The organism is Amycolatopsis sp. NPDC051903 (genome assembly GCF_044452505.1).
Taxonomy (GTDB): domain Bacteria; phylum Actinomycetota; class Actinomycetes; order Mycobacteriales; family Pseudonocardiaceae; genus Amycolatopsis.
The window spans coordinates 326,821-382,045 of record NZ_JBITBT010000006.1; the positions used below are offsets into that span (position 1 = coordinate 326,821).

The window sequence follows — 55,225 nt, forward strand, 5'->3', positions numbered from 1 at the left end:
ATCACGTCGACTTCGGGTTCGCCGGCGGTCATGCCGAGAGCTCCTCGAGGATCTTGGCGGTGCTCGCGACGTCGGCGTACTTCTGCGCCATGTCGAACAAATTGGCCTGGTGCACGGTCGGTGTGCGGTCGTACACGGCGTCGTGCGGCACGGCGACGCGGAAGTTGTACGCGAACGCGTCGACCACGCTGGAGCGCACGCACCCACTGGTGGTGCAGCCGGTCACGACGAGCGTGTCCACCGCCCGGTCGATCAGGTAACTCACCAGCGGTGTGCCGAAGAACGCGCTCGGGTGGCGTTTCGGCAGCAGCACGTCACCTTCGACGGGCGCGACCTCGGCCACGAAGTCGTACCCCCGCTCCGGAACGTCCATGATGGACGGAACCTTCGCGCCGAGTCGCCCGGTGTCGTAGGCCGCTTTCGGGGCCACGTAAGGGTAGAGCACGGGCCGGCCCGCTTCGCGGAACGCGGTCAGCAGCCGGCTGATGTTGGCCACCGCGTCCCAGCCGGCCTGGCCGCAGCTCGTGCGGTAGTCCTGCGCCACCGATTCGAAGAACGGCTTGGGCGTGTTGCCGACGGTGCGGTACTGCACGTCGATGATCAGCAGCGCCGGCCGTTCGCCCAGCCCGGACGGGCGGCCGAACCCTGCCGCCTCGTAGCGGGCTTCGTCGTCGGCGGTGATCACGTCGGACCACGGGCGGTCGCTCATGCCGGCGCCCCCTTCTCGGTGTCGAGGGCGGCCAGCGCCGCGCGGCCGCTGCGGGGCCGGAACAGGTACTGCCCGCGCGGAGCCTGCACTTCGCCGTCGCGCACGGAGAAAACGCCGCCCAGCACCGTGTGCTGCACGCTCACCTTCGACTCCCAGCCCTCCCACACCGAATAGCCGGCGCCGGAGTGCTGGGTCTCGGCCGCGACCGTGGCCGGCTTGGCCGGGTCGATCACGACGAGGTCGGCGTCGGCGCCGATCGCGATGGCGCCCTTGCGCGGCCACAGGCCGAACAGCTGAGCCGGGCGCGTCGCGGTGAGGTCCACGAGCCGCTCCACCGGGATCCCGCGGGTGAAGTGGCCTTCACTGAGCAGCAGCGGCAGCAGCGTGCCCGTGCCGGGGAAACCGGCCGAGGCGCTCCACAGGTCCTTGTCCTTCGCGCTGAAGTGGCGGGGAACGTGGTCGGAGCCGATCACGTCGACGCGGCCGTCGGCCACGGCCTCCCACAGCGCCTCGCGGTCGTCCCGCGTGCGCAGCGGCGGGTTCACCTTGCCGCGGGAACCGAGGCCGGAGTCGATGCCGAGCGTGAGGTAGTGCGGGCACGTCTCCACGAACACGTCCGGGTACTCAGCGCGCTGGCGCTCGAGCGCCGCGAGCGCTTCCCGGCTGGTCACGTGCACGGCGTAGCTGGAGGCGCCGACGACGCTCGCGAGGTAGGCGACGCGGCCCTCGGCCTCGGCCTCCACGTACGGCGGGCGCACGGCGTGCCAGGCGTCGAGGCCGGCGTCGGGGTCCTTGCTCAGCCGTTCGCGCAACCGCCAGACGAGCTCGATGTTCTCCGCGTGCTGGGCGATCATCGCGCCCGCGTCGGCGGCGGCCTGCAGCGCGTCGAAGAGGAACGAGTCGTCGTTGCCCGGCAGGTTGAGGTAGGCACCCTCGTTGCCGCGGAAGTTGGTGAAGACCTTGTAGCTCGACACGCCCAGATCACGCGCGTAGTGGCCGATCGAGTCGACGTGTTCCGGGGTCACCACGCAGAAGTGGAACCCGAAGTCGGTGTGGGCGTGTTCGGCCATCAGGTCGCGCGCCGTGGGGAAGAGCTCGTCGTAGGGCTGCGGGCTCATCAGGTACGCCAGCATCGTGGTCACGCCGCCCGCGGCGGCCGAGGCGGTTTCCGCGGCCGCGTCCTCGACGGTCTTCGGCACGGACAGGTCCTGCCCGAGGTGGACGTGGGCGTCGATGGCGCCGGGCAGCACCCAGCGGCCGGTCACGTCGACGGTCTCGGCGGCCGGGAGTTCGTCGTCCGGCGCGCAGAGCGCGGCGATCTTCCCGTCGCGGACGCAGACGTCCACCGGGCTCAGTCCCGTGCCGGGCAGGACGACTTCGCCGCCGTGCAGTCGCAGGTCGTACGGTTTCATTCGGTGGTCCTTCCCGCGTACTTCTCGTCGAGAGCGTCGAACAGCGGCTTGCGCACCAGGTTCTGCCGGTCGGCCCAGCTGATGATCGCGTCGCCGATTTCGGTGGTGTCGCCGTGGTCCTTCAAGTGGCGCAAGGCGATCCGCATGCCGGCCACGGCGCCGCGCATCGCCGTGTTGGCGTAGAGCGCGATCGCGAAACCGAGCTCCCGCAACCGTTCGAGCGGCAGGATCGGGGTCAGCCCGCCCTCGACCATGTTGGCGACGTGCGGGCCGGGCACCCGTCGCGTGATCTCGGCCAGCTCCTCGGGCGAACCGGGCGCCTCGACGAAGATGATGTCGGCGCCCGCTTCGAGGTAGGCGGCGGCGCGGTCGCAGGCCGCGCTGAGGCCGTGGACGGCGCGGGCGTCGGTGCGCGCCACGATGAGGAGGTCGTCGCTCGCGCGGGCGTCGACGGCGGCGTGGATCTTGCCGATCATCTCGTCGGCCTCGATCACGTCCTTGCCGGCGAAGTGGCCGCAGCGCTTGGGGGAGACCTGGTCTTCGAGCTGGATCGCGTTCGCGCCGGCGCGCTCCAGGGTGCGCACGGTCCGCTGCACGCCCAGCGCGTTGCCGAACCCGGTGTCCGCGTCGACCACCAGCGGCAGGCCGACCGCGTCGCGGGTCGCTTCGACGTGCCCGGCCAGCTCGGGCAGCGACAGCAGGCCCACGTCGGGTGCACCGAGGTAGGTGTTGGTGATGCCGGCTCCGGAGAGGTACACGGCCTCGAAGCCGGCCTCCTCCACGACCCGGGCGGTGAGCGCGTTGGGGGCGCCGGCCAGCAGCAGCGGCTGCCGTCCGGGGGCGGTCACCCGCTCCCGGAGCCGGGCGCCCAGAGAACTCGTCACGGGGTACTACTCCTTGTCTTCGTCGAGCCCGCCGGGGCTGTCGGGCACGGTGGTGTCGAACAGCGAGAGCGCGTTGTCGAGCGAGTGCTGCAGGTGCTCGCCGAGCAGGCGCGCGGCCAGCTCGGCGTCACCCGCGGCCATCGCGCGCAGCACTTCGCGGTGTTCCTGGTACGCGTCGCGCGCCCGCCGGGGCTGGCGGCCCGAGCGGGAACGGGCGAGCTGGATCTGGTTGTTCGCGTCGCCGAAGGCGCGCAGCATCGACTGGTTGCCGGACAGGGCGACCACGCGGTGGTGGAAGTCGAGCTCACCGGGATAAGCGGTGTCCACATCGGACTCGAGGACCTCTTCCGTGGCGCCCAGCAGGTCGTCGAGGTCCTGCAGGTCCTCGGTGTCGGCCCGGCGCACCGCCAGCCGCACGGCGTGCGTCTCCAGCGCGGTGCGCAGCTCGTACAGGTCGCGCAGCTCGGCCGCGTCGAAGGTGCGGACGTAGGACCCGCGGTGCGGGACGACGGCCAGCAGTCCTTCGCTGGCCAGCCGCTGGATCGCCTCGCGCAGCGGTCCCCGGCTGATGCCCAGCGCGCGGGCGAGCTCGACCTCGTTCAGCCGCTGCCCGGGCTGGAGCTGGCCGTCGAGGACCATGCCGCGCAGCACGTCGAGGCTTCGCCCGGCGTAGGTGTCGGTCCGTCGTTCCAAGGGGGGCGGTGTCGCCATGTCCTGCCTTCTCCGGTCGGGTTCAGTGGGCGCGCAGCACGGTCGCGCGGGTTTCCTTCAGCCGCACTGCCGCGGCGAGTGTGATCAAGGCTGTCACCACGAGGAAACCGGCCGGCGCGAGGCTGCTTCCCGTGCGCTGGACGAGCCAGGTGCAGATGTAGGGGGCGGTGCCGCCGACCGCGGTGCTCGCGAGGTTGAAGCCCAGCGCGATCCCGCTGTAGCGCACGCGAGTGGTGAACAGTTCGGCGAACGTGGAGAACGCCACGGCCATCAGCGCCGATTCGGGCAGCCCGAGCACGACCTGGGCGAGCAGCGCGGGCACGTAGTGGCCCGAGTTCATCACCATGAAGACCGGGAAGGTGAGGACGAGCGTGGCGATCGTGGCGCCGAGGAACACCGGTCGTCGGCCGATGCGGTCCGACAGCGCGCCGAACGCCGGCATCGCCGCGCACGAGACGATCAGCGTGACGGTCGTCGACCAGAACGCCTCCCGTGAGCTGAACCCGCCGACGCGCTGCAGGTGGATCGACGCGTACACGTAGGCGACGTAGTAGAGGGCGAACAGCAGGATCGAAAGGCCAAGCGTGCGGACCAGCGGGCCGCGGTGGTCGGTGAACAGCTCGCGCACCGGCGCCTTGGCCACTTCGCCGCGGGCCGCGAGGTCGTGGAACTGCCGGGAGTCTTCGAGCTTGAGCCGGATCCAGATGCCGACGGCGCCGAGCGGCAGGCTGAGCAGGAACGGCAGCCGCCAGCCCCACGCCGCCATCTGCTGGGTGGTGAGCACGCTCGTGAGCGTCGTGACCACGGCGGACGCGAGCAGCGCACCGCCGAGCGCGCCGAACTGGACGGTGGAGCAGAGGAAACCGCGGCGCGCGGGCGGCGCGTACTCGGCCACGTACGACGCGGCTCCGCCGACTTCACCGCCGGCCGCGACGCCCTGCACGCACCGGGCCGCCACCAGCAGGAACGCCGCCGCGCTGCCGATCGCCGCGTAGGTGGGCAGGACGCCGACCAGGAAGGTCGCCGCGCACATCGCGAGGACGGTCGTGGCCAGCATGCGCTTGCGGCCGAGGCGGTCGCCGAGGTGGCCGAAGACCAGCCCGCCGAGCGGCCTGAGCGCGAACGCGGCGGCGAACGTCGCCAGGGTGGCGAGCAGGGCCGCCGTCGGGTCCGAGCCGGACGCGAAGAAGACCACCGCGAGCACCGTCGCGAGGTAGCCGTAGATGCCGAAGTCGAAGTACTCGACGATCGACCCGACGAGGCCCGCGGCGACGACCCTGCGGTCGACGTTCGCCGGTACGGCCGTGACGGGTTCTGCGGTGGGCTGCACCGCTGCGCTGGGATTTTCCATGGCTTCCAGCCTTCGGTTTCGACCAGGGGGACTTGGGTTGGGGAGAACCATAAGAAGCGCAGTGTCTGCTGTCAACAGTTTGCAGCCGACAGGATGGGCTGCTGGAATGACGCGTGGATGAGCCGCGTCGGCGACGCTCGGTTGGTGAGGTCTTGACGGCCTGGCGCGATCGCTCGAGCGCGTCGCGGCCGGTCCGGCCGGTTGCGCTCGGCTCTACTGTGGACGGATCACGCGCGCGAGGCGCGCCACTGCTCGACGGTTTCGTCGACGTCGAGGGGCCAGGCGCGCAGCGGCGGGCCTTCCTGAGGGCGGCGGTGGGCTTCGCGGATGCGGGCGTTGAGGTCCTCGACGATCTCGCGCACCCGCTGCTCACTGCGCACGGCGGCGAGTTTCTTCGGCAGGTCCTGGATCTCGCGGGGCAGCGCGAGCGAAGGGGGCAGGAAGGAGCTCACTTCGACGTCGCCGTCCCTGGCGCGCCGCAGGGCCCAGTCCGTGGCGGCGTCGCGCCCGGTCGGCGGCGGGAGGGGTTTGCCGGCCCCCGGCAGGTCCTCGAAGTCGCCCCGCGCCTCGGCGGCCGCGATCTGCCGGTCGACCCACGACCCGAACGACATCCCGTGCGGCTTGCGCTCGGCCACCTCGATCACCTCCGATCCCCGCCCAGGTTAGCCGCGCGGTCGCGTCCGCGGACGGGTCGAAGGTCCCGACCCACCCGGTACGATCCCCGACGACCGATCGGCGCCGGAGCGGGGAGTGGCTGCGACGATGACCGTTGACGACGAAGCCGGCGCTGGTCAGGGCCCCTCCGAAGCCGAACTGCGCCGCCGGGGCGTGTGCACCGAAGCCGAGCGCATCGACCGCACGCTCGCGCTGCTCTGGCGAGACCGCGACACGACCCCGCCCGAACCCACCCGTGGCCGGCGCCCCACGCTGACCATCGGGCAGATCATCCGCGCGGCCATCGGGGTCGCCGACGCGGACGGGCTCACGGCGACGTCGATGCACCGCGTCGCCAAGGAGCTCGGCGCCGGCACGATGACCCTGTACACCTACGTGCCCGGCAAAACCGAGCTCGTGGACCTGATGGTCGACGACGTCCTCGTCGAACGCGGGCTGCCCGGCCCGGGCGAACCGCGCTCCGGCGACTGGCGCGCGCAGGTCGAGCTGTACTCCGACCGCACGCGGGAAGCACACCGCCGCCACCCGTGGCTGCGCGAGATGTCGCGCGTGCGCCCGGCGCTCGGGCCGGGCCAGCTCGCGGGCCAGGAGTACGTGTTGTCCACTGTGGACGGTCTCGGCCTGTCCCCGCGCGAAACGGTCGCCGCCGCCAACAGCATCACCAGCTACGTCGACGCCAACGCCACGCTCGAAGCCGAGAGCATCCACCTGGAACGCAGCACCGGCCAATCGACCGACGCGTGGTGGAACCAGCGCTCCGCCTTCTGGACCAAGTACTTCGACATCACCGCGCACCCGGCCATGAACGCCACCTGGCTCGCCGGCGGCTTCGCCACCACCGCCGGCGAACAAGCGGCCGCCGCCTACGAATTCGGCCTCGCCCGCCTCCTCGACGGCATCGCCCACCAGGCGGCTCGCGCCACCGGGTGAACGGCCCCTTGTTCGATCGCGCGCGTTCGCGCGGTGGGCATCCGCCGCACGTTCTTCCGCGCGGCTGACCGCGAAGTGTACTCGCGTCGGACTCCCGCCTTCGATGCATCGCATCGGCAGGCGGCGGCCGATGCGATGCATCGAGCACGTGTGCCGCGCTCGATCGCGCGCGGTCACTCGCTGGACGAGTGCGCGCGGCTCGCTCGCGCATCGCTGATCACCGCACGGTCTGCCGCCGGTTGCCGCGCGGGTTTCGGCGAGCGTGCGCGGCCGAATTCCCGGTCGTGGCGGCCAGTTCGGTGCGTCGAGGACGCCGATCGGACTGACCGCCCTGCCGGAACAGTCGCGTGCTGCCGCGGGCAGATCGGTGTGTCGGCCCAACGGCCGAAGCGGGACCCCGTGCGTCGAGAACGTCCGGACGGGCCACGGCGCGACGGCTCAGCGGGCGCCGCGGGCGAGGGCGCGGGCGATGACGTTGCGTTGGACCTCGCTGGTGCCCTCGCCGATCTCCAGGATTTTCGCGTCGGCGTAGAAGCGGGAGATGGTGGACTCGCGGATGAAGCCGTAGCCGCCGTGGATCTGGACGCTTTCGCTGGCCGCGCGGTTGGCGACTTCCGACGCGTAGAGCTTCGCCATGGCGGCCGCGGTGCTGAACGGGCGGCCCTGGTCGCCGAGCCAGGCGGCGTGGTAGACGAGCCAGCGCGCGGCCGCGATCTCCGTCGCCATGTCCGCGAGTTTGTGGCCGACGGCCTGGAAGCGGTGGAGCCGCTGGCCGAACTGCTCGCGTTCGCCGGCGTGGCGGACGGCGAGGTCCAGGGCCTTCTGGGCCAGGGACAACGACAGCGCGGCGACGCTGATCCGCCCGCCGTCGAGGACCTCGAGGAACTGCCGCAAGCCGGCGCCCTCGTCGCCGATGAGGTGGTCGTCGGGCAGCCAGCAGTTCGCGAACACGAGTTCGCGGGTGTCGAGGGCGTGCCAGCCGAGCTTCTTCAGCGGCTGTCCCTTCGTGTACCCCGCAGTGCCGTCGGGGACGAAGAAAGTGCCGTACCGCTTGCCGCCGTCCTCGTCGGAGCCCGTGAGCGCCAGGACGGTGACGCCGAGGCTCATCTCGGTGCCCGCGTTGCTGATGAACATCTTCGTGCCGTCCAGCAGCCAGCCCCCGTCGGCCCGGCGGGCGCGGGTGCGGATGCCGGCGGCGTCGGAGCCCGCCGTGGGTTCGGTGAGGCCGAACGCGCCGATCGCTTCGCCCGACGCGAGCGGGCGCAGCCAGCGCTCCTTCTGCTCGTGCGTGCCGAACGTCGCCAGCGGCAGCGACGCGATGGTCGAATGCGCGTTCCACGCCGAGGCGATCGACTGGTCGGCCGCGCCGAGTTCTTCCATGGCAGCCACATAGGACACGAACCCGGCGTCGGCGCCGCCGTACTTCTCGTCGACCAGCATGCCCATCAGGCCGAGCCGGCCGAGGTCGTGGAACACCTCGACGGGGAAGTGGGAGCGCTCCGACCAGTCGGCGGCGTGCGGCGCGATCTCCTTGGCGGCGAAGTCCCGGCAGAGCTGCTTCAGCGCGACGGTTTCCTCGGGCAGGTCGAAGTCCATCAGTGCTCCTCGGGCTTCAGCAGGATCTTGAGGTGGCTGCCGCGGTCGGCTTCGAGTTCGGCGAACGCGTCGAGCCCGGCCGAGAGCGGCCGCACGCCGGTGAGCATCGGCGTGGCGTCGAGGCGGCCCGTCGCGATGAGGTCGAGCACCCGCGGGATGTCGAAGTTGTAGCCCAGCGAACCCAGCACCGTGCGCTCGAACGGCACGATTTGCGTGATCGGCAGCGACGCGGCAGCACCGCTGATCCCGCACAGCACCGCGCGCCCGCCGCGGCGCACGGTGTTCACCGCCAGCTCCACCAGCTCGGGGTGGCCCGTCGCCTCCACCACCACGTCGGGCCCGACGCGGCCGGTGCGCAGGAACACCTCGCGGCGGACGTCGGCCTGGGCCGGGTCGAACACCTCGGTCGCGCCGATCTCGGCCGCCTTGCGCGCGCGATCGGGCACGGGCTCGCTCACGTAGAGGCCTGCCGCCCCCGCGAGCTTCGCCGCCAGCAGCGCCGCGATCCCGATCGGGCCGGCGCCCAGCACCAGCACGTGATCACCCGGCTGGACGCCGGCGCGCCGGATCGCGTGCAGGCCGACGGCGAGCGGTTCGGCCAGTGCCGCCAGCTCGTCGGACACGCCGTCGGGGATCGGCACGAGCCCTTCGACGGGCACGGTCACCTTCGACGCGAACCCGCCGTCGGCCGCGAGGCCGATCGAGCCGCCCTTCGCGCAGATGTGGTACTCGCCGTGGGTGCACCAGCGGCACACCCCGCAACGCAGGCACGGGTCCACCGCCACGCGCGTGCCGACTTCGACGCCGGGCACCGGCGAACCGAGCGCCACGACCGTGCCGCTCATCTCGTGCCCGAGGGTGAACGGTGGTTCGAGACCGGTGAGCGGGTGCGGTCCGGTGCGGATGAGGTTGGGGCCGTGCGCGTACTCGTGCAGGTCGGTGCCGCAGATCCCGCAGCAGGACACGGCGAGCACCGCCTGGCCCGGTCCCGGCGCCGCCGGTTCCGGCACGTCGTCCAGGCGCAGCTCGCCCTTGGCGTGCCAGCGCAGCGCGTGCACGCGACCACCTCCGAACTGGAGTTGTTTTTTCGAACAGTCGGTACAAGAATCGTGGTTCCCGGCGTGATGTCAAGGGGCCGGGCGAAAACCACTGAACGGCAAGGGCAGGAGCGTGATGACTTCCACCCGGGTGAGCGACCTCGCCACGGCATTCGACGGCGACCCGAACGCATTGGCCGAGATGTACCGGCGCATGCGGCTGATCCGGCAGTTCGAGGACCGGGCGGCTCGGCTGTACCGCAACAACGAGATCCCCGGCTTCCTGCACCTGTCCATCGGCCAGGAGGCGTGCGCGGTCGGCGCGTGTCAGGCGCTCGACGATCGCGACGTCGTCACGTCCACGCACCGCGGCCACGGCCACTGCATCGCGAAAGGACTCGACGTCGAGGGCATGTTCGCCGAGCTCATGGGCAAGGAGACCGGCACGTGCCGCGGCCGCGGCGGGTCGATGCACATCGCCGACCCGCGCAAGGGGATCTTCGGGGCGAACGGGATCGTCGCGGCCGGCCTGCCCATTGCGGTCGGCGCGGGCACCGCCGCGCAGCTGCGCGCGGAAGGTGGCGTGGTATTGGCGTTCTTCGGCGACGGCGCGGTCGCGCAGGGCATGTTCCACGAAGCGGCGAACCTCGCTTCGGTGTGGCAGCTTCCGGTGATCTTCTTCTGCGAGAACAACAAGTACGCCGAGTTCTCGCCGATCGCCACGCAGACGCGCGCGTCGCTGGCCGACCGGGCGCCCGGGTACGCGCTTGCCTACCACCACGTGGACGGCAACGACGTCGCCGCCGTCGCGTCGCTGGTCGACGGCCTCGTGCGGGACCTGCGCGCGGGCGGCGGTCCCGTGCTGGTCGAGGCCGACACCTACCGCTGGCACGGCCACTACGAAGGCGACCCCGAGAAGTACCGGGAACCCGAAGAACTCGCGGAGTGGAAGGAACGCGACCCGCTCGTGCGCGCGGCCGCCCGGCTGCGGGAGCTGGGCACGGACGTCGCCCCGCTCGACGCGGAGGTCGACAGGGAGATCGAAGCGGCCGTCGACGCCGCGCGCGCCGCGGCCGAGCCGTCGCCCGACACGTTGCACCACTTCGTGGGGGTGCCCCGCGAACCCGTGCCGGAACCACCCGAGGCGACGGGCGAGATCTTCCGGACGATGGACGCGATCCGGGGTGCGCTGGACCACGAGCTGGCCGCCGACGACGCCGTGTTCCTGGCCGGCATCGACGTCGGCGCCGGCGGCAACGTCTTCGGCCTGACCCGGGGACTCGCGGAGAAGTATCCCGGCCGCGTGCGGGACACGCCCATCTCGGAGAGCGCGATCATCGGCGCCGGCGTGGGCGCGGCGATGGCCGGGCTGCGGCCGGTCGTGGAGCTGATGTACTTCGACTTCGTCGGCGTGTGCCTCGACCAGTTGATGAACCAGGCCGCCAAGCTGCGGTTCATGACCGGCGGCGCGGTGAGCCTGCCGATGGTCGTGCGCACGCAGTTCGGGGCGGGGAAGTCGTCGGGCAGCCAGCATTCGCAGAGCCTCGAAGCGCTGCTCGCGCACATCCCGGGCCTCACCGTGGTGATGCCGTCGACGCCGGCGGACACCTACGGCCTGCTGCGCGCCGCGATCCGCGACCCCAATCCCGTGGTGTTCGTGGAGAACCGCCTGATGTACGGGCGCAAGGGACCGCAGCCGCCGCCCTCGCACCTGGTGCCGCTGGGCCGGGCGGCGGTGCGCCGGTCCGGGACGGACGTCACGCTCGTGTCGTACTCGAAGCTGGTGCACGACTGCGTCGACGTCGCGGAAGAGCTGGCGGGCGAGGGCATCAGCGTCGAGGTGATCGACCTGCGCACGATCGCGCCGCTGGACACCGCGACAGTCCTGCAGTCCCTGGCGAAAACCGGCCGGCTGGTGGTGGCGCACCAGGCCGTGGGCGACTTCGGCGTGGGCGCGGAACTGGCCGCGGTGGCCGCTCGCGAGGGCTTCTGGACGCTCGACGCCCCCGTGCTGCGCGTCGGCGCCGAGCGGACGCCCGCGCCGTACGCGCCGTCGCTGGAACGGGTGTGGTTGCCGTCCAAGGAAAGGATCGCGTCGGCGGTACGGGAGTCGGCCCGCGCGTGACTACGCTGCCCGCATGGATTCCGGCCAGGTCTCGGTGTGGGTGCCGATCGTCGTCGCGGTGCTGGGCATCCTGGGGGTGGTGAGCGGCCAGCTGATCAACGTCTGGCGCGAAGACCGCCGCTTTGCCCGCGAAGCCGAACGCGACGACCGGCGCTGGGCTCGCGAACGCCAGCGCGACATCGACGCCCATTGGCGGGAGAAGCGTTTCGACGTGCACGTCTCCGTCCTCGCCGCCTTCCGCGACTGGGACCGCGCCCTGGCGAAACCCGTCGCCGCGCGCGAGGCCGGGCACGAGCCGGACGGCCCGACCGCCGACGAGCTGGTCGCACTCGAGGACCAGGCGCAGCAGGTGCTGTCCGGCCTGATGGTCTTCGGCCCCGCGGCCCTCGCCACCGCCGCGGACAACGTCTACGTCGACTTCCGCCGGTGCCACGACTACGCGCTGGGCCGCCGGGAGCTAAACGCGCCGGTGAAAGAGCAGCGTTACCTCGTGATCCTGCTGGACGGGCTTCGCCGGCAGGTCCGCGAGGCCCTCCAGATCACGGGGGAATCCGACGCCGAACCGGAGCCCACCATGGCCGGCCGCGGCCGGGACGCGCGGCCGCGCGCCGTCGACGGGGCGAAACCGGCTCGCGGCTAAGCCGGCACCCGGGCCCGGAACTCGGCCACCCGTTCCTCCAGGTTCGCCACGTCGTAGCCCGGGCTGCAGAAGCCCGAGATCAGCGTCGCGCAGTACTCGCGGGAGAGGAACGCCGCGTCCCAGGGGCCGTCGGGGCGGGCCCACTGGTAGGTGTGGTTGTGGAGGTTCAGGAACTGCAGCATCGCGAGCCGCGGGTCGACGCGGCGGAAGGCGCCGGTGTCCATGGCCGCGGTGAGGAGGTCCAGGACGATGCGCTCGAACTCGCGGCGCTGGCGCAGCAGGCGGGCGCGGTTGGCGCCGCGCAGGTGGCGGTAGTCGTGCTCGTACACCCAGATGTGGTCGAGCCGTTCGAGGATGATGTCGAGCAGGGTCTCCGACAGCAGACGCAGTCGTAGGACCGGGTCCTCGTCGAGGGCGGCGATGCGGCGCGCCGCGGTGAGCAGGGGCCGCAGGACGCGGTCCTGGATCTCGACGAGGAGGTTCTCCTTCGAGCCGATGTAGTAGTAGAGCGCGCCCTTCGCGAGCCCCGCGACCTGGCCGATCTCCGCGATCCCCGTGGCGGCGTAGCCCTGCTTGGCGAACAGCGCCGCCGCCTGGTCGATGATCTCCTGGCGCTTGACCTCGTAGCCGGGTCCGTGTCCCGGTGGTCTCGGCATGGTTCCCCTCCGCGGCTCATTCGAACGTCCACTCTAGGCTTCGTCGCCGAAGCTGGCCTTGCCCGGTCCGTCGCGCAGGAACGACGCCATGCCCGTGTCGCGGTCGGCCGTCGCGAACAGGCCCGCGATCAGTGACCGCTCCAGTGCGAGGCCGGCGGCGATCGGTGAGTCCAGCCCGTGGTCCACGGCCTCCTTCACGGCCTGGATCGCGAAGCGCGGCCCGGCCGCGAGCTCCTGCGCGTACTCGAGCGCGGCCGCGAGAGGATCCGCCGCGACCCGGTCGACGAGGCCCAGCGAGAGCGCTTCTCCAGCGCGCACCCGCCGCCCGGTCATCAACAGCTCCTTCGCGCGCGACGGGCCGATCAGCCGCGCGAGCCGTTGCGTGCCGCCGGAGCCGGGGATGATGCCGAGCAGCACCTCCGGCTGGCCGAGCACCGCGGATTCCGCTGCGACGCGGTAGTCGGCGGTGAGCGCGAGTTCCAGTCCGCCGCCGAGCGCGTAACCGTTGATCGCCGCGACGACGGGCATCGGCAGTTCGGCGAACCGCGTGAACGCCTTCTGCAGCGCGCGGTTCCAGCCGAGCACCTCCTCGAACGAGAACCCCGCCAGCTGCTTGATGTCCGCGCCCGCGGCGAACACCTCCTCCCCGCCGTAGAGCACCACGGCGTGGACATCGGAAGCGTCGGCCAGCGAAGCCGCCGCGTCCTCCAGCGCGCGCCGCATCTCCGTGTCGAACGCGTTGAGGGGCGGGTGGTCCAGGCGGACCGTCGCGACCCGGCCGGTGGTTTCGACGTGTAGCCGTTCCGTCATCACTGAAGCTCCTCACCTCACCCGGTCCGGGCTTGTCAGGCCGCGATCAGGGTCCTACAGTGCTTCCCATCACGGTTTCTTAGACCGATTGGTACACGAAACTCGGCAGCGGCACAACACACCGGAGTGATGGCCCATGGACGCAGTCGAATCATCCGTCCCCGAAGGACTTTCGGTAGCCCGGGAAGCGGTCACCGACGAGGACCTCAAGGCACTCGGCGTGAACCTCGAACGGGATTTCCCCGGTTCCACCGCAGCGGACTTCCGCCGCTACCCGGTGCTCTCGGAAGGCGGCTGGTTCACCGTCGTCAAGCACCAGAAAACGCTCGAATCGGTGAGCCGTGAAACGGGCCCGTTGCTCGGTCCGATCGTCCTCACCTCCGACGGCCTCGACGTTTACTGACCACGAATCACCGAAAGGCGGGTAGTTCCATGATCGGAGTAGACGTCGGCGGCACGTTCACGGACGTGGTGGCGATCGCCGATGGCGAGATCAAGACCGTCAAGGTCGCCACGGACGTGCGCACCACCGAACGCGGTGTGCTGCGCGGTGCCGAAGAGGTCGGCGTGGCCGACTCCGCGGTGTTCAACCACGCGAGCACCCACGGTCTCAACGCGATCATCACGCGCCGGCTGCCGAAGATCGCGTTCCTGACCACGCTGGGACACCGGGACATCCTCGACATCGGCCGCACCTGGCGCCCGGTCGAAGGCCTGACGAACCCGGCGTGGCGCCGTTCCTACGGCGACGCGAACCGCCCGCTCGTGCCGCGGTACCTCCGGCGCGGCATCCGCGAGCGGCTGACCGCCGACGGCGGCATCCTGATCCAGCTCGACGAGGACCACGCGCGCGAAGAGCTCGCGGTGCTGCGCAAGTGCGGCGTCGAGGGCGTCGCCATCTGCCTCATCAACGCGTACGTGAACAACCACCACGAAGAGCGCCTGCGCCAGCTCGTGCACGAAGAGCTCGGCGACGTCCCGGTGTCGATCTCGAGCGAAGTCTCCCCGCTGGCCAAGGAGTTCGCGCGCGCGTCCACCACGGTCATCGACGTCTTCATGCGCCTGACCTACGACGCCTACACCCGGCGCCTCGACACCGGCCTGCGCGAGCTCGGCTTCGAAGGCGACCTCAACTTCGCCGACTGCGCCGCGCAGCTCGTGCGCTCCGACGTCGCCATGGAACACCCGTTCCGCATCGTCTTCGCCGGCCCCGCCGCGGGCACCGTGTCCAGCGCGCACTTCGGCGGCCTGATCGGCGCCGGCAACCTGCTGTGCGCCGACGTCGGCGGCACCTCGTGCGACATCAGCATGGTCACCGACGGCAAGCCGTTCGTGAACACCACGTTCGAGCTCGAACACGACCTGATCGTGAACGCGCTGTCCAACGAGGTTTCCAGCATCGGCGCCGGCGGCGGCAGCCTCGTGACGATCAACGCGGCGGGTGAGCTCAAGGTCGGCCCGGGCAGCGCGGGCGCCGACCCCGGCCCGGCCTGCTACGGGCTCGGCGGTACGCAGCCGACGACCACCGACACGTGCCTGCTGATGGGCGTCATCGACCCCGACGGGTTCGCCGGCGGCCGCATGAAGCTCAACCCGGACCTCTCCCGGCAGGCCTTCGAGGCGCTCGATTCGAAGCTGTCGTTCGAGCAGCGCGTGAGCTACGCCTTCAACATCGGTGTCAACAACATCGCCGAAGGCGTCGTGAACATCGCCATCCAGCACGGTGTCGATCCGCGCGACTACAGCCTCGTCGCCTACGGCGCGGCCGGCCCGATGCTGCTGCCCGCGGTGCTGGATCTCGTGCACGCGGCCGAGGTCATCGTGCCGCCGCACCCGGGCCTGTTCTCCGCGCTGGGGCTCGTGAGCTCCGACCTGGTCTACGCCGACAGCCGCAGCGCCTACACGCTGCTCACCGCCGAGGCGGCCGAGCAGGTCGACAAGGTGTACCACTCCATGGAGGAGCGGCTGCGCGAACGGCTGCAGGAGAAGGACCGCGACGGCATCGAGTTCGTCCGCAGCTTCGACGGCCGCCTCGCCGGCCAGACGTGGGAAACGCCGTTCATCGGCGTGCCCGCGGGCACGATCGACGCCGAAGCGGTGGCCACGATGGTCGCGAACTTCCACGAGGCCTACGCCGAGCGCTCCGGCAACAAGTTCGAGGCGCTGCCCGTGCAGGGCGTCACCTACCGCGTCCAGGCCGTCGCGAAGGCCGACAAGGTCGAGTACCCGAAGGTGCCCGAGCGCGCCGCGGGCGAGACCTTGCAGCCCACGCGCACGCTGCAGATCCGGTACCTCACCGAAGACGTGCTCCAGGCCGGCGAGTACCAGCGCGCCGACCTGCGCGTCGGCGACCAGGTGCCCGGACCCGCGGTCATCCGCGAACCGCTGTCCACCACGTTCCTCGTCCCGGGTCAGGTCGCGACCGTCGGGACCTACGGCGAGCTGCGCATCCGGAAGGCGTGAACCATGACCTCTCTGAAGGACCTCGACGACGCCCAGTTCGCCGAACTGTACGGCGCCGACCGCTTCACCGCGTCGGTGCTGTCGAGCCGCATGCGCTACATCGTGCAGCACATGTGCACGGGGCTGCTGAACAACGCGTTCTCGCTCATCCTCCGCGACTGGTACGACTTCGCCGCGACGATCTCCGGTCCGCCGGAGCAGAACTACCCGATGTCGTCGGTGAGCAACAGCCTCGCGATGTTCCTCGGCACGATGTCGGAAGCCGTGCGCAACACGATCGAGGAGTACGGCCCGGAGAACCTCGAGCCGGGTGACGTGGTGATCTGCAACGACCCGTACCGCGCGGGCAACCACGTGAACGACATCTGCTTCATCCGCCCGGTGTTCCACGAGGGCAAGCTGGTCTCGCTCGTCACGCTGCGCGCGCACCAGCTCGACATGGGCGGCGTGATCCCGGCGGGCTTCTCCGGCACCAAGCGCAACGTGTACGAAAACGGTCTCGTGATCGCGCCGATGCTGTTGTACCGCAACAACAAGCCGGTCAAGTCGGCGTTCAACCTGATCTTCGACAACGCGCGCTTCTGCGCGCTGCTGCTGCCGGACATCAAGACGATCTACCAGAACCTGCTGCTGGGCGAGAAGCTGATCCTGGAGAGCGTGCAGCGCTACGGGGTCGAGGCCTACCTCGGTGCGATCCGCTACTCCACGGACGTTTCGGCCGAATCCATGCGCAGCGCGCTGGCCGAGCTGCCCGACGGCGTGTACGAAGCCGAAGAGGGCATCGACTGCGACGGCGTCGACGACACCGTCGAGTACAAGATCCGGCTGAAGATCACCAAAGCCGCCGACCGGATGGAACTCGATTTCTCGGGCACGTCACCGCAGGCGCGCACGAGCATCAACGCCGGCATCCTCGACACGAAGACGGCCGTCGGTGTCGCGCTGAAGTTCCTCATCGACCCGGCGACGCCGTTCACCTCCGGCGCGTACCGGCCGATCGACATCGTGCTGCCGGCCGGCACGTTCATCAGCGCGACGCCACCGGACGGCGCGGTGTTCCTCTACTGGGAAAGCACCGGGCCCGTGCTGCTCGCGGTGTTCCGGGCGCTGGAGAAGGCGCTGGGCCGCAAGGCCGTCGGCGGCGACTACGGTTCGCTGAACATCCACAACGCCAACGGCGTGCTCGCCGACGGCACCCCGTGGGTCACCACCGCGCAGTGCGGCGGGGAGCACGGACCGTGGGGCGCGACGGAGGCGGGCGACGCCGACAGCTACTCCGTGGTGTACCAGGCCAACAACCTGGACCCGGCCACCGAGGCCATCGAGTCCGAGCTGCCGGCCGTGGTGCTGCGCAAGGAGTACTCGCCCGACAGCGGCGGCGCGGGCCAGAACCGCGGTGGCGCGGCGGTGCTCAAGGACACGCTGTACCTCACCGACGCGGAGCACTGGTCGAGCCCGCTGCACACGAAATCGGCCAGCGGGGTGGGCGTGTACGGCGGTGAAGCCGGAGCCCTCGGGGCGACGTGGGTGTTCCACCCGGACTACAAGAACGTCACGAAGGACAAGGACCTCATCGGCACCGAGCCCGAGGTCTACGCCGCCGCGACACCGGTCGCCGGGATGCTGAACCCGGAGACCAAGACCGTCGACCCGGCCGGCGAGTACTTCTACTTCGCCAGCACGCCGGTGTGGCACACCAAGCCCAACGCGGTGTTCCGCTACCTCACCAACGGCGGCGGGGGCTGGGGTTCGCCGCTGCAGCGCGATCCCGAACGCGTGTGCCGCGACGTGCGCGACGAGTACGTGACCATCGACGGCGCGTACCGCCACTACGGCGTGGTGATCACCGGCGACCCGCACGGCGACCCGGAGAACCTGAAGATCGACCACGACGCCACCGCCAAGCGCCGCGCCGAGCTGGCCGCGAAGTAGGAGGATCCCTTGTCGGAGAACGGAACCGACGTCGACCGGCAGAACGAGCTGCGTGCGGCTTTCCTCGAGGAGCGCGGGTACTGGAACACGTTCTGGGAGGGGCTGCTGGGCCTCGACCCGGATTTCTTCGAGGCGTACCTGAACTTCTCGGCGGTGCCGTGGCGCAAGGGCGTGCTGGAGCCGAAGGTCAAGGAACTGATCTACACGGCGATCGACGCGTCCACCACGCACCTGTACGAACCCGGGCTGCGCCAGCACATCCGCAACGCCCTCGGCTACGGGGCCACCAAGGAGGAGATCATGGAGGTGCTGGAGCTCACGAGCGTGCTCGGGATCCACACCTGCACCCTCGGGGTCCCCGTGCTGATGGAGGAACTGGCGGCCCACGAGCAGAAGACGGCGTGACAGCCGGCGTGCTCGACCCGCGCGGCCCGGCTTCCCTGGCCGGGTCGCGCGCGGTCGTGACGGGTGCGGCGCGCGGCATCGGCAGCCGGATCGCGGTCGAGCTCGCGCTCGCCGGGGCTCACGTCACGGTGCTCGACGCCCGCGACCCGGCTGCGACCGTCGCCGAGATCACGGCGGCCGGCGGGTCCGCCGCCGGCCTGACCGTGGACGTCACCGACCGCACCGCCGTCGCCTCGGCCATGGCCGAGGCGGCGGGCCCGGGCGAGCGCCTCGACGTGCTCGTCACGTGTGCGGCGATCTACGGCGACACAATGGCGCTCGACGAGCTGCCGGAGTCCGAAGTGGACGCCGTGCTCGGCGTGAACGTCAAGGGCACCCTGTGGTGCATCGGCGGCGCGCTGCCGTTCCTGCGCGGGCACGACGCGCGGGTGGTGTGCATCGGCTCGGTGGCGGGCAAGGTCGGCGGCGTGCTCGCCGGCCCGCACTACGTGGCGAGCAAGGGCGCGGTCCACGCGGTGGTGAAGTGGCTGGCCAAGACCGAAGCGCGCAACGGGATCGTCGCCAACGCCGTGGCCCCCGGCGTGGTCGACACGGACATGATCAAGGGCAAGGGGTACTCCGACGACTACAACCCGCTCGGCCGCCTCGCGCGGCCGGAGGAGATCGCACGCGTGGCGGCCTTCCTGGCCTCGCCCGCGGCGAGCTACATGACGGGTGCGGTCGTCGACGTCAACGGGGGCTACGCGATGGGCTGAGCGCCCTGGGAGAAGGAGGTCCGCTGTGGACGGAACAGGGTGCGCGGTCGTCACGGGCGCCGGGTCGGGGATCGGCCGGGCCTGCGCGCTGCGCCTGGCCGAGGACCGCCGGCCGCTGGTGCTGCTCGACGCCGACGGTGCGGCGGCCGAACGCACGGCCAAGGAGATCGACGGACCGGCGGCGGCGTTCGCGGTCGACGTCACCGGCGAAGAAGCCGTGACCGGCGCGATCACGCAGGCCGCGGAACGGTTCGGGCCGCCGAAGGTGCTCGTGAACGCGGCCGGCATCATCATCCGCAAGAAGCTGCTGGAGTCCACGGTGGACGAATGGCGGCGTGTGCTGGACGTGAACCTCACCGGCTACTTCATCCTGCTCAAGCAGGTGATCCCGCTGATGGCCGCGGGCGGTGGCGGCTCGATCGTGCAGATCGCGTCGATCGCCGGGCACACCGGGTACGGCTTCTCGTCCTACACCGCGGCGAAGGGCGGCGTGCTGGCGCTCACGAAGCAACTGGCCGCCGAGCTCGCGCCCGACGGGATCCGCATCAACTCCGTGAGCCCCGGCGTCGTCCACAGCGGACTGAACCGCGACACGCTGGGCAACGAGCACATCCGCGCGGCCACGGTGGCCAACACGCCGCTGGGCCGGATCGGCGAACCGGACGACATCGCGCGCGTCGTGGCGTTCCTCGCCGGGCCGGGCGCCGACTACGTCACGGGCACCGACCTGGTCGCCGACGGCGGCATGATCAGCACCATCCACTGGGGTGCCGCCGGGGGCGAGCTGCACAGCTTCCACGCGCAGGAGCGCTGATGTCGAACTTCGCCACGATCCTCGACCACAACACCGGCCGGTACCCGGACAAGGTCGTGCTCAGCCAGGGGCCGCGGACGCTGACGAACCGCGAGCTGCTCACCCGCGTCGACGCGCTCGCGTCCGGGGTCACCGAGCTGGGCATCGGCCGCGGCGACGTCGTCGCTCTGCTGCTGTACAACCACCTCGAGTTCCTCGAAGCGGTGTTCGCCGTGAACCGGATCGGGGCGGCGTTCCTGCCGCTCAACTACCGGCTCTCCCCCGAGGAGTGGCGCTACATCCTCGACCACTCGGGCGCGGTGGCGCTGCTGACCGAGCCGGAGTTCCAGTCCGCTGTGGACGGTCTCACCCTGCCGGGGCTCAAGCAGCGGCTGTTGCTCGGCGGGCGCGCCTCAGGCTGGACCCCTTACGAGGACGTGGTTTACGCGCACCTCGGCCGATCCGTCGAGCCGGTTGCGGCCGGAGCTGCCGACCTGCAACGGCTGATGTACACGTCCGGGACGACGTCGCGGCCGAAGGGCGTGCAGATCACCCACGGCAACCTGGTGTGGAAGAACCTGGGCCATCTCGTGGAGTTCGGCCTCACCGCCGAGGACACGACGCTGGTGTGCGGTCCGCTCTACCACGTCGGCGGGTTCGACCTGCCGGGTGTCGGGACGCTGCACGCGGGCGGTTCGCTGATCGTGCTGCGGAAGTTCGACGCGGCCGAGGTCGTCGACACGATCGAACGCGAGCGGCCCACCAACATCTGGCTCGCGCCGTCGATGATGAACGCGATCCTGCAGCTGCCCGACATCCTGGAGCGCGACACGTCGTCGATCCGGTTCATCATCGGCGGCGGCGAGAAGATGCCGGTGCCGCTCGTGGAGAAGATCCTCGCGGCGTTCCCGGGCGCGTGGTTCTCCGACGCGTACGGGCTGACCGAGACCGTCTCCGGCGACACCTTCAACGACGCGGAGCACATGCTCACGAAGGTCGGCTCCGTCGGACGGCCGGTGGTGCACCTGGAAGTGCGCATCGTCGACGAATCGGGCGCGCCGGTGCCGGCCGGGGTGCTCGGCGAGATCGCGCTGCGCGGCCCGAAGGTGAGCACCGGCTACTGGCGCGACGAGGAGGCCACCGCCAAGGCGTTCCGCGCCGGCTGGTTCCACACGGGCGACGTCGGGCGCCTCGACGAGGACGGTTACCTCTACGTCGAGGACCGCAAGAAGGACATGATCGTGTCCGGCGGCGAGAACATCGCGACGCCCGAGGTGGAGCGCGTGCTCTACGAGCACCCGGACGTCGTCGAAGCCGCGGTGGTCGGCACGAGCCACCCGCGGTGGGGTGAGGTGCCGCAGGCGTTCGTCGTCCTCCGTCCGGGCGCCGCGCGCGACCGCGACGCGCTGGTAGCGTTCTGCCGGGATCGGCTGGCGAAGTTCAAGGTGCCCGCCGACCTGGTGTTCCTCGACGAACTGCCGAGGACACCGTCGGGCAAGGTGCTGAAGAGGAACCTGCGCGGATGAACGAGTTCGACCTGACGGGCAAGGTCGCCTGGGTGACGGGCGCGGGCAAGGGCCTCGGCCGCGCGATCGCGGTGGCGCTCGCGTCGGCCGGCGCGACGCTCGCCGTGACGTCGCGGACCGAGGCGGATCTGAAGTCGCTGGCCGAGGAGGTCGGCGACGCGCTGGTGCTGCCGGGTTCCGTGGCGGAACCGTCCTTTGCGGACGGCGCGGTGGCGCGGATCGTCGAAGAGCTGGGCCGCGTCGATGTCGCCGTGACCGCAGCCGGCATCAGCCCGACGTTCCGTCGCAGCGAACAGGGCAGCGACGACGACTGGGCGAACGTCCTGGACGTCAACCTGTCCGGCACGTACTACTGCGCCCGCGCCGCCGGACGCCAGATGCTGGAGCAGGGTGCGGGATCGATCATCACGGTGTCGTCGGTGCACGCGCGGTCGGGCTTCGACCGCATCGCCGCGTACGCCGCGAGCAAGGGCGGCGTCGAAGCGCTGTCGCGCGTGCTCGCGGTGGAGTGGGCGCCGCGCGGGGTCCGGGTGAACGTGCTGGCGCCCGGTTACTTCCACACCGACCTGTCCGAAGGGCTCGTCACGAGCCGGTGGGGCGAGCGGATCCTGGCGAACATCCCGCAGAACCGCGTCGCGGCGCCACCGGAACTCGGTGGTGCGGCCGTGTACCTCGCTTCGGACGCGTCGACGTACACGACCGGCTCGACGCTCACCGTCGACGGGGGCTGGACGGCCTAGCTGTTGCGGGTCAAGATGCTTACCCAATGGTGAGTACCGCAGAAAATAGTGGGTACTTCCCAGCCCGCGGGTCCTTGCCCAGCATGGACGCATGCCAACAACATCCACACCCCAAGACGCGATCGCCTCCGAGGGCCCCGCACGCAGCTACGAGAGCCTGCGCGCGGTTGACCGGAAGGCCGGTGGTGTCGCGTGAGCGCCTCGCCGGTCACCCTGATCGGCCTGGGCCCCATGGGCCAGGCGATGGTCCACTCACTGCTGCGCGCGGGACACCCGGTCACGGTGTGGAACCGCACCGCTCAGCGCGCTGAAGGTGTGGTCGCCGCCGGGGCACAGCTCGCGGCCACCCCGGCCGAGGCCGTGTCAGCCGGCGATCTGATCATCCTCAGCCTGACTGACTATCAGGCGATGTGGGACGTGCTCGGCGACGCCACCGCCTCGCTCGCAGGACGAACACTCGTCAACCTCAGCTCGGACACACCGGACAGGACCCGCGAGGCGTCTCAGTGGGCTGCCGCGCACGGTGCCGCGTTCGTGGCCGGTGGCGTGATGGTGCCCGCTCCGTTGGTCGGCACCGAGTTCGCCCACGTGTACTACAGCGGCGACCAACGGGGCTTTGACGCTCACCGTGACGCCCTCGCCCGCATCGGGGAGCCACGATTCCTGGGTGCCGATCCCGGCCGCGCTCAGCTGGTGTACCAGGCCAATCTCGACATCTTCTTGACCACGCTGGCCGGCTTCGCCCACGCCACCGCCCTGGTCGGCTCCGCCGGCATCACCGCCGAGACGTTCCTGCCCGAGGCCGTGCACCTGTTCAGGGCGATCCCCGACCTGATCGCCCCCGACGGCATTGCCGCTCTCGGCGGTCGCATCGACGCCGGCGACCATCCCGGCGAGGGCAGTACCACCACCATGATGGGGGCAACGGCCGAGCACATCGTCGCCACCGCCGAGTCGGCCGGCATCGACGCCGAGCTTCCTCGGGCGGTGCAAGCGCTCTACCGCCGCGCCATCGACGACGGACACGGCAGCGACGGCTGGACCCGAACCATCGACGTTGCCCGAACCCCCGCGGCACGAGCATGAGCGCTGCCCCACGGGAATGCTCCACTTGTCGTGACACCAGCCCCAAGGCGCGTGGCACCCGAGCCGGAGGCCCTCGTGTCTGACCGTAACGCCCGGACCACGTTCCTGGGGGGTTGCTGATCGTCCAACGTCACCACGCGGGATGGCCCCAAGCCCACATCGCCGCCGCGATGGGCATCTCCCGTGAATGCGTGAAGACCTGGCTCGAGCGCTACGCCACCGAAGGCGAACCCGGGCTGCGGGACCGATCCTCACGCCCACACACCTCGCCCCGGCAAACCTCCAGCGAGCTCGAACAACAGACCATCACCTTGCGACAGCGTGAACGCCGTGGCCCGGCCTGGCTGGGCCACGAACTCGGTGTCCCGACACGGACGGTGTCACGGGTGCTGGCGCGCCACCAGATCCCGCGGCTGGCTGCGCCGGACCCGATCACCGGACTGGTGATCCGGGCCAGCATGACCACGGCCGTGCGCTATGCGCGGGACCGACCCGGCGAGCTGGTCCACAGGGACGTCACAAAGATCGGCCGCAGCCCCGACGGCGGCGGCTGGCGAGCACCTGGCCGCGTGCACCGGGAAGCCACCCGACCGGGGTTCGATCCGGTCGACTACCGCGGCCGCAACGTCGTCGAACGACGGTTCACCCTGCTCAAGCAATGGCGGGGCCTGGCCACCCGCGTCGACAAGCCGGCCATCGCCTACCGCTCCGCCGTACTGCTCCACTTGTGGTGACACCAGTCCCGAGGCTCGTGGCCGACGGCCCTCGTCCACCTAGCGGCCCGGCGCGATCGCGGTGGTTTCCGGTTCCGGTGCGAGCACGAACTCCTCGCGGCGGAACACGCCTTCCCGGAAGAAGACCCGCCGCGCGGCCGGCCGGCGGCCGCGGGCGGTGACCACGAGGTCCACGAACTGCTCAGGCAGCCCGCCGACGGCGAACGCGCCGTCGGCGTCCGTTCGCGTGCGCACCAGTTGCCGGCCGCGGCCGTCGGTGACCGTCAGGTTCGCGCCGGCGACGCGGTCGCCGGTGGTCGAGCGCACGGTGCCGATCAGCATCGGTGTGAGCTCGCCGAAGTGGTGCTCGCGGGGCGGCAGCGCGGTGGGGATCGGCATTTCGATCGACGGGTCCTCCACCGGCGGGCCGTCGCCGGCGGCGGTCTGGCGCCGCACCCACACCGCGTGGCCGACGTTCAGCGCGGTGCCGAGGGCGAACCACGCGCCGAGCACGACGACGGGTCCGGCGACCCCGGCGCCGTGGAAGTAGCCGATCCCGCGCACGGCGTCGATCAGGTTCCCCATCGGCAGGATCGGGTGCAGGGCCCGGAAGAACGCGGGTTCCAGCAGGTACGGCATCGCGCCGCTGCTGGAGGCCACGCTGAGGATGATGAACAGCACCACCGCGACGCCGGGGAAGAACTGTTTGAAGATCGGCACGAGTCCTTGTGAGGTCAGGGAAATCACGAGGCAGAACAGGAAGGCCACGGCCATCACCGCCGGGGCGTCGGGGACCACGTCCATGCTGCGCGCGATGAAATAGCCCGCCACGGCGAGGAAGGCGTCCCAGCCGATGAGCGTCAGCACCTTGCCGCGGCGGGTGAGCCCGACGGCGCGCAGCAGCATCATCACGGCGAAGTAGCTGGGGAACGCCCACGCGAGCACGAGGTAGAACAGCCCGTTGCCCGTGGCGTCACCGGGTGCGGTCGGCGCGAGGTCGGTCACGGTGAGCCCGCGCGCCGCCTGCGGGGTGAACGCCTGGGTGAGCACCGTTTCGAGCGGGACGCCGTTGGCCTTCGCGACGTACAGCACGGGGTGGGTCGCGTCGGCCACGAAGGCGGCTGTCACCGAGCGGTCGAGCACGCTGCGGCGGGCCGCGTCCGCGCCGGGCGCCACCCGCACGTCGAACCCGGCCGGGCTGACCTGGTCCAGCGCGGCTTGCACACGCGTCGCGGCCGCCGGATCGGCCACGGCCACCGGCACGTGGTGCGGCTGCGGGTGGTGGAACGCGATCAGGTAGACGACCGCGAATCCAGCGAACAGGACAACGCAGAACCACAGGTTCTCCGCGAGCGTGCGGACGAGGGACGGTTTCGCCGCGGGCTGATCAGCCATGGTCGCAGGCTAAACTTGCAGCACTGCAAATTTGCAGTAGTGTAACGAACATGACAGAGCCCGGGCTCCGGGAGCGCAAGAAGGAAGCCACCCGGCAGGCGATCCGGGCGGCGGCGGTCGTGCTCTACCGCGAACGTGGTCCGCAGGCGGTGACCGTCGACGACATCTGTGCGCGGGCCGGCGTCTCCTCCCGCACCTTCTTCAACTACTTCGACAGCAAGGAAGAAGCGGTCCTGTCACTGGCGTTGACGCCCGACGGGGTCGGGGCCGGCCTCGCCGCGCGGCCGGCGGGGGAAGCCCCGCTGGCGAGTCTGCGGGCGGTGTTCACGCAGCGGTTCGAGCAGGTCGAGAACGATTCGACGGTCCAGGAGCGGGCGCTGCTGCTGCGCGAGCACCCCGACCTGTGGGCGCGGCTGGCGCAGACGAGCCGGTTCGTGGAAGAAGCGGCGGCCGAGGCGATCGCCGAGCGGATCGGCCGCCCCGTGGACGACGTGTACGTCCGGATGACCGTGCTGGCCGCGTTCGCCGCGACCCGGACCGCGTTCACCTGCTGGCACCCGGGCCGCGGGCCGGGGTTGGTGGCGCTGGTCAACCGGGCGATGGACGTGCTGGCGGCGGGGCTCGAACCGCCGCGATCCTGAGGTCCCTTGTGGACGGTTCCGTCCATCGTGGACACGCGATCAGCCGACGGTGAAATCGACCCCCGTCAGCTCCTCCGACCGGGTCCACAGCTTCGCCGCGATCGCCGGATCCCGGTCGGCCTTGACGGCGGTCTTGGGCACCGGCTTGCCGGCGCCGCCGCGGGCGGGCCCGTAGAACTGGCCACCGCGGGCCTCCGGGTCCACGGCGGCGCGGACGGCGGGCCAGGCACCGCGGTCCTTGCCTTGCGTGATGGGCGCTGCGAGGCGGAGCCAGGCCTTCGGCTCGGTGATGTGCTCGCGGCGCGGGCTCGCGCGATCGAGGCTGAAGCCGGGGTGGGCCAGGACGCACTCGACCTTCGACCCGGCCGCGCGCAGCCGCCGGTCGAGCTCGAACCCGAAGGACTGCACGGCGTGCTTGGAGTTCGCGTACGCGCGCGACTCGGAGTACTTGCGCTCGGTGAGCAGATCGTCGAGCGCGAACGGCGCCAGCCGCGTGATGAGGCTGCCCATCGGGACGAGCCGGGCGTTGGACGCGGTGAGGGCCGGCATCGCGAGTGCGGTGAGCGCGAAGTGCCCGAGGTGGTTCGTGCCCACCGCCAGCTCGAAGCCCTGTTTCGTGGTGTGGCGCGTGCGGCCGGGGGAGGTGGAGCCGGCGTTCTCGATCAGGGCGTCGACCCGGCCGCGGGTGCCGAGTTCACCCGCGGCTTCCCGCACCGAATCGAGGTCCGCCAGGTCGAGCCGGATCGTGCTGACGTCGGCGCTTCCGGTGTGGCGCTTGATCGTTTCGACGGCGTTGCGCAGCCGCTCCGCGTTGCGCCCCAGGACGATCACGTGCGCGCCGGCCCCGGCGAGCTGCTCGGAGATGAAGTAGCCGATCCCCGCGCTCCCACCGGTGACGGCGTACGTGCGGCCGCCGAGGTCGGGCAGCTGTTCGGGATTCCAGGACACGTTCGCTCCTCGGGCTCGGACCGAAGCCCAGCCTAGCCCCGGGTCGCCGGACCGCCGGCCTGAACGTTCGGCAGGCCTTGGGGCGGGCGCGGATGCTGAGAACTCAAGGTGTCCGGCATCCGGGCGGCGCCGGGATCGCAGCCAGGCGTTCCCCGGGCCCGCGGAACTCTTCGGCTCGGCGTCAGCCGATCAGCTGGGCGATCGTGGCGGCGATCGGCGTGGTCGGACGGCCGAGGAGCTTGCTCAGGTGGCCCGGGGTGCCGGCGAGGCGGCCGCGGCCGATGGCGACGTCGACGTCGGCCAGGATGGTCGCCATGAGGGCCGGGACGCCGGCGGCGGTGAGGGCGGCTTCGTACTCCGCGCCGGGGACCGTGCGGTGCTCGACCGGGCGGCCGCCGGCGGCGGCGAGGGCTTCGGCGTACTCGCCGTAGGTCCAGGCGTGGTCACCGCTGAGTTCGTAGGCGACGCCGAGGTGACCGTCGGTGCGGAGGACCTCGGCGGCGGCCTTCGCGTAGTCCTCGCGGGGCGCGGTGGCGATGCGGGCGCCGGCCGGGACGCTGTTGACGACGGCGCCGCGGGCGAGCGCGCCGGCGGGGTCCGGCACGGCGAGCTCGGTGTACCAGTTGTTGCGCAGCAACGTGTACGGCAGCCCGGAGGCGAGCACGAGCTCCTCGGTGGCGCGGTGGTCGTCGGCGAGCAGGAAGTCGGCGTCCGGCCCGCCGAAGACGCCGGTGTACGCGAGCTGTGCGACGTCGGCGGCCTTCGCGGCGTCGATCACCGCGGCGTGCTGCCCGACGCGGTGGCCCGGTTCCGTGCCCGACACCAGCAGTACCCGGTCGCCGGCGCCGAACGCGCCGGCGAGCGTCTCCGGGCGGTCGTAGTCGCCGGTGTGCACGCGAACGCCCAGGCCAGCCGCCTTCTCGGCGCTGCGCGCGACGGCCGTGATCTCCTTCGCGGGCACCCCGGTGGCGAGGAGGTCGGCGATGACGAGGCGGCCCAGCTGCCCGGTCGCGCCGGTGATGACGATGCTCATGATCTTCCTTCGAGGTGGTCGGTGTGCTTCCGACAGTCACCCTAAGAGAGTCACTTTCTCATCGTAAGTACCCACTTTGAAGTAAGGTACTGGTGTGGCCGTAACCGAAGAGGACGCGCTGCCCGAGGCGCCCAACGTCAACCGCGCGACCTGCCCGTCGCGTGGCGTGCTCGAACACGTGACGAGTCGCTGGGGGCTGCTGGTCCTCGCCTCACTGCTGGACCGGTCGTTCCGGTTCAGCGAGCTGCGCCGCGAGATCGGCGGCGTGAGCGAGAAGATGCTGGCCCAGACCCTGCAGACGCTCGAGCGCGACGGCTTCGTGCACCGCGACGCGAAGCCGGTCATCCCGCCGCGCGTCGACTACTCGCTCACGGCGCTGGGGCGCGAGGCGGCTGAACAGGTCTGGGCCCTGGCGCACTGGGTCGAGCGCAAGCTGCCGGCCGTCGTCGAGGCGCGCGGCAGCTACGACGAGGCGCACCGGGCCTGATCGCGGCTCAGCCGGCCGGCGGGGTGCTCGTCGTCGTGGTGGTGCTCGACGTGGTCGTGCTCGTGCTCGACGAGTCCGTGCCGCTGTTCGACGAGTTGGCCGACGTCGTGGTCGACGTCGTCGTGCTGGACGGCGGCGGGGTCGTCGGCGTGCTGGTGTCGCCCTGCGACGGGCTCGACGATTCCGGCGGCGACGAGCTGCCGGACGTCGGCGGGAGCTGGCTCGTGGACGTGGTGCCGGGGCTGGTCGGCGTGGTCGAGGGGCTGCCCGAGCTCGAACCGGGCGCGGTGGAGCTCAACGGCAGCTGCGTCGGGGAGCCCGGCGGGGTGACGATCGGCGCCGCCGGGGGAGCCACGTCGCCGAGCGGGCTGCCGGCAGCGGCCGCGACGGCGTCGGGGCCGGGCGGAACGCCGATGGGCACGTGGCTGTCGGGCAGGCTCGACACGCCGCCGCGGTAGGCGGCCGCGTACGCCATCACCGTGTCCACATAGGACTGCGAGTTGTTGTAGCGGCGCACGGCCACGCGCTGCATCTGGTCCGTGGACAGGTCGAGCCCGCCGGAGCACAGGTAGCGGGCGGTGGCGAGGGTTTCGTCGTAGATGTTGTCCGGGTCGGACACGCCGTCACCGTTGCCGTCGGACGCGTAACCCCGCCACGTGCCCGGGATGAACTGCGTCGCGCCGACCGCGCGGTCCCACACGGGGTCGCCGTCGTACTTGCCGCCGTCGGTGTCGGGGATCGCGGCGAACGAACCCGACCCGTCGAGCACCGGGCCGAGGATGGGTTCGAGCGTGTTGCCCTCCGCATCGACGAAACCACCGCGGGCGTGGTTGGACTCGATGCGCCCGATGGCGGCGATGAGCGCCCAGTCGAGGTGGCAGCCGGGCTGTTCGCGGGCCATGATGTCGGCTGCGTTCTTGTACGCCTTGAGCATGCTGGCGGGAATCCCGAGCGGCCCGGACGGCGTCGCCGACCCGAGTCCGAGGGCGAAGCCCGGCACGGTGAGCGGCTGCGGCGTGGGCGGCTGCGGCAGGCTGCCGTCCACGGCGAGCGGCGGCAGCACCAAGTTCGGCGGCAGCCACGGCATCGCGGCCGGCAGTTGCTGCTGCGCGTCGGCGGCGGGAGCGGGATTGGCGAGCGGCGTCGGCAGTCCCGACGCGGCTACCGTCGGCAACACGACGAGCGCGCCTCCTGCGAGGGCTGCCACCGTGCCGCGCCGGACCGACCGCGAGCCTGGCCGGTGTTTCGCCATCGTGAGTCCCCGTTCCCCTCGACCCTGCTTCGTTCGTCAAGCTAGCTGATGCGGGTGCTTTTTTGTGAGGGGGCGAGTGAAATCTGTCCGAGACAGAGAAGTCTTGTACATCCGGCCTAAATCTTTGGTTGGTCGACTGTCCATTTTCACCGGGGTTTGACGGGGTCAGCGCCGTTTTCCCGGTGTTGCGCCAAATGGAGTAGCCGTGAAAAACACCGGGCCAGCGGATCTTCACGGTAGGCACCGAAAGCGGGGATGGGTTCGTACCCTTCCCGCTGGTAGAACCGGATCGCTTCCGGTTGGCGCAGCCCGGTTTCCAGTACCAGCCTGGTGATGCCGCGCGCTGTGGCGTGATCTTCCAGTGCCCGCAGCAACGCGGTGGAAACGCCGGTGCCGCGAGAGGTCGGGACCACGTACATGCGCTTGATCTCCGCTTCGCCCGGTCCGAGAAAACGCAGGCCACCGCACCCGAGCGCGACGCCGGCGCGGCGGGCGACGAGGAAAACGGACATCGAGGCCGCAGTCGGTGGTTCGCCCGCTTCGTGATCGCCGGTCCCGTAACGGGCGTCCAGTTCCGCTCGTTGTGCCGCGCGCAGTGCGGTGGCATCGGGTGCGTCCCAGTCTTCCTGTCCGATCTCGATCACCGGTACCCCCTTTTCGGAACAGGTGTTACGGTAACAGATGTTCCGGAACGGAGGCCGCGATGCCGAAACCACGCGACGTCGACGCCCAGCGCGCGCTGCTGTCGGGGGCCGTGTGGCAGGTCCTGGCGGCCGACGGCTTGCCCGGGCTCACGGTGCGGGCCGTCGCCGAGCGGGCGGGTTGCACGACCGGGCTGGTGATGCACGCGTTCCCGACGAAGCGCGCGTTGCTGCTGCACGCACGCGACCTGCTGCACCAGCGCACGGCCGAGCGCGCCGACGCCACCGAGTCCGCCGGGGGCCCGCCCGCGGCCGTTCTGCGGGACGTGCTCGGCCACGCCGTCACCCTCACCCCCGAGGCGGCGGACGAGGCGCGCGTCTGGGTCGGGTTCCTCGCCGCCGCGCTGGCGGATCCGGAGCTGGCCGCGCGGCACCGCGCGCACAACCGCTCCTTCGTCGCCCGCCTGACGCGGCTCGTGGGCGCCTGCCGGCCCCGCTGGTCCCACGCCCGCCGCGAACGCACCGCGAAACGCCTGGTCGCGCTCGTCGAGGGCCTCAACGCGCTGACCGCCGCCGACCCGGACACGTACCCGCCGGCCACCCACCGCGAGGCCGTCAACACGGCGGTGCGGGAACTCGAAGGCTGATCCCTCAGGCGGCGGGGCGGTCGAAGGCGCCCGCGGCCTGGCTCGCCCATCGCCGCTTGGGGTCGGCTGCCTCGGCGTGAGCCCTGTCTCCAAGGCCGCCGCCGGGGTTCGAAGGCAGCCGGCCCGCTGAAGCGCGAGCTCCGCGCGTTGCCGGTGAAGGCTGCCCCCTCAGGCGGCCGGGCCGAAGCGCCGCCGGTACTCCGACGGGCTCAGGCCCGTGTGTTTGCGCAGCTGGGCCCGGAGGTTGGCGGCCGTGCCGAAGCCGCTGTCGGTGGCGACGCGGTCGAGACGCAGTTCGCCGCGTTCGAGGAGGCGGCAGGCGAGCGCGGTGCGTTCCGCGGTGAGCCACGCGAGCGGCGTCGTGCCGAGTTCGGTGCGGAAGCGGCGGTGCAAGGTCGCCGCGCTGGTCGCCGCGCGGGCCGCCAGGTCGGCGACGGTCAGCGGCCGGCCCAGGTTCGTGCGGGCCCACTCCAGCACGGGTGCCAGCGACGCGTCGGGCACGACCGGCACCGGGCGTTCCACGAACTGCTGCTGCCCGCCGTCGCGGTGGCCGGGGAACACCAGGCGGCGGCTGACGGCGTTGGCGATCTCCGCTCCGTGGTCGCGGGCGATCACGTACAGCCCGAGGTCGAGCGCCGCCGCGCTGCCGGCGGCGGTGAGGACGGTGCCCGCGTCGACGAACAGGACATCGGGTTCCAGCTGCACGTCGGGGTAGCGCGTGGTGAACTCCGCCGCCCAGCGCCAGTGGGTCGTCGCGCGGCGGCCGGCCAGCACACCCGCCTCGGCGAGCGTGAACGCGCCCGTGCAGAAGCTCATCAACCGCGCCCCGCGCGCGGCGGCCCGGCGGATCGCGGCGAGCACCGCGGGGTCCGCCGGCACGTGCGGGTCCGGCCGGTTCGGGACGATCACGGTGTCCGCCGCGTCGACCGCCTCGAGGCCCGCGACGCCGGACAGCGTGAACATCCCCAGGTGCATGCCGACGCGCTCGTGCGGCGCGGCCAGGGAGAACTCGTACCACGGCCGCCCCAGCTCCGGCCGGCGCAGGCCGAACAGCTCGGTGGCCACACCCATTTCGAACGGGTTCGAGCCGCCGTCCACGACCATCACCACGCGGTGCGAGGATCCTTGCGACATGTGCTATTCCTAGCACTCCCGCACCGCCGCGGACCAGACGACGATCGACGGTATGACCAACCCCATCGCCCTGGACTCCGCGCTCGCCGGCTTCGACGCCGTGTGGAGCCCGCGCATCGTCGCGAACGTCAACGACTACGACATCCGCCTCGCCCGCTTCGGCGGCGAGCACGTGTGGCACGTCCACGAGGACACCGACGAGTTCTTCCTCGTCCTCGACGGCGAGATCGAGATCGGGCTGCGCGAGCCCGCCGGCGAGCACGTGGTCACCGTCGCGCGCGGTTCGGTGTTCGTGGTGCCGCGCGGGACGTTCCACAAACCGTCGTCGAAGGGCGGTGCGGTCGTGCTGCTGGTCGAGCCTTCGGGCACGCTCTCGGTCGGCGACGAGCACGACGAGGTCCCCGGCCACGTGGACGTGACCGTCGGCCACCGCGTCGAAACCGCCTGATCAGCGCCGCCAACTGCTGAGTTTCAGACTGAGACGGCGTACGCTGCGCACCATGAAACGGACTTCGTTCGCGCAGTGGCCGTGCTCGATCGCGCGGACCATGGACCTGCTCGGCGACTGGTGGACGCCGCTCGTGCTGCGCGACGCGTTCTACGGCGAAACGCGCTTCGACGAGTTCCAGCGGGCGCTCGGCATCGCGCGCAACACCCTCGCCGACCGGCTGCGGCGGCTGGTCGACGAGGGGCTGCTGGAGAAGGTCGCGTACCAGACCGAGCCGGTGCGCTACGACTACGTGCTCACGGACAAGGGCAAGGACTTCTGGAGCGTGCTCGCCGCCATGACGGCGTGGGGGGACCGCTGGCTCTCCACCGAAGCCGGTCCGCCCATCACGACGCACCACGAGGCGTGCGGTCACGACACCCACGCCGAGGTCGTCTGCGCGCACTGCGGCGAACCCCTCACCGCCGAGGACACCCGCATGCGCCGCGGCCCCGGCTTCCCCGAGCGCATCGCCCGTCGCCCCGACGTCGAGGCCCGGTTCGCGAAGCAGGAGGCGCCGCGCTGACGGGCTGCTCGCGTTGACAATCAGGGTCTAGTTACGAAACTATCGTGGTCAGAGGCACCTTGACGGTCGACGCTGAGGAGGCGCACCACGATGGAGTGGACCGGCGCGCGGTACGCGGACAAGCCCACGGCCGAGGCGACCACGTGGATCGACGGCGATCCCGAAGTGGTCTGGCCGTTCGTGGCCGACGTGCGGCTCATGCCCGAGCTGAGCGACGAGCTGCAGCGCGTCGAGTGGGCCGGTGGCGCGTCCGGGCCGCGGGTCGGCGGCAGCTTCGTCGGGTACAGCAAGCACGAAGCGCTCGGTGAGTGGTCGACGACGTCGTTCATCGTCGAATGCGAGGAACCGCGCGTGTTCGCGTGGGCGGTGGCCGATCCGGAGGCGCCGACGGCGACGTGGCGCTTCACGCTCGCGCCCGAGAACGGCGGCACGCGGCTCACGCAGTGGATGCAGATGGGTCCGGCGCGTTCGGGGCTGTCGCTGGCGATCGACCGCATGCCGGACAAGGAGCAGAAGATCGTCTTCGTTCGCATGCGCGAGTTCGAGAACGCGATGACCGCGACCGTCGCGGCGATCAAGGACCGGGTCGAGGCGGCGCGGTGATGCGCACGGCGACCACGGTCGAGGGTTCCGCCGGCTGGCCGCAGACGCTGGAGTTCGTGCTGGAGGCCGAAAAGCTCGGCCTCGACGTGTGCTGGGTCGCCGAGGCGTGGGGGTCTGACGCGCCGTCGGTGCTCGGGTTCCTCGCCGGGCGCACGACGCGGCTGCAGCTCGGCTCCGGGATCATGCAGGTCGGCGTTCGCACGCCCGTCGCGGTCGCGCAGGCGGCGCTCACGCTAGCCGACATGTCCGGCGGCCGGTTTTCGCTGGGCCTCGGCCCGTCCGGTCCGCAGGTGATCGAGGGGCTGCACGGCGTGCCGTTCGCGAAGCCGCTGACCCGGTTGCGCGAGACGGTGCAGATCGTGCGCAGTGCGTTCGCCGGTGAGAAGATTTCCTTCTCCGGCAAGGCTTTCGACATCCCGCTGCCCGGCGAAGCCCGCCCGATGCGGTTGTCGGCCAAACCCAACGAGGACATCCCGATCTACCTCGCGACCCTCTCGCCGAAGATGCTCGAGCTCACCGGCGAACTCGCCGACGGCTGGCTCGGCACCAGCTTCGTGCCCGAAGGCGCCGACGCGTACTTCAGCCACCTCGACGCGGGTCTCGCGAAGTCCGGCCGGGTGCGCAAGGACCTCGACGTGTGCCAGGGCGCGGAAGTCGCGTTCGCCGCCGACGAGGACGAGCTGCGCACCATGGTGGGCAGCCGCAAGAAGGAGCTCGCTTTTTCCTTGGGTGGCATGGGTTCCGCCTCCACCAACTACTACAACGACGCCTACAGCCGGCAGGGCTGGGCCGAGGTCGCCGCCGAAGTCCGCGACCGCTGGCAGTCCGGCGACCGCGACGGCGCCGCCGCGCTCGTCACCGACGAAATGGTCCTCGGCACCACACTGATCGGCACGGAGGCGATGGTGCGCGAACGGCTGCGCGTCTGGCGCGACGCCGGCGTCGACACCGTCCGCCTCTACCCGGCCGGCGACACCCTCGACGCCCGCCTCACCACGCTCGGGCGGGCGCTCGACCTCGTGCGGGAGGTGGGCTGATGGCTGGGTGGCACAGCACGGCGTGCAGCCTCTGCTACCTCAACTGCGGGCTGGAAGTTCAGCTCGACGGCCGCCGCATCACCCGCGTCCGAGGCGACAAGGCCCACCCGCGTTCGGGCGGGTACCTGTGCCAGAAGGCGCAGCGCCTGACGTGGTACGGCGACCACGTCGACCGGCTGACCACCCCGTTGCGCCGTCGCGCCGACGGCACGCACGAGCCGGTCAGCTGGGAGACGGCGCTGGCGGAGATCGCCGCGAAGCTGCGCGAAGTGCGCGACGCCGACACTGCAGCCGGCCGGCCGGGTTCCTTCGGTTACGTCGGCGGCGGCGGGCAGGGCAACCACTCCGGCGGCGCGTACGGCACGTCGCTCATGAAGTGGATGAACGCCGACCGCCACTTCAACGCGCTGTCGCGGGAGAAGACCGGCGACTTCTGGGTCAACGGCGCCCTGTTCGGGTCCTCGGCCGTGCACACCGCGGAGGACGTGGAGCACTGCGACCTCCTCGTGGTCCTGGGGTGCAACCCCTGGCAGGCCCACGGGTTCAGCAACGCACGCCACGCGCTCAACACGATCAAGAACGACCCCGGCCGCCGGATGATCGTGATCGACCCGCGGCGCACGGAGACCGCGGAGATCTCCGACCTGCACCTGCCGCTGCGGCCGGGCACCGACGCGTTCCTGCTCGGCGCCATCCTCGCGCTGATCCTCGAGCGGGGCGGGGTGGACACCGCGTTCGTGGCCGCGCGCACCGAAGGGTTCGACGAGGTCGCCGCTGCGCTCGCGAAGGTCCCGGTCGACGAGTGGCTCGCGCACGCGGAGGTGGCGCGGGAAGACGTCGAACGCGCGGTGGACCTGATCCTCGCGGCGAAAGCGATGACGGTGCGCGTCGAGCTGGGCATCCAGCAGGGGCGCCACTCCACGCTCAACAGCTACCTCGAGAAGCTGCTGTACCTGCTCACCGGGAACTTCGGCCGGACCGGCACGAACAACCTCCACTCGTGGCTGATGCCGCTGTGGGGCGGGTCGACCGGGCGGCGTTCGGAGCTCACCGGCTTCGAGTACATCGGCGGTCTGCTGCCGGCCAACACGATGGCCGAGGAGGTGCTGAGCGAGCACGACCACCGCGTGCGCGTGCTGTGGGTCGAGTCGTCGAACCCGGCCAACACGTTCGCCGGCACGCACGACGTCGAGCGCGCGATCCGCGCGGCCGAGCTGTCGGTGGTGGTCGACGTCGCGTACACGGAGACCGCGGCGCTGGCCGACTACGTGCTGCCCGCCGCGTCGCAGCACGAGAAGTGGGAGTACACGCTCTTCACCTTCGAATGGCCGACGAACTACTTCCAGCTCCGGCGCCCGTTGTTCGACCCGTTGCCCGGCACGCTCGTGGAAGCCGAGATCTACACGCGGCTGTTCGCGCAGCTCGGTGTGCTCCCGTCGGCTGAGGCACTGGCCGCCGTCGCGCAGGCGCCGCGGGCCGAACTGCAGGCGCGGCTGAAGGAGCTCGTGGCGCAGCTGCCCGAACGGGCCGCGCTCCTGCCGGTGCTGCTGTACCGGACGCTGGGCGCGACGTTGCCGGACGGCGCCGCGGCTATTGCCCCGCTGTGGGCCGGTGCGCACCGCGCCGCCGCGACCATGCCCGTCGCCGTCCAGCGGGCGCTCGGCACGACGGCTTCGGGACCGGCGCTGGGCGAGGGGCTGTTCGACCGGATCCTGGCGAGCCCCAGCGGCACCCCGTTCTCCACGCACACCCAGGACGAGATCTGGACGCTCCTGCGCCGCGACCGCGTCCAGCTGGCGGTGCCGGCGCTGCTGGACTGGCTCGGCGAGCTCGATCCCGCCGCGGAACGGCCGGATCCGGCGTTCCCGCTGTCGCTCGTCAACGGGCAGCGCCGCGCCCACAACGCCAACCAGATCCTGCGCGATCCGCGCTGGCGCCGGACCGACCCGGACGGCGCGCTGCGCGCCCGGGTGGCGGACCTGGCCGCGATCGGCGCCGAACCCGGCGACTGGGTCGCGGTGGTGACGGCGGCGGGCCGCGTCGTGGTCCGGGCGGAAGCCGACGACACCCTGCGTCCGGGCCAGCTCGCCCTGCCGCACGGCTACGGCATGGCGCACCCGGACGGCCACGGCGAACGCGTCGTGAACGGGCCGCGCATCAACCTGCTCACGTCGTCGGCGGACCGGGACCCGATCGCCGGTACTCCGCACCACAAGGACGTGCCGGCCCGCCTGGAACCGGCGACCGAGGCCGAACGGGCCCGGGCTCAGCGCGACAGCGAACGGGTGGCCGCCGTCCGCGCGTAGCCGCCATTCCGCGTAACCACCTGCCATCGCGGCTGCACCTCGGGGATCATGGGTTGCCCCGAGGGAGGAGCTTCGATGCGCAAGGTCGTGTCCACGGTGTTCGTTTCGCTCGACGGTGTCGTGGAGGCGCCGGACCAGTGGTCGTTGTCGTACTGGACGCCGGAGCTGGAGCGGGCCGTCGGCACCGCCGTGGCCGACGCCGACGCGATGCTGCTGGGCCGCATCACGTACGAGGGCTTCGCCGGGGTGTGGCCCGGCGGGACGAACGCGGACGACCCCGGCGCGGAGTTCCTGAACAGCGTCCGCAAGTACGTCGCGTCGACCACCCTCGCGAGCGCCGGCCGGCACGACACCACGCTGCTGCGGGGTGATCTCGGCGCCGCGATCACGGACCTCAAGAACCAGCCCGGCGGCACGATCATGACCAGCGGCAGCACAACGCTCGTCCGGTGGCTGCTCGCCCACGGCCTCGTCGACGAACTCACGCTCGTGCAGTACCCCGTGGTCGTCGGCGGTGGCCGCCGGTTGTTCCCGCTCGAAGGCCCGCCGCTGGACTTCGCGCTGGCACGCTCGACGGCCTTCGCCAACGGCGTGCTACAGCTGGTCTACCGGCCGGCTAGGGCGTGTCCTGTGAGTGGTTGAGCTGTGGGTCTGGTAGTTGGGCCCGGTGGTTGGTCGGGGTGAGCTGACGGACAAGGCGTGGGCGGTGATCGAGCCATTGCTGCCGGCGCAGCAGGGCGGCGGCCGGCGGTCGCGGGATCACCGTCAGGTGATCAACGCGATCCTGTGGAAACTGCGCACCGGCGCCCCGCGGCGTGACCTGCCTGAACGCTACGGGCCCTGGAAAACTGCGCATGAACGGCTGCGGCTGTGGACCAAGGACGGCACCGGGCACCGGATCCTCGACCGGGTGGTCGTCATAGACGACGCCGTCGGCGACCTCGAATGGGTCGGCTCGGTCGACTCGAGTGTTGTCCGGGCGCACCAGCACTCCGCCGGGGCCCGGAAAAAGGGGGATGCAGCGATGGAATCGAAGCCGTCGCACTCGACGGGAAAGGACTCGGCCGATCCCGCGGCGGACTGAGCACGAAGATCCACCTCGCGGTCGAGGGACGTGGCCTGCCGATACGGATCCTGCTCACCCCGGGCCAGGCAGGAGACAATCCGCAGCTGCTGCCACTGCTGGACGGCATCCGCGTCGCCCACGACGGGCCCGGACGTCCGCGGTGCCGGCCGGAAACGGTGATCGCGGACAAGGCCTACTCGCATCCCTCGACCCGCGAGGCAATGCAGATCCGGCGGATCAGATTCATCAGCCCCGAACGCGACGACCAGATCGCCCCGCGGCAAGCACAAAGGCTCCCGCGGCGGGCGACCACCCGCATTCGACGCCCAGGTCTACAAGCAGCGCAATGTGGTCGAACGCTGCTTCAACCGGCTCACACAGTTCCGTGACCTCGCCACCCGCAACGCCCAACGCGCCGCCTACTACCAAGCCGAACTCACCATCGCCGCCATCATCCTCTGGCTCCGATGACTTACAGGCCGGCCGGCTAGTTGACCTGGCGCTCCTGGCCTTCCCAGAACGGCTTGCGCAGCTTGAACTTCTGGATCTTCCCGGTCGCCGTGCGGGGCAGCTCGTCGAGGAACTCCACGCGTTTCGGGCACTTGTAGCCGGCGAGGTGCTCCCGGCAGTGCGTGATCAGGTCCGCGGCGGTCGCCGGCGAGCCGTCGGTGACCACGAGAGCCGTGACGAGTTCGCCCCACTTCTCGTCCGGGATGCCGATGACGGCGGCCTCGCGCACTGCCGGGTGGGAGTTCAGCGCGTCCTCGACCTCGATGGACGACACGTTCTCGCCGCCGCTGATGATCACGTCCTTCTTGCGGTCGGCGATGGCGAGGTAGCCGTCTTCGAACGAGCCGCCGTCGCCGGTGTGGAACCAGTTCCCCTCCTGCACCCGCGCGGTTTCCTCGGGGTTGTTCCAGTAGCCCTCGAGGTTCATGTTCGACTGGACGAGCACCTCTCCGTCGGTGTCGACGGAGACGCGCACGCCCAGCGCCGGCGTGCCCGCGCGGCCGAGGTTCTTCGCCTGCTCGTGCGGGTCGAGATCCGCCCACTCCGACCGGAAGCGGTTGACGGTCAGCAACGGCGAAGTCTCGGTGAGGCCGTAGATCTGGATGAACTCCCAGCCGAGTTCGGCGCGCACGCGCTCGATCGTGCGGGTCGGCGGCGGTGCGCCGGCCACGACGATGCGCACGCGGTCGCGGCCGGGGATCTCGCCGTCCCACTTGGCAGCGCCGTCGAGCGCGGCGGTGACGACCGCCGGCGCGGCGCACATGATCGTCACGCCGTGCTCCTGCACGCGGCGCAGGATCTCGGAGCCGTCGACCTTGCGCAGCACGACGTGCCGCCCGCCGAGGCCGGTGACGGCGTACGGCATGCCCCAGCCGTTGGCGTGGAACATCGGCAGCGTGTGCAGCAGCACGTCGTTGTCGTTCAGCGTGGTGTGCAGGCCGAAGACGGCCGCGTTGAGCCAGAGGTTGCGGTGCGTCAGCTGCACGCCCTTGGGTCGCGCCGTCGTGCCGGACGTGTAGTTCAGCGTGGCGGTCGCCGATTCGTCGCCCGCCCACGGCCGCGGAGTGCCGTCGCCGCCCCAGATCTGTTCGTCGTGCTCACCGAGGACGAAGACGTGCTTCGCCGTCACGCTGTCCAGCAACGGCTTCAGCTCCGGGTCGATCAGCACGACCTCGGCGCCGGAGTGCTCCACGATGTAACGCACTTCCGCCGGTGCGAGCCGGAAGTTCACCGGCACCAGGATCCGGCCCCAGGCCGAAACGCCGAAGAACGACGTGAGCAACCGCGCGGAGTTGTGCGAGACGATCGCGACGCGGCCGCCGACGGGCACGCCCAGCGCGTCGAGGTTCGCGGCCTGCGCGCGGGCCCGCCGGGCCAGCTCGCGGTAGGTGACTTCGCCCCAGGAGGCGGCGGGCTGGTCGGGTTCGTCCACCACCGCGATGCGATCCGGGTACACCGTTTCCGCGCGGTCGAGGAAGTCGCGGACACCGAGGTCGTAGAACACGTGCCGATCCCTTCGCGTCGAACGGGCAGCGCCGCCCGTGCGGGGATGATCCCCCGCGGTCGGGGGCCCGGCCACCCCACAAAGGGGGTGGTCAGCCGAGGAGGCCGGCGGCGCGGGCCCGGTTCACCGCCTGGATCCGGTTGGACACGTCCAGCTTGCGCATCGCGTGCTTGAGGTACGACTTGACCGTGTTGGGCAACAGGCCGAGCCGGTCGGAGATCTCGTCGTTGGTGCAGCCCTCGCCGACCAGCCGCAGCACGTCGACCTCACGCGGGGACAGCGCGATCCCCGGCGCAACCCCGGTTGGCTTGAGGCGTTCGCACACGGCGAGCAGCCGCGCCCGGGCCTCGTCGTCGTGCATCGAGCCGGCGATGGCGAGGAGTTCGGCGTGCAGGTCGGCGTCGCCCGGCGGCGTGGCCGGCGGTGCCGCGACGCGGCGCCGGACCTCTTCCTCCACCTGGATGTCGCGCTCCAGCCGCGCGACGACGGAGCCGGCCGCCCGCAGCACGCGGTCCCCGAAGGTGATCGAGTCGCGCGTGGCCGCGTACAGCACCGCGCGCGTGGACGCGCCGACGCGCACGGGCAGCGCGACCATCGCCCGCAGCTGCTCGGGGGCGACGGCGCGGTCGTACTTGTGCGTGATGCCCTGCGCGCTGAGGTAATCGATGACCGTCGAGGGCCGGCCGAGCGCCACGGCCTTGCCGCCGAGCCCGGCGCCGGTGTCGACGTGCAGGTGCTGCAGCGAGCGCGTGGCCGTGCCGCGCAGCTGGTCGATCACCAGCGTGCGCGAACCCGCCGACACGGGGCCGCCCAGCGCGACCGGCAGCCCCGTTGCGCGCTGGAGCGCCTGCAGCGCTCCGGCGAGAAGGGGGCTGGCCGCCAGCGCGAGCCTGCCCGGTGACGTCATGGGCACCGTCCGCTTCATCCGACCTGCAAGCCGTCCGACCTGCGATGAGGGTCAACCGTACGTGATGCGTCGCGTTCGGACTACCGGTGTGGTTCCGTGGTGCGGTGGCCGCACCGGATTTCGACACCGTCGCCGAAGACCTGTACGCGGGGGAGCCCGCGGAGTTCGTCGCGTCGCGCACCGCCGCCGCGCGCGAGGCGAAGAAGGCCGGGGACGCCGAGCTCGCGCGTCGCATTCAGGCGCTGCGCAAGCCGACGACGGCGGCGTTCTTCGTGAACCGCCTCGCCCGCGACGGTTCCGCGGCGCTGACGGAGCTCGCCGAGCTGGGGGATCGCTTGCGGACAGCCCACGCGAACCTCGCCGGCGCCGAGCTGCGGGAGCTCGCGCAGCGGCGGACGGAGCTGGTGCGCGGCGTGCTGCGCGACGCGCCCGGCCTGAGCGACGCCGTGGCCCGCGAGGTGGAGGAGACGCTCGAAACGGTGGTCGCCGACCCGGACGTCGCGCGGCTCGTGCTCGCCGGCCGACTCACCTCCGTGGCGCACCAGGACGTCGACCAGTGGCTGTCGTGGCCGGCTCCCGCGGCGGGCGCGCCGAAGAAGAAACCGGCGAAACCCCAGGCGGCGAAGGAAAAGCCGCGCAAAGCCGACGAGAAGGCCGCCCGGGCGAAGTCCGAAAAGGACCGTCGGGACCGCGAGCGGGAACGCGCGGAACGGGAGGACCACCAGCGCAAGGTCACGGCCGCGACGCGCGACCGCGCTGAGGCTTCGCGTGCGCTCGTGCGCGCCGAGCGCGTCGCCGAACAGGCCGACGCGCGCGTGACGGAGTTGCGCGAACGACTGGCCGACGCCGAGGAGCGCGCCGCCCGGGCCGCCGAAGAACTTTCGACGGCGCAGGCGGCGTTCGAGAAGGCGGATGAGGCGGTGCAAGCACTCGACGGGAAGCTCGGTTAAAAAAGGACTTCGGCGAGCCGGCGGTAGCCCGTGAGCGGGTCGGGACCGAGCACGTGGACCCCGACGTGGTCGGCGCCGGCGGTGAAGTGCTCGTCGAGTCCGGCGCGGACCGCGGCCGGGGCGCCGTGGAGCACGAGGGCGTCGATGAGCCGGTCGCTGCCCTCGCCGCTCACGTCGGCCTCGGTGAAACCCAGGCGGCGCAGGTTGTTCACGTAGTTGCGCAGGCCCAGGTACGGCCGGTGCACGAAGGGCCGGCCGATCGCGCGGGCGGCCACGCGGTCCTCGGCCACCACCACCTTGTGCTCCGGCGCCAGCAAGGGTCCGGCACCGAGGACGGCCCGGGCGTGTGCCGTGTGCGCGGGCGCGACGAGGTACGGGTGCGCGCCGCGCGTGCGGGTGCCCGCGAGTTCGAGCGAACGGTCCCCCAGCGCCGCGAGCACGCGGGCGTCGGCGGGCACGCCTTCCGCGTCGAGCCGGTCGAGGTAGCCGACCATCTTCGCGTACGGGCTCTCGTAAGCGGCGACTGATTCGGGGTGCCCGACACCGACGCCGAGCAGGAACCGGTCGCCGTGGCGGTGGGTGATGCGGTGGTAGGCCTCGGCGACGCGGCCGGCGTCGTTGGTCCACATGTTCACGATCGCCGTCGCGACGACGATGTGCTCGGTCGCGTCGAGGACCTCTTCGAAGAAGCGGAGATCCCCGGCGGACCTGGCGCCGAGGCCGAACCACGCCGTGCCGTAGCCGAGCTTCTCCGCTTCGACGGTGAGCGCCTTGCGGGTCTGCTCGTCGAGCGAGGGGTTCAGCCAAGCGCCGTACCGGCCGAGTGCTGCGGGCATGAGCTACTCCTCTACATTCGCTAGGTGCTCGAATGTAGCAAATATAGCGATGGCTACGACGCGAGGCGGGTGAGCCATTCGCGCAACAGCGTGTGCTCGGCCGGGGTCAGCCGGCCGGGAGCGTCGTCCAGGGCGGTCGCGAGGGCGACGGCGAGTGCGCCGACCGTCGAGGCCTCCGCGGGCTCGTCCGTCACGAGTTCGGCGAGCAGCGCGTCGCGGACCTGGCGCGACATCGCCAGGTCGCGCGTGTCTTCGGGCTGCGCGATGAGGCTCAGGGTGACGCCGGAGTTCGCTGCCGCGATCTGCCGCGCGGCCTCTTCGGGGGTCACGCGCAGGCGGCCTTGGCGCGCCACGAGCGTGAGCAGGTCCAGCAGCATCGCTTCGGCGCTGGAGGTGAGGGTGCACGGCACGCCGGGCTGGATCTGGCCGTAGAGCAGCACGTAGAAGGCGGGGTGGGCGAGGCCGTAGTCGACGTGGCGGTCCCAGCCGGCGCGGATCCGCTCCACCGGATCGGCGTCCGCCCGGTTTTTGTCGGTGCTCTCCACATACTGGGTGAAGCCGAAGTTGACCACGGCGTCGAGCAGGCCCTGCTTGCTGCCGAAGTGGTGGTACAGCGTCGGTGCCTGCACGCCGGCCCGCTCGCAGATCGCGCGGGTCGACACGGGTCCGCCGTCCGCCGCGTCGAGGAGCTGGGCTGCCGCGAGCAGCAGCCGGTCCCGCGCGCTGGTGTTCTGGTGGGGCATGTAGCAAATATAGCGATGAGGAGAAACCGGGAATGCCGCTCGCGGACGAGATGCTCAACGATCGCGTCGTCGCCGACCTGCTGACGGCGCTGCAGGCCGCGGCGCCCAGGTCCGGCTTCGACGAACTGCGCCGGGTCCGGCTGGGCGGTCTCGGTCTGCGGCAACGCGCGGACGCGCTCCGCGACGCGCTGCTGGCCGACTTGCCCGGCGGCTACCGCGAACTCGAGGCCGTCGTGCGGACGGCGCTGGCCGGCGACTCGTTCACGGGCTGGCTGATCTGGCCCGTCTCCGAAGCCGCGTCCGCTCGGGCGCTGGAAGACGGCAGCCCGGCGGCGTTCGACGCGGCGCTGGACCTGCTGGCCGACCTGACGCCGCGGCTGACCGCCGAGTTCGCCATCCGGCCGCTACTCGAGGCCGACCTCGACCGCGCGCTGCCGCGGGTGCTGGCCTGGACGGCGCACCCGTCCGAGCACGTCCGGCGGCTGGCTTCGGAGGGCACGCGGCCGCTGCTGCCGTGGGCGCGCCGGGTGGGCGCGGTGCTGGCGCGGCCGGGGGTCACCCTGCCGATCCTCGACGCGCTGCACCGCGATCCGTCGGCGTACGTGCGGCGTTCGGTCGCCAACCACCTCAACGACCTGAGCCGCGCGCGGCCCGACCTCGTGGTCGAGGCGGCGGGGCGCTGGTCCGCGTCCGCCGACAAGCCGACGGCCCAGCTCGTGCGCCACGGTCTGCGCACCCTGATCAAGCAGGGCGACCCGGGTGCGTTGGCGCTGCTGGGTTTCGCGCCGCCGGCAGGGATCACACTCGCGGACTTCGCGCTGTCGGCCGGCTCCGTGGCCGTCGGCGGCGAGCTGGGCTTCTCCGGCGTCCTGCACAACACCGGTGACTCACCCGCGAACCTGGTCGTGGACTACGTCGTCCACCACCGCAAAGCCAACGGCACCACCACGCCGAAGGTCTTCAAGCTCACCACGAAAACCCTCGCTCCGGGCGCGGCGCTGCCGCTCGAGCGCACCCACTCGTTCCGCCTCATCACGACCCGCGTCTACCACCCGGGCCAGCACAGCCTGGAGCTGCAAGTGAACGGAACCTCGCTGGGCAAGGCGGATTTCGAGCTGACGCCGTGATGTCCGTTGTGGACAGTGCTCAGTGGACGAGGTAGCGGAGCATGAGCGTCCCGCCGTCTTCGAGCACCGACACCAGCTCCAGCCGCGCCGGATCGAAGTCTTCGCCGACGGCGGCGCGCGAAGCTTCGCCGGCCACGAGGAACGGGGCGATCGTGAGGCGCAGTTCGTCGACGACTCCCGCGGCGACGAGCGACGCGAACAGGCGCGGGCCGCCCTCGCAGTCGATGCGGGTGAGGCCGCGCCCGGCCAGTGTCGAGACCGCTTCGCGGAGGTCGACGGCGTCCGTGCCCGCCACCAGCACGTCGGCGCCGGCGGCCGCCCACGCTGCGCGCAGCTCCGGATCGGTGGCGGCCGAGGTGACGACGATGGTCGGCACCAGGGCCTTCGTGATCACCGGAGCGTCCGCAGGTAGGGAGTGGCCCGTGGTGACGACGGCGATCGGCGGGATGGGCGCCAGGCCGTGGCGCCGGCGGCGGTCGGCGGAGTGGGCGTCGGGGCGTAGGCCCTCGAACCCCTCGGCCACGGCGGTGCCCGCGCCGGCGAGCACGACGTCGGCGAGGTCGTTGCCGAGCCGGTAGATCACGCGGTCGGCGGGAGTGGACAGCGAGGCCGAGCGGCCCTCGACGGTCACGGCGCCGTCGGCGCTGGAGACGAAGTTGACGGCGAGCCACCGCCCTGGCGTCCGGTACGCGTACAGCGCCTCCAGGTCCGCCTCGGCGAGTTCGCGCGTGCCCGGGAAGATCTCGTGCATCAGATCGACCGCACCACGTGCGCGGGCGCGCGGGTGCCCGCGATGCTGGCCACCATCTCCGCCACTTGCCGCGTTTCGAGCACCTGGTGGGCGCGGAACATCGCGGCGCCGTGCAGCGCGGCGACGGCCGTGGCCGCGAGCGTGCCGATCACGCGCTCGCCGACGGGCACGTCGAGCGTTTCGCCGATCACGTCCTTGTTCGACAGCGCCATCAGCACCGGCCAGCCGGTGTCGACGAGCGCCCGCGTGTGCCGCATCAGTTCGAGCGACTGGTAGGAGTTCTTGCCGAAGTCGATGCAGGGGTCGATCATGATCCCCGCGCGCGGCACGCCGGCCGCCAGCGCGCGCTCCGCGAGCGCGGTGGTGCCTTCGATCACCGCTGAGACCACGTCGTCGTACTCCGGCTTCACGGCCTCCGTGCGCGGGGTGAGGCCGTTGGTGTGCGAGCAGATGTACCCGGCCCCGTGCTGGGCCGCGACGTCGAGGATCTCGGGCTCGTAGGCCGCCCAGTTGTCGTTGACGATGTCGGCGCCGGCGCGGCAGACGGCGTCCGCGACCTCGGCGCGGTAGGTGTCGACGCTGATCACGAGGTCGGGGAACGTCTCGCGCGCCCACGCGACGGTGGGCGTCACGCGCGCGATCTCCTCGGCTGCGGTGACCTCGGGTCCCTTGCCGGCCGGCACGCCGCCGATGTCGATGAGGTCCGCGCCCTCGGCGCACGCGCGGCGGATCGCCTCCTGCGCGCGGGTTTCCTGGAACGTCGCACCGTTGTCGTAGAACGAATCAGGGGTGCGGTTCACGATCGCCATCACCAGTGCTCGATCACTGGCGAGGCGGCGGCCTCGAAAGACGAGGTCGGGCGTCTGCATGGCTTCTCCCGTACCGGAACGTCGGTTGCCGCGATCATAGGCGAGCGACCGGCGTGGACACGGTGGCAGGCGGCGGGCGACGGGACGGGCAGCGGTGTTCGTGTGCGGCGGGCAGGTGGCGGGCTTCCTTGCCGAGGGCCACCTGCTCCCGGGCCGGCGACTTCAGGAGGCGAGCGCCTCGTTGATGGCGTGGAATTCCTGGGCGGTGCGAGTGGCGGAGAATTCGATCACGGAGTAGTGCGCGAGGTGCTGGGCGACGAGGGGATCGCTGGCGAGCACGGCGTCCAGCTTGCCGCGCAGGCAGGGGCGGGTGAGGATGACCTGGTCGTGGTCTTCCCCGCCTTTTCCGGAAATCAGGAACAATCCGCGGGCGAAGTGGCCGCGCAGCCACTCCGCGTGTTCCGCCAGGGCGTAGTCGACTTCGTTTCGGGGCGCTGTGTAGGACAGCAGTGCTATGTACATAAGCTCAGAGTAGAACTCGTTCACCCGACTCGCATCCTCCTGCCGAGTGGCACCGGACACCGTAAACCGCGAATTGCAATGAGTTCTTTACAATCGCTTTTTTCGCTTTTTCCATGCGACCGACGTACGTAAATCTGCGTACGCGAGGTGTCGACACCGGCACGACGACGAATCGTTGTCGCGACACCAAAATCGGGGGCATGACTCAGACGGTGACGGCGGCGGTCGGCCGCATCTGGCAGGAGGGCAGGCGCGTGGAGCGCGCGGCGTACGTGGTGGGCGCGGTGCTCTTCGCGAGCGGCGTGGTGAACGCGGTGGTGCTGCTGGCGTCCGGCGGCACGTGGCTCGGGCCGGTGTCGCTGCGCAAGGCGGTCACGTTCGGGTTGTCGTTCGGTCTCACCCTGGCTTCGGTGGCCTGGGCGACCTCGTACCTTTCGGTGAAACCGCGGCTGAGGGCGACGCTGCTGGGCGCGTTTCTCGTGGCGTGCGTGGGAGAAGTCGTGCTCGTGACGATGCAGGCGTGGCGCGGCGTGCCGTCGCACTTCAACTTCGAGACCGGCTTCGACACGGTGGTCTCGACGTCGCTGGCGGCCGGCGGTGGCGTGCTCGTGCTGACCGCGCTCGGCTTCACCGCGGCGGCTTTTCTCTCCCCCGGTGCGCTGGCCCCGAGCATGCGCCTGGCCGTGCGCTTCGGGTTGGTGGTGCTGATGGTCGCGCTGGCGACCGGCGCCGTGATGATCGCCCGCGGCGTCACCGAGGCCCGTGGCGGCGACGCGCAACTCGCGTACACGACAGCAGGCGCGCTGAAACCGCTGCACGCCGTCGCGATGCACGCGATCCTCGTGCTGCCCGGGCTCGCGTGGCTGCTGCGCTTCACCGATCTCCCGGAACGGACGCGGCTGACGATCGTCCGGGTGGCCGTGGCGGCAGACGCGGTGCTGACGGCGGTGATCGGAATCGAGGCGTTCGCGGGAATTCCGCCGTTCGGCGCGCCGCCGGCGTACCTCGCGCTCTCGGCCGCCGCGTTCGCCGTTCTCGCCGGCACGGGTGTCTTTTCGTTAATGCGAATCAAAAACCGGGCTGGCTATTTCAGCGCAAGCAATCCCTGAACCGCGTCGACGAGTGTCCGCCGCCGCGCCGCCCGGGCGGCGGGCACGTGCGGGCCCAGTTCGGGGTTCGTGCTGTGCCACGCCGCGGACAGCGCCTGCACCAGCACGAGCAGCTGCACCGGCGAGAAGTGCCCCGAGATCTCGCCGTCGCGTTGCGCCCGCCCGATTTCGCGCAGCCGCACGTCGTTGACCTCGGTGATCGCTGCCAGGTGCGCCGAGCCGGACCGCTCGAGCCGGTACCACGTCGACAGCCGCAGGTTCTCCGGGTGCTCCTCGAAGTAGTCGAACGCGCGCCCCAGGTAACCGGCGAGGTCGCTCGCGTCGAACGGCACCGCCTCGAAGAACGCGTTCGTCTGCTCGTCGAACACGGCGTCGAACAGGCCGTCCTTGCTGTCGAAGTAGGAGTAGATCATCGCCTTGTTGCACCCGGCCGCCGCGGCGATCCGGTCCACCCGCGCCCCGGCGATCCCGTAAGCGGCGAACTCCCCGGTCGCGGCCTCGAGGAGCCGCCGCTTGGTCTGTTCTGCGTCGCGAGCCATGCCGCCCAGCTTACCAACCAACCAGTCGGTGACTTGGCTCGCGCTAACGTCGACGGCGATACGGAGGGAGCGATCGTGCCGGGAGTCGTCGTGATCGGGGCGGGGCCGGGGATCGGCCGCGCGGTGGCGCAGCGGTTCGCCCGCGGAGGGCTCGAAGTCGCGCTGGTCGCGCGCACGCACCGCGAACTCGGCGTCGCGGCCACGACCCACCTCGCGGACGTCGGTGACGAGCACGCCCTGCGCGGGGCGCTCGACGGCGTCGCCGGCGAACTGGGGTTACCGGAGGCCGTGGTGTACAACGCCGCCGTGATCCGCCCCGACACCCCTGGTGAGCTGTCGGTGGACGAGCACCTCGCGTTGTGGCGCGTGAACGTCCTGGGCGCGTACGTCGCCGCCGCGCACCTGGCTCCGGCGATGGCTGAGCGCGGCCGCGGCACGTTCCTCGTCACCGGCGGCATGCCGGAGCCGAAGGCCGCGTACAGCAGCCTGTCGCTGGGCAAGGCGGCGCTGCGCACGCTGGTGGCGCTCTTCGCCGAGCAGTACCCCGCGCTGCACTTCGCGACGGTCACGGTCGCCGGTGCCGTCGCGCCCGGCACGGCGTTCGACCCGGACGACATCGCGGAGCACTACTGGCGGCTGCACACCCAGCGCGGTCCCGGCTGGGACCTGGAGGTGGTTCACGACCAGCCCCAGTCCTGGGTGAAGCACCCCGCCAGGTAGAGGTCCACCCGGTCCGCGAACCGGCCGAGATCGCGGCCCGTCAGTTCCGAGATGCGCGAAATGCGGTACCGCAAGGTGTTCACGTGCAGGTGCAGCGCGCCGGACGTCTGGGTCCACGACCCGGAGTGCTCCAGGAACGCCTTCAGCGTCGCCATCAGCTCGGAGCCGTGCGCGGCGTCGTAGGCCAGCACGGGGCCGAGGACCTTCTCGCCGAACGAGCTGCGCAAGTCCGCGGGGACGGCGGCGAGCAGGAGGACGTGGGAGGCCACCTCGTCGCCAGCCAGGACGGTCGCGCGGCCTGGCGCGAGGGCGGCCAGCGTGCGGGCGTGACGCGCTTCCTGGACGCCGGCGCGCAGGCCGGCGGCGTCGGGCGCGCGGCTGAGGCCGACGGAGAGCCGGGCGGCGCCGAGGGCGGGTTCGACCGCCCGGACGGACTCGCGCAGCCCGTCCGCGAGCCGGCCGAGGCGGTCCGGGGCGGGGAAGAGCGCGTACGTGTCGCCGTCGACCGTGCCGACCAGCGTCGGCGGCGGGACGGCCGCCAGAAGCTCCTCCACCAGCACCTGCGTGAGACCCGGACCGCCGCCCGAGACCTCCGCGGACAGCGTCACCACCTGCGCGGAGGCCGGAAATCCCAGGGCGGCGAGGCGCGAGGACAGCTCGACGGCGGACGCGTCGGCCGAGAGCACCAGCCGGAGCAGGGGTTCGGCGGCGCGGTTCTCGATGCGCTTGGCTTCGTCGACGCGCGAACGCTCCAGCCCGATCAGCGGCGCCAGTTCCAGCGCGAGCTCGCGGCGTTCGGGAGCCCAGCGCCCGACGTCGCCGCCGGCCACCAGGAACCAGCTGGCCACGCGGTGGCCCGACCGGCTCGCGGCCGCCAGCAGCGTCACCGGCCCGTCGTCGCCCGGGACGGTCAGCGGCAGCCGTTCGGCGCGCAGGAACCGGCGGGCCAGCGTCGCGCGCCGGGCGGCGGACGGCGGCGAACCCGAGCCGGCGATCAGCCGGCCCGTCGCGCTCAGCACCCAGCACCCCGCGTCCAGCTCCGCTGCACCCGCGGCGACCAGCGCGGACAGGCCCTCGCCGCCGGTCACGGCCGCGACGAGCCGCCGGTGCGAGTCGTGCGCGGGAGCGGAGCGCTCGGCCGCCAGGCCCAGGATCACGCGTTCGGTCACCGTCGCGAAGGACACCGACACGGGCACCTCGAACAGCGGCAGCCCGACACTGCGGCAGGCCTGGACGAGGTGCCCGGGCACCGGCCCGCCGACCTCAGCGGTGCCGGCGCCGAGCGCGATCACGCCCGCGGCCGCGAGCATGCCCACGAACTCTTCGGCTTCGGTGGGCCCGGGCAGCCAGCGCAGGCCGCACAGCACGATCTCGCCGCCGTTGAGGTAGCGCGTCGGATCCTGCAGCGTCGCCTGGAACACGCGCTCGAACTCCCGCTCCAGCGAGTCGGCACCCGTCAGCAGCGTCAGCCCGAGCCCCGGCGTGTCCAGCAGCGCACCCAGCCGCACGCGGCACCTCCTTCCGGCCTCCAGTAGCGCACACGCGGGGCGCCCCGTCGTTTGGAGGAACCTACGAAAAACGGCCTCCCGACCGCTCGTGGTTTCGGTGGATCTGCCGTGGTCCGCGCCACGTCACGGCGTGTGTACTGCTCGGCGAGCGAAGGGAAGGAAGACCATGGCGATCGTTCTGGGCGAGAACCGCTACGGCAAGGCGGAGAACCGGCTCGTGCGCGTCGACCGCGACGGCGACGAGCACCGGATCACCGACCTCGACGTCAGCGTTTCGCTGTCCGGCGACATGAGCGACACCCACCTCACCGGCGCCAACGACAAGGTGCTGGCCACCGACACGCAGAAGAACACGCTGTTCGCGTTCGCCCGCGACGGCGTCGGCGAGATCGAGGACTTCGCGATGCGGCTCGCACGCCACTTCGTGACGTCGCAGGAGAGCATCGACCGCGCCCGCGTGCGCGTCGAGTCGTTCCCGTGGCAGCGGCTGACCGTCGGAGGGCAGCCGGCCCACCACTCGTTCGCCCGCTCGGGCGGCGGCACGCGCACGACGACCGTGCACCACGACGGCGAGCGCGCCTGGGTGGTCGGCGGCGTCGAGGACCTCACGGTGCTCAACACGACCGGTTCGGAGTTCTGGGGTTTCCCGCGCGACGAGTACACGACGCTCGCCGAGACGAAGGACCGCATCCTCGCCACGGCCGTCACCGCGAGCTGGCGCTTCGGCACCGAAGACACCGACTGGGCCCGCGCCTACGACACCGCGCTCGCCGCGATGCTCGACGCGTTCGGCGGCACACACAGCCTCTCGCTGCAGCAGACGCTGTACGCGATGGGCTCGCGCGTGCTGGAGACCGTGCCCGAGATCGTGGAAGTACGGCTGTCGCTGCCGAACAAGCACCACTTCCTGGCCGATCTGTCGCCCTTCGGTCTTGACAACCCCGGTGAGGTGTTCTTCGCCGCCGACCGTCCGTACGGGCTGATCGAGGGCAGCGTGCTGCGCGACGACGCGCCGCCCGCCGGGCCGGCCTGGTCCTGAGCCGGAGGCCGACGTGGAATTCCTGCGCCCGACCTCGCTCGCCGAGGCCCTCGAAGCCAAGGCCGCGCACCCCGGCGCGGCGCCGATCGCGGGCGGCACCGACGTCCTGGTGGAGATCAACTTCGACCACCGCCGCCCCGCCGCGCTGCTCGACCTCAACCGCGTGCCCGAGCTCTACGGCCACGACCGGGAAGAGGGCCGCATCCGCATCGCCGCCGCCACGCCGTACACGCGGATCATCGCCGAACTCGGCGACCGCCTGCCGGGGCTCGCGATGGCGGCCCGCACGGTCGGCTCGCCGCAGATCCGCAACCGCGGCAGCGTCGGCGGCAACCTCGGCGCGGCCTCGCCGGCGGGGGACTCGCACCCGGCGTTGCTGGCGGCGGACGCCGAGGTGGAGATCGCGTCGGTGCGCGGCATCCGGCGCGTGGCGGCGAAGGACTTCTACACCGGTGTGAAGCGCACCGTCCTCGAGCCCGACGAGCTGATCACCGCCGTGCACCTGGCGCCCGCGAGCGGCCCGCAGCAGTTCAGCAAAGTGGGTACCCGCAACGCGATGGTGATCGCGGTGTGCGCGTTCGGCCTGGCGGTGCACCCGGCCGAGCGGCGCGTGGGCACGGGGCTCGGCTCGGCCGCCCCGACCCCGCGTCGCGCCCTGGCCGCCGAGGAGTTCCTGGCCGGCGAACTGGCGGCCGACGACCAGTGGGAGCGCCCGCGCGCGCTCGCCGATTCGGTGAAGCGCCGCTTTTCCGAGCTGGTCGCGGCCGCGGCCGCCCCGATCGACGACGTCCGCGGCAGCGCGGACTACCGCCGCCACGCCCTCGCCGTGCTCGCACGGCGGACCTTGACCTGGGCGTGGACCGAATACTCCGGAGGGAGGCGAACCGAATGCGCGTGAACGTGGTGGTCAACGGCGAACAGCGGCAGGCGGACAACGTCTGGGAGGGCGAAAGCCTGCTCTACGTGCTGCGCGAACGACTGGGGCTCGCCGGTTCGAAGAACGCCTGCGAGCAGGGCGAGTGCGGTTCGTGCACGGTGTACCTCGACGGCGTGCCCGCCTGCGCGTGCCTGGTCGCGGCCGGACAGGCCGAAGGCCGCGAAGTCCGCACGGTGGAGGGCCTGGCCGACGGTGACCGGCTCGATCCCATCCAGGAGACCTTCGTGGAGTGCGGCGCCGTCCAATGTGGCTTCTGCACCCCGGGGCTCCTCGTGACGGCGCACGACCTCGTGGCCCGCACGAGCGATCCGAGCGACGCGGAGATCCGCGAGGCGCTCGCCGGGAACCTCTGCCGCTGCACCGGGTACGAGAAGATCCTCGACGCGGTCCGGCTCGCCGCGCAGCGGAAGGAGCACGCATGACGCGCCCGGCTCCCGCCCGTTCCCCGCAGGACCTGACCGACACCGTCAGCGGCGGCATCGGCACCAGCCCGCTGCGGCCCGACGGCACGCTCAAGGTGCGCGGCGAGTTCGCGTACTCCTCGGATCTGTGGCACGCGGACATGCTGTGGGGCGCCACCTTGCGCAGCCCGCACCCGCACGCGCGGATCGTGCGCCTCGACGTGTCCCGCGCACTCGCCCAGCCCGGGGTGCACGCGGTGCTGACGCACGAGGACGTACCCGGTGAGAACCGCTACGGCCTCAAGTACCAGGACACGCCGGCGCTGGCCGAGGACCGCGTGCGCTACCAGGGCGAGCCGGTGGCGATCCTCGCCGCCGACCACCCGGAGATCGCGCGGCAGGCGCTCAAGGAGATCGTGGTCGAGTACGAGGTGCTCGAACCCGTCACCGATCCCGAGCGCGCCGCGCACGACGAGACGCTGCCGAAGCTGCACCCGAACGGGAACCTGGTGCGCTACCAGCGCATCGTGAAGGGCGATCCGGCCGCGGAAGCCGACGTGGTCGTGTCCGGGGTGTACGAGATCGGCATGCAGGACCAGGCCTTCCTCGGCCCGGAGTCCGGCCTCGCCGTGCCCGGCGACGACGGCGGCGTGGACCTCTACCTGGCCACGCAGTGGCTGCACGTGGACCAGAAGCAGACCGCGCGGGCGCTCGGCCTGCCGCTCGAGAAGGTGCGGCTGACGCTCAGCGGCGTCGGCGGTGCGTTCGGCGGGCGCGAGGACCTGTCGATGCAGATCCACTCGTGCCTGCTGGCGCTGCGCACGGGCCGGCCGGTGAAGATGGTCTACAACCGCGAGGAGTCGTTCTTCGGCCACGTGCACCGCCACCCGGCGAAGATGTACTACGAGCACGGCGCCACTCGCGACGGCGACCTCGTGTACGTCCGGGCGAGGCTCTACTTCGACGGCGGGGCCTACGCGTCGAAGACGCCCGTGGTCGTCGGCAACGGCACCACGCTCGCCGTCGGCCCGTACAACGTGCCCAACGCCAAGATCGAAGGCTGGGGCGTGTACAGCAACAACCCGACGTGCGGCGCGATGCGCGGCCTCGGTGCGGTGCAGCCGACGTACGCGTACGAGTCCCAAATGGACAAACTCGCCGCGGCGCTGGACATGGACCCGGCGGACCTGCGGATCCGCAACGCCATGAGCGAGGGTTCCACCAACGTCACCGGCCAGGTCGTGGATTTCCCCGCGCCCGTCGCGGAACTGCTCCAGCGGCTCAAGGCGATGCCGCTGCCGCCCGAACGCGGCGAAGGCGCCGACATCCGCGACCTGCCCGGCGGAGCGTCCAACGTGACCCACGGCGAAGGCGTGGTGCGCGGCGTCGGTTACGGCGTGACGATCAAGAACATCTCCTACGCCGAGGGCCTCGACGACTACTCGACGGCCCGCGTGCGGCTGCAGGTGCTCGGCGGCGAACCGGTCGCGATGGTGCACACGGCCGCGGCCGAGGTCGGCCAGGGGCTCGTGACGCTGCAGCAGCAGATCGCGCGCACAGAGCTCGGCGTCGCGCGGGTCACCGTCCACCCGGCAGACACCAGCGTGGGCGACGCAGGTTCGAGTTCGGCGTCGCGCCAGACGTACGTGACCGGCGGCGCCGTGCGCAACGCCAGCCGCGCGGTGGCCGACGCGGTGTACGCGCTGGCCGAACGCCGGCTGGGTCGCCCGGCGACGGGGATGTCGCTGGCCGGTGGCAAGATCGTCGCCGGTGACGGCGAGGTCGTCGCGTCCCTTGTGGACCTGCTGGGCGAGGACGTGGTGGAGGAGACGCGCGAGTTCCACCACCGCAAGACCTACCCGCTCGACCCCGAGACCGGCCAAGGCGACGCCCACGTGCAGTACGGCTTCTCCGCGCACCGCGCCGTCGTGGACGTCGACGTGGAGCTGGGGCTGGTGAAGGTCGTGCAGCTCGACTGCGCGCAGGACGTCGGCAAGGCCATGAACCCCGAGGCCGTGCTGGGCCAGATCCAGGGCGGCTCGGCGCAGGGTCTCGGCCTGGCCGTGATGGAGGAGATCCAGGTGGTGGACGGGAAGGTGCGCAACCCGTCGTTCACCGACTACCTGATCCCGACCGTCCTCGACATGCCGCCGATGCGCAT

The 55,225-nt window shown here is 71.5% G+C and carries 55 protein-coding genes and 2 pseudogenes (2 of these 57 running past the window's edge); 31 read left to right on the top strand and 26 right to left on the bottom strand.

Annotated features, from left to right (window positions below; genetic code table 11):
• From ACIA77_RS17885 to ACIA77_RS17915, 7 genes are all read right to left on the bottom strand, one after another.
• A protein-coding gene (locus ACIA77_RS17885; protein ID WP_395886975.1) for an FAD-dependent oxidoreductase crosses the window boundary here: on the bottom strand, positions 1-32 show its 5' portion. It extends 1,339 nt beyond the left edge of the window; the window shows 32 of its 1,371 coding nt (coding positions 1-32); it begins with the start codon at positions 30-32; its stop codon lies off the left edge, out of view.
• Positions 29-709, bottom strand: coding sequence for an isochorismatase family protein (locus ACIA77_RS17890; RefSeq protein ID WP_395886976.1), 681 nt, complete (start codon positions 707-709; stop codon positions 29-31). Before ACIA77_RS17890 ends, ACIA77_RS17885 begins: the two co-directional genes overlap by 4 nt.
• Positions 706-2,121, bottom strand: coding sequence for a dihydroorotase family protein (locus ACIA77_RS17895; RefSeq protein WP_395886977.1), 1,416 nt, complete (start codon positions 2,119-2,121; stop codon positions 706-708). The genes ACIA77_RS17890 and ACIA77_RS17895 overlap by 4 nt, the downstream gene beginning before the upstream one ends.
• Entirely contained in the window at positions 2,118-3,005 is an 888-nt protein-coding gene (locus ACIA77_RS17900) for an oxaloacetate decarboxylase (protein WP_395886978.1), read from the bottom strand. The genes ACIA77_RS17895 and ACIA77_RS17900 overlap by 4 nt, the downstream gene beginning before the upstream one ends.
• 6 nt (positions 3,006-3,011) lie before the next feature.
• Positions 3,012-3,716, bottom strand: coding sequence for a GntR family transcriptional regulator (locus tag ACIA77_RS17905; protein WP_395886979.1), 705 nt, complete (start codon positions 3,714-3,716; stop codon positions 3,012-3,014).
• A gap of 22 nt (positions 3,717-3,738) precedes the next feature.
• Complete coding sequence (locus ACIA77_RS17910; protein ID WP_395886980.1) at positions 3,739-5,067, bottom strand: MFS transporter; 1,329 nt, start codon at positions 5,065-5,067, stop codon at positions 3,739-3,741.
• Between the two features lie 227 nt (positions 5,068-5,294).
• Positions 5,295-5,702 carry a DUF1992 domain-containing protein gene (locus ACIA77_RS17915; protein WP_395887044.1) on the bottom strand — a complete coding sequence of 136 codons (408 nt, stop codon included), beginning with the start codon at positions 5,700-5,702 and terminating at the stop codon, positions 5,295-5,297.
• A gap of 127 nt (positions 5,703-5,829) precedes the next feature.
• Between ACIA77_RS17915 and ACIA77_RS17920 the strand changes: the two genes are divergently transcribed.
• The gene (locus ACIA77_RS17920) at positions 5,830-6,672 is read left to right on the top strand and encodes a TetR/AcrR family transcriptional regulator (protein ID WP_395886981.1); all 843 of its coding nucleotides are present in this window, start codon (positions 5,830-5,832) and stop codon (positions 6,670-6,672) included.
• Positions 6,673-7,110: 438 nt separating this feature from the next.
• Here ACIA77_RS17920 and ACIA77_RS17925 read toward each other — a convergent pair whose 3' ends face one another.
• On the bottom strand, positions 7,111-8,268 hold the full coding sequence (locus ACIA77_RS17925) for an acyl-CoA dehydrogenase family protein (protein WP_395886982.1): 1,158 nt from the start codon (positions 8,266-8,268) through the stop codon (positions 7,111-7,113).
• Positions 8,268-9,326, bottom strand: coding sequence for an alcohol dehydrogenase catalytic domain-containing protein (locus tag ACIA77_RS17930; RefSeq protein ID WP_395886983.1), 1,059 nt, complete (start codon positions 9,324-9,326; stop codon positions 8,268-8,270). The genes ACIA77_RS17925 and ACIA77_RS17930 overlap by 1 nt, the downstream gene beginning before the upstream one ends.
• 115 nt (positions 9,327-9,441) lie before the next feature.
• On the opposite strand from ACIA77_RS17930, the gene ACIA77_RS17935 reads away from it, so the two are divergent.
• Both ACIA77_RS17935 and ACIA77_RS17940 read left to right on the top strand, forming a co-directional pair.
• Entirely contained in the window at positions 9,442-11,430 is a 1,989-nt protein-coding gene (locus ACIA77_RS17935; RefSeq protein ID WP_395886984.1) for a pyruvate dehydrogenase complex E1 component subunit beta, read from the top strand.
• Positions 11,431-11,443: 13 nt separating this feature from the next.
• Positions 11,444-12,070: a hypothetical protein gene (locus ACIA77_RS17940; protein ID WP_395886985.1), complete on the top strand. Its 627-nt coding sequence runs from the start codon at positions 11,444-11,446 to the stop codon at positions 12,068-12,070.
• Here ACIA77_RS17940 and ACIA77_RS17945 read toward each other — a convergent pair.
• Complete coding sequence (locus ACIA77_RS17945; RefSeq protein ID WP_395886986.1) at positions 12,067-12,726, bottom strand: TetR family transcriptional regulator; 660 nt, start codon at positions 12,724-12,726, stop codon at positions 12,067-12,069. The genes ACIA77_RS17940 and ACIA77_RS17945 overlap by 4 nt on opposite strands.
• Before the next feature lie 33 nt (positions 12,727-12,759).
• Positions 12,760-13,536, bottom strand: coding sequence for an enoyl-CoA hydratase/isomerase family protein (locus ACIA77_RS17950; protein WP_395886987.1), 777 nt, complete (start codon positions 13,534-13,536; stop codon positions 12,760-12,762).
• A 136-nt stretch (positions 13,537-13,672) separates the two neighbouring features.
• Between ACIA77_RS17950 and ACIA77_RS17955 the strand changes: the two genes are divergently transcribed.
• The 10 genes and pseudogenes from ACIA77_RS17955 to ACIA77_RS18000 all read left to right on the top strand — a co-directional run.
• Complete coding sequence (locus tag ACIA77_RS17955) at positions 13,673-13,939, top strand: hypothetical protein (protein ID WP_395886988.1); 267 nt, start codon at positions 13,673-13,675, stop codon at positions 13,937-13,939.
• Positions 13,940-13,968: 29 nt separating this feature from the next.
• Positions 13,969-15,999, top strand: a complete 2,031-nt coding sequence (locus ACIA77_RS17960) for a hydantoinase/oxoprolinase family protein (protein ID WP_395886989.1) — start codon at positions 13,969-13,971, stop codon at positions 15,997-15,999.
• Positions 16,000-16,002: 3 nt separating this feature from the next.
• Positions 16,003-17,931 carry a hydantoinase B/oxoprolinase family protein gene (locus tag ACIA77_RS17965; protein ID WP_395886990.1) on the top strand — a complete coding sequence of 643 codons (1,929 nt, stop codon included), beginning with the start codon at positions 16,003-16,005 and terminating at the stop codon, positions 17,929-17,931.
• A 9-nt stretch (positions 17,932-17,940) separates the two neighbouring features.
• Positions 17,941-18,336, top strand: a complete 396-nt coding sequence (locus ACIA77_RS17970; RefSeq protein WP_395886991.1) for a carboxymuconolactone decarboxylase family protein — start codon at positions 17,941-17,943, stop codon at positions 18,334-18,336.
• Positions 18,333-19,091 carry an SDR family NAD(P)-dependent oxidoreductase gene (locus ACIA77_RS17975; RefSeq protein WP_395886992.1) on the top strand — a complete coding sequence of 253 codons (759 nt, stop codon included), beginning with the start codon at positions 18,333-18,335 and terminating at the stop codon, positions 19,089-19,091. The genes ACIA77_RS17970 and ACIA77_RS17975 overlap by 4 nt, the downstream gene beginning before the upstream one ends.
• Positions 19,092-19,116: 25 nt before the next feature.
• Positions 19,117-19,905 (top strand): SDR family NAD(P)-dependent oxidoreductase, encoded by a 789-nt coding sequence (locus ACIA77_RS17980; protein ID WP_395886993.1) that lies wholly within the window; start codon positions 19,117-19,119, stop codon positions 19,903-19,905.
• Positions 19,905-21,410, top strand: coding sequence for a long-chain fatty acid--CoA ligase (locus ACIA77_RS17985; protein WP_395886994.1), 1,506 nt, complete (start codon positions 19,905-19,907; stop codon positions 21,408-21,410). The genes ACIA77_RS17980 and ACIA77_RS17985 overlap by 1 nt, the downstream gene beginning before the upstream one ends.
• Complete coding sequence (locus ACIA77_RS17990) at positions 21,407-22,150, top strand: SDR family NAD(P)-dependent oxidoreductase (protein WP_395886995.1); 744 nt, start codon at positions 21,407-21,409, stop codon at positions 22,148-22,150. Before ACIA77_RS17985 ends, ACIA77_RS17990 begins: the two co-directional genes overlap by 4 nt.
• Before the next feature lie 192 nt (positions 22,151-22,342).
• Positions 22,343-23,236: an NAD(P)-dependent oxidoreductase gene (locus ACIA77_RS17995; protein ID WP_395886996.1), complete on the top strand. Its 894-nt coding sequence runs from the start codon at positions 22,343-22,345 to the stop codon at positions 23,234-23,236.
• A gap of 75 nt (positions 23,237-23,311) precedes the next feature.
• Positions 23,312-23,805, top strand: a pseudogene (locus ACIA77_RS18000) (helix-turn-helix domain-containing protein); the annotation flags it as partial.
• A gap of 204 nt (positions 23,806-24,009) precedes the next feature.
• Here ACIA77_RS18000 and ACIA77_RS18005 read toward each other — a convergent pair.
• The gene (locus ACIA77_RS18005) at positions 24,010-25,344 is read right to left on the bottom strand and encodes a carboxypeptidase regulatory-like domain-containing protein (RefSeq protein WP_395886997.1); all 1,335 of its coding nucleotides are present in this window, start codon (positions 25,342-25,344) and stop codon (positions 24,010-24,012) included.
• A 50-nt stretch (positions 25,345-25,394) separates the two neighbouring features.
• Here ACIA77_RS18005 and ACIA77_RS18010 point away from each other — a divergent pair, with 50 nt between their 5' ends.
• Entirely contained in the window at positions 25,395-25,985 is a 591-nt protein-coding gene (locus ACIA77_RS18010; RefSeq protein WP_395886998.1) for a TetR/AcrR family transcriptional regulator, read from the top strand.
• A gap of 39 nt (positions 25,986-26,024) precedes the next feature.
• Here the strand turns inward: ACIA77_RS18010 and ACIA77_RS18015 are convergent, their stop codons facing one another.
• Positions 26,025-26,933 carry an SDR family NAD(P)-dependent oxidoreductase gene (locus ACIA77_RS18015; protein WP_395886999.1) on the bottom strand — a complete coding sequence of 303 codons (909 nt, stop codon included), beginning with the start codon at positions 26,931-26,933 and terminating at the stop codon, positions 26,025-26,027.
• A 181-nt stretch (positions 26,934-27,114) separates the two neighbouring features.
• Complete coding sequence (locus ACIA77_RS18020) at positions 27,115-27,966, bottom strand: NAD(P)H-binding protein (RefSeq protein ID WP_395887000.1); 852 nt, start codon at positions 27,964-27,966, stop codon at positions 27,115-27,117.
• A 94-nt stretch (positions 27,967-28,060) separates the two neighbouring features.
• On the opposite strand from ACIA77_RS18020, the gene ACIA77_RS18025 reads away from it, so the two are divergent.
• Positions 28,061-28,453 (top strand): winged helix-turn-helix transcriptional regulator, encoded by a 393-nt coding sequence (locus tag ACIA77_RS18025; RefSeq protein ID WP_395887001.1) that lies wholly within the window; start codon positions 28,061-28,063, stop codon positions 28,451-28,453.
• Positions 28,454-28,460: 7 nt separating this feature from the next.
• Here the strand turns inward: ACIA77_RS18025 and ACIA77_RS18030 are convergent, their stop codons facing one another.
• Positions 28,461-29,705: a lytic transglycosylase domain-containing protein gene (locus ACIA77_RS18030; RefSeq protein ID WP_395887002.1), complete on the bottom strand. Its 1,245-nt coding sequence runs from the start codon at positions 29,703-29,705 to the stop codon at positions 28,461-28,463.
• Between the two features lie 146 nt (positions 29,706-29,851).
• On the bottom strand, positions 29,852-30,349 hold the full coding sequence (locus tag ACIA77_RS18035; RefSeq protein ID WP_395887003.1) for a GNAT family N-acetyltransferase: 498 nt from the start codon (positions 30,347-30,349) through the stop codon (positions 29,852-29,854).
• Between the two features lie 59 nt (positions 30,350-30,408).
• Between ACIA77_RS18035 and ACIA77_RS18040 the strand changes: the two genes are divergently transcribed.
• Positions 30,409-30,993, top strand: a complete 585-nt coding sequence (locus tag ACIA77_RS18040) for a TetR/AcrR family transcriptional regulator (RefSeq protein WP_395887004.1) — start codon at positions 30,409-30,411, stop codon at positions 30,991-30,993.
• A gap of 168 nt (positions 30,994-31,161) precedes the next feature.
• On the opposite strand, the gene ACIA77_RS18045 is transcribed toward ACIA77_RS18040, so the two are convergent.
• On the bottom strand, positions 31,162-32,127 hold the full coding sequence (locus tag ACIA77_RS18045) for a helix-turn-helix domain-containing protein (RefSeq protein ID WP_395887005.1): 966 nt from the start codon (positions 32,125-32,127) through the stop codon (positions 31,162-31,164).
• Between the two features lie 52 nt (positions 32,128-32,179).
• Between ACIA77_RS18045 and ACIA77_RS18050 the strand changes: the two genes are divergently transcribed.
• From ACIA77_RS18050 to ACIA77_RS18080, 7 genes and pseudogenes are all read left to right on the top strand, one after another.
• Positions 32,180-32,575, top strand: coding sequence for a cupin domain-containing protein (locus tag ACIA77_RS18050; protein WP_395887006.1), 396 nt, complete (start codon positions 32,180-32,182; stop codon positions 32,573-32,575).
• Positions 32,576-32,627: 52 nt separating this feature from the next.
• The gene (locus tag ACIA77_RS18055) at positions 32,628-33,140 is read left to right on the top strand and encodes a winged helix-turn-helix transcriptional regulator (protein WP_395887007.1); all 513 of its coding nucleotides are present in this window, start codon (positions 32,628-32,630) and stop codon (positions 33,138-33,140) included.
• Positions 33,141-33,230: 90 nt separating this feature from the next.
• Positions 33,231-33,743 carry an SRPBCC family protein gene (locus ACIA77_RS18060; RefSeq protein ID WP_395887008.1) on the top strand — a complete coding sequence of 171 codons (513 nt, stop codon included), beginning with the start codon at positions 33,231-33,233 and terminating at the stop codon, positions 33,741-33,743.
• A complete protein-coding gene (locus ACIA77_RS18065; RefSeq protein ID WP_395887009.1) occupies positions 33,743-34,780 on the top strand; it encodes an LLM class flavin-dependent oxidoreductase in 1,038 nt (345 codons plus the stop codon). The genes ACIA77_RS18060 and ACIA77_RS18065 overlap by 1 nt, the downstream gene beginning before the upstream one ends.
• Positions 34,780-37,086, top strand: coding sequence for a molybdopterin-dependent oxidoreductase (locus tag ACIA77_RS18070; protein WP_395887010.1), 2,307 nt, complete (start codon positions 34,780-34,782; stop codon positions 37,084-37,086). The genes ACIA77_RS18065 and ACIA77_RS18070 overlap by 1 nt, the downstream gene beginning before the upstream one ends.
• A 75-nt stretch (positions 37,087-37,161) precedes the next feature.
• Positions 37,162-37,728, top strand: coding sequence for a dihydrofolate reductase family protein (locus tag ACIA77_RS18075; RefSeq protein ID WP_395887011.1), 567 nt, complete (start codon positions 37,162-37,164; stop codon positions 37,726-37,728).
• Between the two features lie 25 nt (positions 37,729-37,753).
• A pseudogene (locus tag ACIA77_RS18080) lies at positions 37,754-38,623 on the top strand (IS5 family transposase).
• Positions 38,624-38,639: 16 nt separating this feature from the next.
• Here ACIA77_RS18080 and ACIA77_RS18085 read toward each other — a convergent pair.
• On the bottom strand, positions 38,640-40,166 hold the full coding sequence (locus ACIA77_RS18085) for an AMP-binding protein (protein ID WP_395887012.1): 1,527 nt from the start codon (positions 40,164-40,166) through the stop codon (positions 38,640-38,642).
• A gap of 91 nt (positions 40,167-40,257) precedes the next feature.
• Positions 40,258-41,091, bottom strand: coding sequence for a LuxR C-terminal-related transcriptional regulator (locus tag ACIA77_RS18090; RefSeq protein WP_395887013.1), 834 nt, complete (start codon positions 41,089-41,091; stop codon positions 40,258-40,260).
• Between the two features lie 86 nt (positions 41,092-41,177).
• Here ACIA77_RS18090 and ACIA77_RS18095 point away from each other — a divergent pair, with 86 nt between their 5' ends.
• Positions 41,178-42,023 carry a hypothetical protein gene (locus ACIA77_RS18095; RefSeq protein ID WP_395887014.1) on the top strand — a complete coding sequence of 282 codons (846 nt, stop codon included), beginning with the start codon at positions 41,178-41,180 and terminating at the stop codon, positions 42,021-42,023.
• Here the strand turns inward: ACIA77_RS18095 and ACIA77_RS18100 are convergent.
• Positions 42,020-42,859 carry a TIGR03620 family F420-dependent LLM class oxidoreductase gene (locus tag ACIA77_RS18100; protein WP_395887015.1) on the bottom strand — a complete coding sequence of 280 codons (840 nt, stop codon included), beginning with the start codon at positions 42,857-42,859 and terminating at the stop codon, positions 42,020-42,022. The two genes, ACIA77_RS18095 and ACIA77_RS18100, sit on opposite strands and share 4 nt — an antisense overlap.
• 53 nt (positions 42,860-42,912) lie before the next feature.
• Positions 42,913-43,602, bottom strand: a complete 690-nt coding sequence (locus ACIA77_RS18105) for a TetR/AcrR family transcriptional regulator (protein WP_395887016.1) — start codon at positions 43,600-43,602, stop codon at positions 42,913-42,915.
• A gap of 32 nt (positions 43,603-43,634) precedes the next feature.
• Between ACIA77_RS18105 and ACIA77_RS18110 the strand changes: the two genes are divergently transcribed.
• The gene (locus tag ACIA77_RS18110) at positions 43,635-44,729 is read left to right on the top strand and encodes a DNA alkylation repair protein (protein WP_395887017.1); all 1,095 of its coding nucleotides are present in this window, start codon (positions 43,635-43,637) and stop codon (positions 44,727-44,729) included.
• 19 nt (positions 44,730-44,748) lie between these two features.
• On the opposite strand, the gene ACIA77_RS18115 is transcribed toward ACIA77_RS18110, so the two are convergent.
• The 3 genes from ACIA77_RS18115 to ACIA77_RS18125 all read right to left on the bottom strand — a co-directional run bounded on the left by ACIA77_RS18115 (position 44,749) and on the right by ACIA77_RS18125 (position 46,811).
• Positions 44,749-45,480, bottom strand: coding sequence for a pyrimidine reductase family protein (locus ACIA77_RS18115; RefSeq protein ID WP_395887018.1), 732 nt, complete (start codon positions 45,478-45,480; stop codon positions 44,749-44,751).
• Positions 45,480-46,349 carry a dihydropteroate synthase gene (gene folP, locus ACIA77_RS18120; RefSeq protein WP_395887019.1) on the bottom strand — a complete coding sequence of 290 codons (870 nt, stop codon included), beginning with the start codon at positions 46,347-46,349 and terminating at the stop codon, positions 45,480-45,482. Before folP ends, ACIA77_RS18115 begins: the two co-directional genes overlap by 1 nt.
• A 162-nt stretch (positions 46,350-46,511) precedes the next feature.
• Positions 46,512-46,811, bottom strand: coding sequence for a YciI family protein (locus ACIA77_RS18125; RefSeq protein ID WP_395887045.1), 300 nt, complete (start codon positions 46,809-46,811; stop codon positions 46,512-46,514).
• Positions 46,812-47,011: 200 nt separating this feature from the next.
• Between ACIA77_RS18125 and ACIA77_RS18130 the strand changes: the two genes are divergently transcribed.
• Positions 47,012-47,920 (top strand): hypothetical protein, encoded by a 909-nt coding sequence (locus ACIA77_RS18130; protein WP_395887020.1) that lies wholly within the window; start codon positions 47,012-47,014, stop codon positions 47,918-47,920.
• Here ACIA77_RS18130 and ACIA77_RS18135 read toward each other — a convergent pair.
• On the bottom strand, positions 47,896-48,459 hold the full coding sequence (locus ACIA77_RS18135) for a TetR family transcriptional regulator (RefSeq protein ID WP_395887021.1): 564 nt from the start codon (positions 48,457-48,459) through the stop codon (positions 47,896-47,898). The two genes, ACIA77_RS18130 and ACIA77_RS18135, sit on opposite strands and share 25 nt — an antisense overlap.
• 75 nt (positions 48,460-48,534) lie before the next feature.
• On the opposite strand from ACIA77_RS18135, the gene ACIA77_RS18140 reads away from it, so the two are divergent.
• Positions 48,535-49,179: an SDR family NAD(P)-dependent oxidoreductase gene (locus ACIA77_RS18140; RefSeq protein WP_395887022.1), complete on the top strand. Its 645-nt coding sequence runs from the start codon at positions 48,535-48,537 to the stop codon at positions 49,177-49,179.
• Here ACIA77_RS18140 and ACIA77_RS18145 read toward each other — a convergent pair.
• Positions 49,137-50,687: a PucR family transcriptional regulator gene (locus ACIA77_RS18145; protein WP_395887023.1), complete on the bottom strand. Its 1,551-nt coding sequence runs from the start codon at positions 50,685-50,687 to the stop codon at positions 49,137-49,139. The two genes, ACIA77_RS18140 and ACIA77_RS18145, sit on opposite strands and share 43 nt — an antisense overlap.
• Positions 50,688-50,853: 166 nt before the next feature.
• Here ACIA77_RS18145 and pucL point away from each other — a divergent pair, with 166 nt between their 5' ends.
• The 4 genes in view from pucL to pucD are tightly spaced (at most 13 nt apart) and all read left to right on the top strand, a layout consistent with a single transcriptional unit that may run on beyond the window.
• Entirely contained in the window at positions 50,854-51,726 is an 873-nt protein-coding gene (gene pucL / locus ACIA77_RS18150; protein ID WP_395887024.1) for a factor-independent urate hydroxylase, read from the top strand.
• Between the two features lie 13 nt (positions 51,727-51,739).
• Positions 51,740-52,624, top strand: coding sequence for an FAD binding domain-containing protein (locus ACIA77_RS18155; protein ID WP_395887025.1), 885 nt, complete (start codon positions 51,740-51,742; stop codon positions 52,622-52,624).
• Positions 52,615-53,085, top strand: coding sequence for a (2Fe-2S)-binding protein (locus tag ACIA77_RS18160; protein ID WP_395887026.1), 471 nt, complete (start codon positions 52,615-52,617; stop codon positions 53,083-53,085). Before ACIA77_RS18155 ends, ACIA77_RS18160 begins: the two co-directional genes overlap by 10 nt.
• On the top strand, positions 53,082-55,225 hold the 5' portion of the coding sequence (gene pucD, locus ACIA77_RS18165) for a xanthine dehydrogenase subunit D (RefSeq protein ID WP_395887027.1). The gene runs 166 nt beyond the window's last position; the window shows 2,144 of its 2,310 coding nt (coding positions 1-2,144); the start codon lies at positions 53,082-53,084; its stop codon lies off the right edge, out of view. Before ACIA77_RS18160 ends, pucD begins: the two co-directional genes overlap by 4 nt.

Bases quoted from the DNA above. Each gene is read 5' to 3' on its own strand.
- ACIA77_RS17920 (WP_395886981.1), top strand. From the start codon at position 5,830: ATGACCGTTGACGACGAAGCCGGCGCTGGTCAGGGCCCCTCCGAAGCC.
- ACIA77_RS18135 (WP_395887021.1), bottom strand. From the start codon at position 48,459: ATGGCTCGCGACGCAGAACAGACCAAGCGGCGGCTCCTCGAGGCCGCG.
- ACIA77_RS17990 (WP_395886995.1), top strand. From the start codon at position 21,407: ATGAACGAGTTCGACCTGACGGGCAAGGTCGCCTGGGTGACGGGCGCG.
- ACIA77_RS18130 (WP_395887020.1), top strand. From the start codon at position 47,012: ATGACTCAGACGGTGACGGCGGCGGTCGGCCGCATCTGGCAGGAGGGC.
- ACIA77_RS17985 (WP_395886994.1), top strand. From the start codon at position 19,905: ATGTCGAACTTCGCCACGATCCTCGACCACAACACCGGCCGGTACCCG.
- ACIA77_RS17895 (WP_395886977.1), bottom strand. From the start codon at position 2,121: ATGAAACCGTACGACCTGCGACTGCACGGCGGCGAAGTCGTCCTGCCC.
- ACIA77_RS17955 (WP_395886988.1), top strand. From the start codon at position 13,673: ATGGACGCAGTCGAATCATCCGTCCCCGAAGGACTTTCGGTAGCCCGG.
- ACIA77_RS17960 (WP_395886989.1), top strand. From the start codon at position 13,969: ATGATCGGAGTAGACGTCGGCGGCACGTTCACGGACGTGGTGGCGATC.
- ACIA77_RS18105 (WP_395887016.1), bottom strand. From the start codon at position 43,602: ATGCCCCACCAGAACACCAGCGCGCGGGACCGGCTGCTGCTCGCGGCA.
- ACIA77_RS18055 (WP_395887007.1), top strand. From the start codon at position 32,628: ATGAAACGGACTTCGTTCGCGCAGTGGCCGTGCTCGATCGCGCGGACC.
- ACIA77_RS17945 (WP_395886986.1), bottom strand. From the start codon at position 12,726: ATGCCGAGACCACCGGGACACGGACCCGGCTACGAGGTCAAGCGCCAG.
- ACIA77_RS18160 (WP_395887026.1), top strand. From the start codon at position 52,615: ATGCGCGTGAACGTGGTGGTCAACGGCGAACAGCGGCAGGCGGACAAC.
- pucL (WP_395887024.1), top strand. From the start codon at position 50,854: ATGGCGATCGTTCTGGGCGAGAACCGCTACGGCAAGGCGGAGAACCGG.
- ACIA77_RS17925 (WP_395886982.1), bottom strand. From the start codon at position 8,268: ATGGACTTCGACCTGCCCGAGGAAACCGTCGCGCTGAAGCAGCTCTGC.
- ACIA77_RS17905 (WP_395886979.1), bottom strand. From the start codon at position 3,716: ATGGCGACACCGCCCCCCTTGGAACGACGGACCGACACCTACGCCGGG.
- ACIA77_RS18040 (WP_395887004.1), top strand. From the start codon at position 30,409: ATGCCGAAACCACGCGACGTCGACGCCCAGCGCGCGCTGCTGTCGGGG.
- ACIA77_RS18020 (WP_395887000.1), bottom strand. From the start codon at position 27,966: ATGAGCATCGTCATCACCGGCGCGACCGGGCAGCTGGGCCGCCTCGTC.
- ACIA77_RS17910 (WP_395886980.1), bottom strand. From the start codon at position 5,067: ATGGAAAATCCCAGCGCAGCGGTGCAGCCCACCGCAGAACCCGTCACG.
- ACIA77_RS17940 (WP_395886985.1), top strand. From the start codon at position 11,444: ATGGATTCCGGCCAGGTCTCGGTGTGGGTGCCGATCGTCGTCGCGGTG.
- ACIA77_RS18010 (WP_395886998.1), top strand. From the start codon at position 25,395: ATGACAGAGCCCGGGCTCCGGGAGCGCAAGAAGGAAGCCACCCGGCAG.
- ACIA77_RS18115 (WP_395887018.1), bottom strand. From the start codon at position 45,480: ATGCACGAGATCTTCCCGGGCACGCGCGAACTCGCCGAGGCGGACCTG.
- ACIA77_RS18005 (WP_395886997.1), bottom strand. From the start codon at position 25,344: ATGGCTGATCAGCCCGCGGCGAAACCGTCCCTCGTCCGCACGCTCGCG.
- ACIA77_RS18060 (WP_395887008.1), top strand. From the start codon at position 33,231: ATGGAGTGGACCGGCGCGCGGTACGCGGACAAGCCCACGGCCGAGGCG.
- ACIA77_RS18030 (WP_395887002.1), bottom strand. From the start codon at position 29,705: ATGGCGAAACACCGGCCAGGCTCGCGGTCGGTCCGGCGCGGCACGGTG.
- ACIA77_RS17935 (WP_395886984.1), top strand. From the start codon at position 9,442: ATGACTTCCACCCGGGTGAGCGACCTCGCCACGGCATTCGACGGCGAC.
- ACIA77_RS18050 (WP_395887006.1), top strand. From the start codon at position 32,180: ATGACCAACCCCATCGCCCTGGACTCCGCGCTCGCCGGCTTCGACGCC.
- ACIA77_RS17965 (WP_395886990.1), top strand. From the start codon at position 16,003: ATGACCTCTCTGAAGGACCTCGACGACGCCCAGTTCGCCGAACTGTAC.
- ACIA77_RS18045 (WP_395887005.1), bottom strand. From the start codon at position 32,127: ATGTCGCAAGGATCCTCGCACCGCGTGGTGATGGTCGTGGACGGCGGC.
- ACIA77_RS18090 (WP_395887013.1), bottom strand. From the start codon at position 41,091: ATGAAGCGGACGGTGCCCATGACGTCACCGGGCAGGCTCGCGCTGGCG.
- ACIA77_RS17950 (WP_395886987.1), bottom strand. From the start codon at position 13,536: ATGACGGAACGGCTACACGTCGAAACCACCGGCCGGGTCGCGACGGTC.
- ACIA77_RS17890 (WP_395886976.1), bottom strand. From the start codon at position 709: ATGAGCGACCGCCCGTGGTCCGACGTGATCACCGCCGACGACGAAGCC.
- ACIA77_RS18125 (WP_395887045.1), bottom strand. From the start codon at position 46,811: ATGTACATAGCACTGCTGTCCTACACAGCGCCCCGAAACGAAGTCGAC.
- folP (WP_395887019.1), bottom strand. From the start codon at position 46,349: ATGCAGACGCCCGACCTCGTCTTTCGAGGCCGCCGCCTCGCCAGTGAT.
- ACIA77_RS18070 (WP_395887010.1), top strand. From the start codon at position 34,780: ATGGCTGGGTGGCACAGCACGGCGTGCAGCCTCTGCTACCTCAACTGC.
- ACIA77_RS18100 (WP_395887015.1), bottom strand. From the start codon at position 42,859: ATGCCCGCAGCACTCGGCCGGTACGGCGCTTGGCTGAACCCCTCGCTC.
- ACIA77_RS18065 (WP_395887009.1), top strand. From the start codon at position 33,743: ATGCGCACGGCGACCACGGTCGAGGGTTCCGCCGGCTGGCCGCAGACG.
- ACIA77_RS18075 (WP_395887011.1), top strand. From the start codon at position 37,162: ATGCGCAAGGTCGTGTCCACGGTGTTCGTTTCGCTCGACGGTGTCGTG.
- ACIA77_RS18110 (WP_395887017.1), top strand. From the start codon at position 43,635: ATGCCGCTCGCGGACGAGATGCTCAACGATCGCGTCGTCGCCGACCTG.